The organism is Nocardioides sp. B-3, assembly GCF_024703895.1.
Lineage (GTDB): Bacteria > Actinomycetota > Actinomycetes > Propionibacteriales > Nocardioidaceae > Nocardioides.
Window position 1 is genome coordinate 4,051,283 of the sequence record NZ_CP087968.1, and the last position, 54,333, is coordinate 4,105,615.

Here is a 54,333-nt window from a genome sequence, read left to right on the forward strand (position 1 = left end):
GCGCCGATGACGTCGTTGTTGAGGCGGCTGACCAGCGCCCCGGTCTGGGTGCGGGTGAAGAATGCGAGCGACTGGCGTTGGACGTGACCGAAGACCTGCACCCGCAGGTCGAAGATCAGGCCCTCACCGATCCTGCTGGACAGATAGCCGCCGAGCAGCCCGAGACCCGAGTCCACCACCGCGACGACCGCCATGGCTGCTGCCAGCCAGATCACGAGCCGGGTGTCGCCGGCGCTGATGCCGTCGTCGACGATCCGCTGGAGCAGCAGCGGAGGCAGCACGACGAGGACCGCGTCCACGACGGTCACGGCGAGGAACATCCCGATCGCCCCACGATGGGGCTTCGCGAACGAGAGGACCCGGCGCAGGGTCTTGCGCTCGATGTGGCTGTCGACGACGGTCCGGTCGGATCGCAGGAACCGCCGGGGGCGGGCCACCTCGGTCCCATCATCGACATCCGGCGCCCCTCTCAGCCGGCGAAGGCTGCTGCGAGCGCGCGGAATCGGCGTACCTGCGCCTCGCGCTCGAGACGGCGCTGCTCGTCGAGGTCACGGTCGGCTGCCCCCTGCAACAAGGTCTTGGTCTCGGAGACCACATCCACCATCGGTGCGGCCGGGGCGGCGGCGAGCTCGGCCACTGCGGCGTCGAGGTCGTCGGCCGGGACGGCCTTGTTGGCCAGTCCGATGCTGACGGCCTCCTGCGCACCCACCATGCGTGCGGTGGCGCAGATCTCGAGGGCCTCGGCGGAGCCAACGCTCTCCACGAGGGGCTTTGTTCCCGTCAGGTCCGGGACGAGGCCGAGCGCCGACTCCTTCATCGAGAACTGCGCGTCGTCGGCGACGATCCGCAGGTCGCACGACAGCGCGAGCTGGAAGCCGGCGCCGACGGCGTAGCCACGCACGGCCGCGATCGAGACGAAACGCGGATCACGCAGGAACGTGAAGCCCCGCTGGAACGCCTCGATGCTGGCGGACATCTCCTCGTCGGAGAGCGACAACAGCCCGATGACGCTCTCTGTGGCGTCCGTCGCGGGATCGAGCATGGCGCGGTCGAGCCCGGCCGAGAACGTCGGCCCGACCCCGGTCACCACGACGACCCTGACGTCGTCGGGGATCTGCGCGCCGATCTCGGCGAGCGCCAGCCACATGGCGGGCGTCTGCGCATTGCGCACCTCGGGGCGGTTGAGCGTGATGGTCGCGACGGGACCGTCGACAACGAATTCGAGACCGACGGCGGCGAGATCAGGGAGCGTCATGCCCGGAGTCTCTCAGAGCCCTACCTGCCGGTACGGCGCCCGGTGCCGTCCTCCCGGCCCGCCGCCGGAACGTCCGACGATGCCGCTGCCCGAACGACCGATCCGTCGGACGTCCCGCGCAACGTCCGACGTCGTGGTCGACGCGACATGGGGGCTGCCGGGTGGCCGCCTCGAACCGGCGAGACTCTCGAGCAGGCGGCGCGGCGCGAACTGCTCGAGGAGACCGGTCTGACTGCAGGCGACCTGTGGCCGATCGACGTCTACTCGGGACCTGAGTTCGTCGTGCGATACCCGGACGGCTACGCGGCGTACGTCGTCGGCGCAACATTCGAGACGAGTGCCGTCACGGGTGATCTGACCACCGATGTTGCCGGGGAGACAGTTGCCCCGGCGTGGTTCGCTCCAGAGTCACTGCCGGCAGAGATCAACGACTACAACCGCTTGCTCCTGCGTCGCGCGGGCCTCGACACCTGACACTTCGGCGTACCGAACGTCTGTGCTGTGGATCGCGCCCGGCGACAGCGCAGACGTCCGGTAGGTCGGCCGTCAGGCCAGCGACACGAGATCCGCGTAGCCCTCGTTCCACAGGTCCTCGTCGCCGTCGGGCAGCAGCAGCACGCGGTCGGGCTCCAGTGCGCGTACGGCGCCCTCGTCGTGCGTCACGAGGATGATCGCGCCCTCGTAGGTGCGGATCGCGGCCAGCACCTCCTCGCGGGAGGCAGGGTCGAGGTTGTTCGTGGGCTCATCGAGCAGCAGCACGTTGGCGCTGGAGACGACGAGGGCAGCCAGCGCGAGCCGCGTCTTCTCGCCGCCGGAGAGCACAGCGGCCGACTTGTGGGCGTCGTCGCCGGAGAAGAGGAACGAGCCGAGGACGCTGCGCGCCTCCGCGTCGGTCAGCTGGGGTGCGGCCGACTGCATGTTCTCCAGCACGGTCCGCTCGGTGTCGAGCGTCTCGTGCTCCCGGGCGTAGTAGCCCAGCTTGAGTCCGTAGCCCGGCACGACGCGACCGGTGTCGGGCTTGTCGACGCCCGCCGGGATGCGCAGCATCGTGGTCTTGCCGGCGCCGTTGAGGCCCGGGATGACGACGCGCGAGCCCTTGTCGATGGCCGGGTCGACGTCCATGAAGACCTCGAGCGAGCCATAGGACTTGGAGAGCTCCTCGGCGGTGATCGGGGTCTTGCCGCACGGCGCGGGGGCGGGGAACTTGATCCGCGCCACCTTGTCGGCCGCGCGCTCGCCCTCGAGACCGGACATCATCTTCTCGGCCCGCTTGAGCATCGACTGCGCGGCGGTCGCCTTCGAGGCCTTGGCACGCATCTTGTTGGCCCGGTCGGTGAGGGTCTTGGCCTTGGTCTCGGCGTTGGCCCGCTCCCGCTTGCGGCGACGCTCGTCGGTCTCGCGCTGGGTGAGGTAGTTCTTCCAGCCCATGTTGTAGACGTCGATCGCGCCACGGTTGGCGTCGAGGTGCATGACCTTGTTGACGGTCGCCTCGAGCAGCGCGTTGTCGTGACTGATCACGATCAGGCCGCCGCGGTGCGACTTCAAGAAGTCGCGCAGCCAGACGATGGAGTCGGCGTCGAGGTGGTTGGTCGGCTCGTCGAGGAGCAGCGTCTCGGCGCCGGAGAACAGGATGCGGGCCAGCTCGACCCGGCGGCGCTGGCCGCCGGAGAGCGTCTTCAGCTGCTGGGTCAGGATGCGCGTCTCGATGCCCGGGCTGCTGGCGATCTGTGCGGCCTCCGACTCGGCGGCGTACCCGCCACCGGCGTGCAGCTCCGCGTCGGCACGTGCCCAGCGCTTCATGCCGCGCTCGTGGGTCGCGACGTCCTCCGAAGCCATCTCCTCCTCGGCCTCACGCATGCGGCGTACGACGTCGTCGAGACCGCGCGCCGACAGGATCCGGTCGCGTGCGAGGACCTCGGGGTCACCGATGCGAGGGTCCCGGGGCAGGTAGCCGACCTCGCCGCTCGTGACGACCTTGCCGGCGGCGGGGAGGGCTTCTCCGGCGAGGATCTTGGTGAGGGTGGTCTTGCCGGCGCCGTTGCGACCGACGAGGCCGACCTTGTCACCGGCGGCGATGCGGAAGGAGACGTCCTCTATGAGGAGGCGAGCGCCCGCGCGGACCTCGAGCTGTTGGGCGTTGATCATCAGGCCCTCAGGCTATCGGTGCGAGGACGCTTCCCACTCATCGTGGGCCGTTGTCGGACGGTGACGATATGTTGATGATCAGCCGGCTCGACTCGGGCCTGAGAGAAGGGACACAGCCATGCGTTTCAATCCCAAGGCCGACATCGGAGCCGGACGCGTCGACGACGTGGGCGGCAGCGCTGGCAGCTCACGGCTCCCGATCCCGACGTCCGCGGGCGGCGGCAAGCTCGGCCCCGGTCCTGCTGATCGTCGGATTCGTCGTGAAGTACCTCATGTCCCGGCGCTCGGCCGGCGTGCACACGCGTTAGCCTGCCTCCGACTCATCGGTAGCCCCTGAAAGGGTTCTCACATGCGCTTCAACCCGAAGGCCGACATCAGCGGCGGTCGCGTAGGCGACTCCGGCAGCGGCGGAGGCATGCGCGGCGGTGGCATGCGGATCCCGATCCCCGGTGGGACCCGCGCCGGCGGCGGAATCGGCGGTCTCATCATCATCGTGCTGTTCTTCGTGATCAGCAGCTGCACGGGCGGCGGTGGCGGCACCACCTTGCCGACCGACACCGGCGTCGACACGCAGGGCCGGGCCGGGAACCCGCAGGGGCTCGACGAGGACAGCGAGCGCTACGCCAACTGCAAGACCGGGGCCGACGCCAACAACGACGTCGACTGCGCCCGCAAGGCCGTGCTGTTCTCGGTCGAGCAGTTCTGGGCCAAGACGCTGCCCGAGCAGGGCGGCCCCGAGCTCACCCCGGCCCAGACCTTCACCTTCAGCGGCGGAGTCAGCACCGGCTGCGGTCAGGCCACGTCGCAGGTCGGCCCGTTCTACTGCCCGGCCGACCAGAAGATCTACCTCGACACGACCTTCTTCGCCGATGTCCTCGAGGGCCAGCTGGGCGGCCGGGGCGGCGACTTCGTGGAGCCCTATGTCCCGGGCCACGAATATGGCCACCACATCCAGAACCTCCTCGGCACCATGGGCCGGGTCCGCACCCAGAAGGGCCCGGAGTCCGACGCCGTACGCCTCGAGCTGCAGGCCGACTGCTATGCCGGCATGTGGACCCGCGACGCCAGCGACGGCGACGGGATCCTCGAAGGCCTCGACCGGGGGCGACATCGACGAGGCCCTCGACTCCGCGAAGACCGTCGGCGACGACCGGATCCAGCAGAAGTCCGGCCAGAGCGTCAACCCGGACGGCTGGACCCACGGCTCGTCAGAGCAGCGCCAGCGCTGGTTCGCGGTCGGCTACAACGAGGGCACGCTGCAGGCCTGCGACACCTTCTCGGCCAGCCAGCTCTGACCAACCTCGTCACGGACTACCCCGGGAGCCTCTCGATCTGGGCCGCCTGTCGCTGCATCGAGTGAACGTACGGCGCGACGCTGGGGTGGGAGTACTTCCCGGCGAGCGCACCCTCACCGGCGGCGACACGGCGCAGCGCCCAGTCCAGTCGGGTCAGGGACGTGTACACGGCCGTGACCCTCGCTCCGGCCGCGGCGACGTCCGCCGTGCAGGGGTCGGCCAGCCCGTCGACGTACGCCGCAAGCAGGGGCTCGAAGTCCTCGCGCGCCGCCAACGCCCACAGCCCGAGGTCGTGACCGACCGGGCCGGTGCCCGAGGAGCTCCAGTCGATGGCGACCACGTCGTCGCCGTCGCGGCCACGGAGGTTCGCGGGCGTCGGGTCGCCGTGCTGCAGCACCTGCGGCGCGGCGTCCAGTGCGTCGAGATGTCCGGCCCGGTGTCGCCACAGGTGGTCGGCCACGTCGGCGAGCGTCGTGCGGGCCAGCATCTGCCAGCCGCCTCGGCGCTCGGTCCGGGCGAGCCGTTCGCGGAGCTGACCGCGGGCCAGCCACGGCTCGTCCGGCACGGGCATTCGGGCGAAGCGTCCGAGCGCGCGGGCCACGAAGAGCCCGGGGTTGTCGGCGTCGGGCACGCGGACCCGGATCATCGTCGTGCCCTCGTCGTCGTCATCGACGCGCAGGGTCGCGGGTCCGCGCAGACCACTTGTCGCGGTGACCAGCCCGTGCAGGGCGACTTGCGGCTCCCGCTCCCACCACGCGACCGAGCGCCAGTCGGACAGCTCCGGCTCGTCGCCGTCGACCGGCGCGCGCAGTCTCTTGACGATGACCTCCCGGTCACCCTCGACGGCCAGCCACACGCCGTACGCCGAAGGGCTGGTGCCACCGGGCAGTCGCTGCCAACCGGGCTCGGGCTGCCACATGGCGCTGACGCTAGCGGATGTCGCGGTTCCGGAAGACCAACTGGCCCGCGCCGCTCAACGGCTCGCCGAACATCAGCACCGTGACGGCGAAGAGCAGGCCCAGCAACGCGAGACTCGCGACTCGAGGCGACAGCCCGTGCAACAGGCGCGTGAACCCGGCCGGGCAGAGCACGGGGACGATGTAGGGCACCGACGCGACCACGAGTCCACGCGCAGTCCCCCAGTCACCCGAGGTCAGTCCGAAGCTGAGGCCGATGCCGAGACCCGCCGCGAGCACCACCAGCGTCGAGCCGAGCACGGTCACCGCGACGTGCCCGCCGAGCCAGCGTCCGCGCGACAGTCCCGTCGCGACCCGGGGCCTCGACCCGACCGTCCTCCTCCTCGCCGCGCGGCCTCAGCGCGGAGGAGATGGCGAAGCCGGCCGCCATCAGGGCGAGCATCACGATCGCCGTGGCGTAGAAGCCGTCGACCGTCGCCGCCGCTCCCCCTGGGCCATCATCTCGCGCGCGGCGTCGGAGTCGCCGATCAGGCTGCCGCGAGCGCGAGCGTGGCACCCGTCGAGACATCTACGTCGTCGACGACGACGCCCGGCACCAGAGCGATGATGCAGCACGAGCAGACCTATGCCCCGATGCTCGCGGCGCTCGAGAACGCCCTCACCGGGCTGCCGCGCGACTCCCAGTCCCGGCACCGGCTGGCGATGATGCGTGAGTTCCCGGTCTTCGTCGAGTCCGAGATGGACGGGATGGCCGCCCGCTGGGCCAAGCACCGGCGCAAGGTGGAGCGCGAGCTCACGCGTTCGTGACGTCCACGGCGATCGACTGGGCATCCAGGGATCGCTCGGTCCAGTACGGCGCGGCGCGGGTCCGGAACCGGCAGCCACGGTCCGACGACCGACATACCCGTCAGTCGCTGGTCCGCCAGCACCTCGTCAACGGCACCGTGGTCTCCCCCGGTGACGACGAGCCCCGGCCGCAGGATCCGGGCCGCATGGTCGGCAGCAGCCTCGTATGCCTGCCCGGCTCGGTTGTCCCGACGCCGCGCGAAACGCTGCTGGCTCTGGCCGCCCGCCTTGGTGCGGCCCTGCACGTGCCGTTGTCCGATCTTGTGCTCGACCATCTCGGCACCAGCCAGCCGGGCGACGGCGAAGCCGCCCCTTGCGGACCAGCAGCACGCCCCACTCCCCCGGCACTGGACGGCTGCCGGGGAAGGCGGTCACGTCGGCCAGTCCGTCGTACGCCGCAGCGAACGGCGGCAAGGCCGTGAACGTCGATCCGTCGTCGGCCACTCCGCGCAGGGCACCGTCGTCCACGCTCAGCGACGAACCGCCGTGCCGACCGTCGAAGTTGGCGACCCACCGCGAGAACCCGGACCCGGGAACCAGCACGACCGACACCCCGGAACCGTAGCCTGCACGGGTGCGTCCCACCCGGATGAGTGTCCGACTAATGCTCGCCGCTCTTGCCGCCTGCACCCTCACAGCCTGCGGGCAGGGCTCGATGGTCGCCGGCTGGCCGAGCGACCCGCCGCCGATCGTGCTGCAGCTGGCCGACGGCACGACCAAGAACCTCCGAGGCGTGGACCTATTGCTACGGCAACGGCTGTGCGGACGGCTCCCGGCCGGAGCATCCCTTCGACATCGGCAGGCCCGACCACGTCGACTTCTCGTTCCACGAGGACGACTGGACCTTCGAGGCGACGTTCAACGAGCCCGGTGAAGACCTCAGCCGCGACGGCCGCAGCGTGGCCTCCCGCGTCGAGAAGATCGGCGACCACACCCACCGGGTCTTCCCCGCTGGCCGCGCCGGCACGTGGCACGTCGACGTCTTCGGCCGGGGCGAGTCCGGTGGAGACGTCATCACGACCTTCGCCCGGACGACGACCACGGACGGCGACTTCCCGCAGGCGGCCTCCGGGACCGCGGCGGTCCTCGCCGACCACGACGGCGTGCTCGACAGCTACGGCGTCGAGCTCGGCATCCGTGACCTCGCGGCGACGCCGAAGTCTGCGAGCGCCTCCATCACCATCACCAACGAGGACGGCGAGTCCGCCACGATCGACCCGGGCCGCCCCGCCCGGGCCCGGCAGGAGGGCACCGTCTCGTGGCGCCGGGGCGCCCGCCAAGCAGCGGACGTCGTCGCCCTCGGCGGCAGCCGCTTCGACTACGAGGTCGCCCTCGTGCTCGACGGGTCGCCGTACACCGGACGAGCGACGTGGCCCGACGACACCAACGAAGAGATCACCCCGTCCGTGCCGCTGACTCGGACACCACCGCTCCCGGTGTACGGCGAACGCTGAGCGTCACAGGAAGTCGAGCGGGTCGAACTCGTCGATCGGGATCACCTTGACGCGCGGCAGGGCCGAGTTGAACGCGCCGATGTCGTACTCGAGGTCGATGATCCGAAGCCCGGGCAGCCCGCGGAAGGCGGCATTGACGAACTCCCCGAAACCGACAACGCCCACCTGCCGGGATCCGTCGCAGAGCGCGGAGATCTGGTCGAGGAAGTCGCCGTCATGGCTGGCCGGGATGACGTCGGCGTCGCGCGAGACGAGCGCTTCGGCGGTGCGCTGGATGGCGATGTCGACGACCTTGCCGGCGCCGCTCAGCGGGACCGGGGTGAAGCCGATCGCGATCAGGGCCTGCACGAAGGTCGTCGGCATCTCGGTGCCGGCGGCCGGGAAGAACAGCCCCTTCACGGGCTGGTCGAAGCTGCGCTCGCTCCACTCGAGCAGCCGGTCCCAGCGCGGCCGCTCCTCGGGCCGCGGCCGCCGACCGAGGATGGAGTTGCCGAGGGTGGCGTCGATGTTCTCCCCGTCGACGAGGAGGTAGGTCTGGCGCTCCATCAGGCGTCGGCCCGGTAGATCACGCGGAAGCGCTCCACGATGTCGGTGCCGATCTCGACCTCTTCGATCTCGAGCAGCGCGACCGGGTGGCCCACTCCGTTGCACAGGATCGACAGCGACCCCGCGACGGGCATGTCGGCGCCCTCCTCGTCGTAGACCGACGCCGGTGTCGATGTCTCGAGCCGGTCCTCGGAGTCGATACGCGCGACGAACTCGTCCGCCTCCTCCGGCGTCTCGCCGAAGGACCACGCCGGCGGCCGGACGACCTCGAGGGTGGTGGGGCCGAAGTAGGCCGGAGCGACGTTGAGCTTTGCGTGGAACCGGGCCAGCTCCCAGAAGTTGCCGATCACGTCGTCGTCCGTCATGACCGCGACCCTAGACCCATCCGGTGCCTGTCAGGCCTGCCGAGGGGGCAGCTTGGCCAGCGCGTCACGCACGATCGCCGTCCGCGCGGCGACGGCCACCTTGCCCCGGAGCCCTCGCGCACCGTCCACGAGCGTCGCCCTGGACCGCGGACAGCACCCGGATGTCGGTGAAGGTCGGGCGGGTGCCGACGGGCACCTCGAGGTCCGGGAGCGCGAGCAGCACCGGCAGCACTCGGGTACCGACGGCGTCGAGCACGAGGTAGCGCTCGTGCCGCGTGAGCGCTGCCCATGTCGCCTCGCGGTCGCGCCGGCGGCGTACGCCCCCGCTGACGCGCGGCTGCCACGGTCTTGGCGGCGTTGGTGACCGCTTCGGTCAGCTCGTGCTCGGTGAAGCGCACGCTCAGACGTTGAAGCCGAGGGCGCGCAGCTGCTCGCGGCCGTCGTCGGTGATCTTGTCCGGGCCCCACGGCGGCATCCACACCCAGTTGATGGCGACGTCGTTGACGATGCCCTCGAGCGCGGCGTTGGTCTGGTCCATGATCACGTCGGTCAGCGGGCAGGCCGCCGAGGTGAGCGTCATGTCGAGCACGACGTTGGAGCCCTCGTCGAGGTGCACGTCGTAGACGAGTCCGAGGTCGACGACGTTGATCCCGAGCTCGGGGTCGACGACGTCCTTCATTGCCTCGGTGACGTCGTCAATGGTGACAGTGGAGCCGCCGCCGGTGGCCGCGGGGACGTCGGGCAGGTCGCTGTTGTCGATGGTCATGAGTTCTCCTTCGAGAGGGTCTGGGACGTCGCGTCCTTCCACGCCATCCATGAGAGCAGGGCGCACTTCACGCGCGGGAAACTTGGCCACACCGGCGAACGCGATGCCGTCCTCGAGGACGTCCTCGTCGGGCTCCACCTTGCCCTTGCCCTGCATGAGCTCCGGGGAAGGTCTGGTGGATCGACATCGCCTCGTCGACGGACTTGCCGATCAGCAGGTCGGTCATCACGGAGGTCGAGGCCTGCGAGATCGAGCAGCCCACGGCGTCGTACGACACGTCGGTCACCGTGTCGTCGGAGACGTGGACGCGCAGGGTCACCTCGTCACCGCAGGTCGGGTTGACGTGGTGCACCTCGGCCTCGAACGGGTCGCGCAGTCCGGCATGGTGCGGGTGCTTGTAGTGGTCCGGGATGATTTCTCGGTAGAGCGAATCGAGATCCATCAGCCCACCTTGAAGTACGAACGGGTGTAGTGGAGGCCCTCGATCAGGGCGTCGATCTCCGTGGGCGTCGTGTAGAGGTAGGACGACATCCGGGTCGAGGCCCGGACGCCGAAGCGTGCATGCGCAGGCTTGGCGCAGTGGTGTCCCGCGCGCACCGCGACGCCGCGCGAGTCGAGCACCTGCGCGATGTCGTGCGGGTGCACGCCGTCGAGCTCGAACGAGATCGCTCCCCCGCGCGACGCCGCGTCGAGCGGTCCGAGGACGCGCACACCCGGCACGGAGGCGAGACCCTCGAGGGCGTAGCCGGTGATGGCCTGCTCGTGCGCGTGGATGACGTCCATGCCGATGTGGTCGAGGTAGTCGACCGCGGCACCGAGGCCGATGGCCTCGATGATCGGCGGCGTGCCGGCCTCGAACTTGTGCGGGATCCCGGCGTACGTCGAACGCGCCATCGTCACCGTCTCGATCATCTCGCCGCCACCGTGGAACGGAGGCAGCGCGCCGAGCACCTCACTGCGACCCCAGAGCACGCCGATCCCGGTCGGGCCGACGACCTTGTGGCCGGTGAAGACGAGCAGGTCGGCACCCGAGGCCGTCACGTCGATCGGCAGCTGGGGAGCCGCCTGCGAGGCGTCCACGACCACGATCGCGCCCACCGCGTGCGCACGTGCGGCGATCTCGGCCACCGGGTTGATCGTGCCGAGCATGTTGGACACCCGTGTCAGGGAGACGACCTTGGTGCGCTCGGTGATCAGCTCGTCGATGTTCGACAGATCGAGGCGGCCGTCCTCGGTGAGGCCGAACCAGCGCAGGGTCGCGCCCTTGCGCTCGGTCAGCAGCTGCCACGGCACGATGTTGGAGTGGTGCTCCATCTCGGTGATGACGACCTCGTCGCCCTCACCGATCGCCGTGTCACCGGTCGCCCGGGACAGGGTGTTCGCCACCGTGGTTGAGCGCCTCGGTGGCGTTCTTGGTGAAGATCACCTCGTCGCGGCTGGGCGCCTTGATGAAGGCCGCCACCCGGTCGCGAGCCGCCTCGAACGCCTCAGGTCGACTCCGAGCCCAGCTGGTGCATGGCCCGGGAGATGTTCGCGTTGTGGTGCTCGAGGTGGTCGACCATCGTGTCGATGACGACCTGCGGCTTCTGCGAGGTGTTGGCGCTGTCGAGGTAGACCAGCGGAAAGCCACCCGCGAGCTGGCGCTCGAGGATCGGGAAGTCCTTGCGGATGACTTCCAGCTCGGGAAGTAGTCCTTCCATCACATGCCTACCTTCCTTGGTTTCGACGTCGCTCGCTGCGCTCGCTGCTCAACCGGCGGCGGTGGCGGCCTTGGTGTACTTGTCGTATCCCTCGGCTTCTAGCTGGTCGGCCAGCTCGGGGCCGCCCTCCTCGGCGACGCGTCCGTCGACGAAGACGTGGACGAAGTCGGGCTTGATGTAGCGCAGGATCCGCGTGTAGTGCGTGATCAGCAGGACGCCCTTGTCACCGTCGGCCTTGAACCGGTTGACGCCGTCGGAGACAACCCGGAGCGCGTCGATGTCGAGGCCGGAGTCGGTCTCGTCGAGCACGGCGACCTTCGGGTTCAGCAGCTCGAGCTGCGCGATCTCGTGGCGCTTCTTCTCACCACCGGAGAAGCCCTCGTTGACGTTGCGGGTCGCGAAGGTCGGGTCGAGGTCGAGTGCCTGCAGGGACGTGTTGACGTCCTTGATCCACGTGCGGAGCTTGGGGGCCTCGCCGTCGATCGCGGTCTTCGCCGTACGCAGGAAGTTGGAGACCGAGACGCCGGGCACCTCGACGGGGTACTGCATGGCCGGGGAACAGGCCGGCGCGGGCGCGCTCGTCGACCGTCATCGCCAGCACGTCGGCGCCGTCGAGGGTGACGGTGCCGCCCGTGACGGTGTACTTCGGGTGGCCGGCGATGGAGTAGGCCAGCGTGGACTTGCCGGAGCCGTTGGGGCCCATGATCGCGTGGGTCTCGCCGTCGTTGATCGTCAGCGTGACGCCCTTGAGGATCTCCTTGGGGCCGTCCTCGGTGTCGACGGAAACCTTCAGGTCCTTGATGACAAGCGTGCTCATGAGGGGGTCACTCCATTCAGGGTGGTCTCGACGTCGACATAGACGTCGTTGTCGCGAAGTTCGACTGGGAAGGTGGCGACCGGTTCGGTCGCGGGGGAACGTGGTGGGCTTGCCGGTGCGCAGGTCGAAGGTCGACCCGTGCAGCCAGCACTCGATGGTGCAGTTGGCGACCTCGCCCTCGGAGAGAGCGACAGCGGCGTGCGAGCAGAGGTCCTGCAGCGCGAAGACCTCGTCGCCGTTGCGCGCGACCGCGACGTCGTAGGCGCCGATCGTCACGCCGAGGGCCTCGTCGGTGGGCACCTCGTCGAGGGAGCAGGCGCGGACAAAGGTCATGCGATCGCCTCGGCGTCCTCGCGCAGCACGTTCTTGGCCAGCTCGGCCTCGACGGTCTTCATCAGCTTGTCCTCGATCGACGGCACGCCGATCTTGCGGATCAGGTCGTTGAAGAAGCCGTGCACCACGAGGCGACGCGCTTCCTTGTCGTCGATGCCGCGCGAGCGGAGGTAGAACAGCTGCTCGTCGTCGAAGCGGGCCGTGGCCGACGCGTGACCGGCGCCGGCGATCTCGCCGGTCTCGATCTCGAGGTTGGGCACGGAGTCGGCGTGGCAACCGTCACTGAGCACGAGGTTGCGGTTCTCCTCGTAGGTCTCGATGCCCTCGGCGACCTTGCGGATCAGCACGTTGCCGACCCAGACCGTGTGCGCACCCCGGCCCTGCAGCGCGCCCTTGTAGAGCACGTTGCTCTTGGTGCGCGGAGCGGTGTGGTCGGCGAAGAGGCGGTGCTCGATGTGCTGGCCCTCGTCGGCGAAGTAGAGACCGAGCAGCTCCGCGGAGCCGCCGGGTCCGTCGTAGGTCACGTTGCAGTCCATCCGGACCACGTCGCCACCGAAGGTCACCGCCACGTGCTTGTACGCCGCATCGCGACCGACGAGCGCCCGGTGGTGCGCGAGGTGGACGGCGTCGCCGGCCCAGTCCTGCAGCGACACGACCGTGACGTCGGCGCCGTCACCCACGACGACCTCGACGACCGCGGCGACCGCGGCGGAGCCGGTGTGGTTGAGGACGACGACCGCACGACTGTGCGCGCCGAAGCGCAACGTCATGTGAGCGCCCATGGTGGCCTCGAGGTCATTGCCCTCGATCTCCGGGAAGACCGGCTCGGCCATCTCGTGGTCGGCCGGCACGTCGATCAGGATGCTGGCCGGGACCTCGGCCGGGACGCGAGCCGCGAAGCGGGCGTTGGGCGCCCACTTGGACACGCCTCGGACCGACGCCGCCTCGTCACCGGTGACGACGCGGATGTCCACGCCCTCGTGCTCGGTCCACGTCGCCGTACAGGAACGCGCGGTCAGCGAGGCGTTGCCGTGCAGGTCGCGCAGGCGCTTGAGCGGGGTGAATCGCCAGATCTCCTCGCGCCCGGTCGGGACGATGTGATCGGCGACGTCGAAGGACCCCTGCGGGTGCAGGTGGCTATCGACCTTGTCCACCTCGAGGGCAGACCGGACAGATTCCGTGACAGTCACAAATTCTCTTTCTACGAATGAACGGGTGGGGCGGTGGCGATCAGCCGACCGCGCCCTCCATCTGCAGCTCGATCAGGCGGTTGAGCTCGAGGGCGTACTCCATCGGGAGCTCCTTGGCGATCGGCTCCACGAAACCGCGGACGATCATCGCCATCGCCTCGTCCTGCTCCATGCCTCGCGACATGAGGTAGAAGAGCTGGTCGTCGGAGACCTTCGAGACGCTCGCCTCGTGGCCCATCGACACGTCGTCCTCACGGATGTCGACGTAGGGGTAGGTGTCCGAGCGCGAGATCTGGTCGACCGGGAGCGCGTCGCACAGCACGTTGGACTTCGAGCCGTAGGCACCCTCGTTGACTCGGATCAGGCCGCGGTAGGACGTGCGGCCACCGCCACGGGCCACCGACTTCGACAAGATGCTCGAGGAGGTGTGCGGGGCGGCGTGCACCATCTTGGCGCCGGCGTCCCGGTGCTGGCCCTCGCCCGCGAATGCGATGGAGAGCGTCTCGCCCTTGGCGTGCTCGCCCATCAGGTAGATCGCGGGGTACTTCATCGTCACCTTGGAGCCGATGTTGCCGTCGACCCACTCCATGGTGGCGCCGGCCTCGCAGACGGCGCGCTTGGTGACGAGGTTGTAGACGTTGTTCGACCAGTTCTGGATGGTGGTGTAGCGGCAGCGACCACCCTTCTTCACGATGATCTCCACGACGGCCGAGTGCAGCGAGTCCGAGCTGTAGATCGGCGCGGTGCAGCCCTCGACGTAGTGCACGTAGGCGTCCTCGTCGACGATGATCAGCGTGCGCTCGAACTGGCCCATGTTCTCGGTGTTGATCCGGAAGTAGGCCTGCAGCGGGATGTCGACGTGGACACCCTTCGGCACGTAGATGAACGAGCCGCCCGACCACACCGAGGTGTTGAGCGCGGCGAACTTGTTGTCACCGACGGGGATGACGGTGCCGAAGTACTCCCGGAACAGCTCCGGCTGCTCGCGCAGGGCGGTGTCGGTGTCGAGGAAGAGCACGCCCCGGGCCTCGAGGTCCTCGCGGATCGAGTGGTAGACGACCTCGGACTCGTACTGCGCCGCCACGCCGGACACGAGGCGCTGCTTCTCCGCCTCGGGGATGCCGAGCTTGTCGTAGGTGTTCTTGATGTCCTCGGGCAGGTCGTCCCACGAGGTCGCCTGCTTCTCGCTGGAGCGGACGAAGTACTTGATGTTGTCGAAGTCGATCGTCGACAGGTCGGAGCCCCGTGTCGGCATCGGCTTGCGGTGGAAGAGCTTGAGGCCCTTCAGGCGCAGGTCGAGCATCCACTGCGGCTCGGACTTGAGCGCGGAGATGTTGCGGACGACGTCCTCGCTGAGACCCCGCTGGGCGTTGGCGCCGACGTCGTTCTTGTCGGACCAGCCGAACTCGTAGCGGCCGATGCCTTCGAGGGACGGGTTCAGTTCTTCGATGGAGGTCATGCCTTCTCCTTCTGGGTGGATGACGACGTGTTCGACGTCGGGATGCAGGTCGTGCAGACGCCGTCGCCGTGGGCGATGGTCGCGAGTCGCTGGACGTGGGTGCCGAGCACGCGGCCGATGGCCTCGGTCTCGGCCTCGCACAGCTGCGGGAACTCATGGGCCACGTGCGAGACGGGGCAGTGCTGCTGGCAGAGCTGGTCGCCGATGGGCAGGGTGCGCACGCTGGCGGCATAGCCCTCGGCGCTGAAGACCTTCGCGAGCGCCTCCGCCGGGCTCAGGGTCGGGTCCTCGGCCGTGACGGCGGCGTAGTCGCGCTCCACGAAGGCAACCCGGCGGCGGGCGAACTCCATCACGGCGTCGTCGCCGCCGGTCTCGGCCACAAACCGCAGGGCTTGTACGGCGAGGTCGTCGTACTGCTGGTCGAAGGCGTCACGCCCAGCGTCCGTGAGGGCGAAGACCTTCGCCGGCCGACCGCGACCGCGGTTGCCGTAGACCTTCTGGTCGCGGGCCTCCACCGTGCCGTCCTCGGTCAGGTGGTCGAGATGACGACGCACGGCGGCCGCCGTCAGGTCCAGCCCGGCGGCCGGGTCTGCGGCGGTCGAGGGACCGTTCTCGAGGATCGACTCGGCCACCCGGTCACGGGTGGGAGCGTCCCCGTCGGGGGTCCCCCGCGCGCGTAGAAGTCGGCCTCATGATTTGCACAACGTAAGTGTGACGTTAATGCTTCCGCCTCTTCAAGCAAGGCTCCCCTAAGTTGGTCAGTCAGCGGTGCGCTTGCGGAAGGTCCGGATGGCCAGCGGTGCCGGGGGTGGCGGTCAGCACCACGATCCAGCCGATGGTGAACGGGATCGGGTGGTGCATCGGGAAGGCCGCACCCTCGGCGAGCTGGTAGTCGTTGCCCCAGAGCACGCGCACGGCCCGGGTGAGCGACGAGATCGGGTTCCACTCGGCGATGAAGCGCAGCCGGGGAGGGCATGCCATCGGTCGGCGCAAACGTGTTGGCCAGGGAAGGTGATCAGGGAACATCGTGGCGAACATCACACCGTTGACGGCCTCCACCGAGCGCATCGCCGAGCCGACCAGGATGCCGACCCAGATCATCGCGAACGCCCAGCCGACGAGCAGCGCATAGCCGAGGAGCGCCTCGAAGATGTTGGTATGGATCCGCCAGCCGATCGCCAGCCCGGTCAGCGACATCACCACCAGCCCGATCGAGGAGTGCGCGACGCTGGAGAACGAGCGACCCACCAGCACGGCGGCCGGGTTGATCGGCAGCGACCGCATGCGGTCGACGATGCCCTTCTCCGGGTCGGCCGTGAGCCCCACCGCGACGATGAAGGACGAGAAGGCGACGGTCTGGGCCATGATTCCCGGCAGCAGGAAGGCCTTGTAGCCACCGTCGATCGGGACGTCGATCGAGCTGCCGAAGACATAGGCGAAGAGCAGCACGAACATCACCGGCTGGATGGTGACGTCCATCAGCATCTCGGGCATCCGCTTGATGTGGATGAAATTTCGCCGGGCGATCGACAGCGACTGGCCGAGCAGTCCGGTCTCGCGGATCTGCGGGCGTTCCAGCGTCGTCGTCATGAGACCAGTTCCTCGTCTGCTTCGGTGGTGGTGTCCTCGGCGCGGTGGCCGGTCAGGTGCAGGAAGACGTCGTCGAGACTGGGTCGCTTGAGCCCGATGTCGTCGAGCACGATCCCGCTCTCGTCGAAGAGGCCCGCGACCCGGGTCATGTGCCCCAGCCCCTCGGCCGGTGCCGTGAGCTGCCGCGCGCCCGCGTCCACGTGGACCTCGCGGACGTGGGGGCGGATCAGCGCCTCGGCACGCTCGAGGTCGTGGCCGTGCGAGACGGTGACCACCAGGGCAGCTGCGCCGGACTGGTCCTTGAGCTGCAGCGGCGTGCCCTCGGCGATCACCGTGCCCCGGTCGATGACCACGATGTTGTCGGCCAGCTGGTCGGCCTCCTCGAGGTATTGCGTCGTCAGCAGCAGGGTCGTGCCGTCCTTGACCAGCTCGCGCAGCACCTCCCAGAGCTCGACGCGCGAGCGCGGGTCGAGGCCGGTGGTCGGCTCGTCGAGGAACAGCACCGGTGGCGTGGCGATCAGGCTGACCGCGAGGTCGAGCCGACGCCGCATGCCGCCGGAGTAGGTCTTGGCGATCCGGTCGCCGGCGTCGGTCAGCGAGAACCGTTCGAGCAGGTCGTCGCTGGCGCGCTTGATGTAGCCGTTGTCGAGGCCGTAGAGCTGGCCGATCAGGCGGAGGTTCTCGCGCCCGGTCAGCAGCTCGTCGACGGTGGCCGCCTGACCTGTCAGGCCCATGCTGCGGCGTACGGCGCCGGGATCCGTCAGCACGTCGTGGCCCGCGACCCGGGCGGTGCCGGAGGTCGGCGCGGTCAGGGTGGTCATCATCCGCACGGTGGTGGTCTTGCCGGCGCCGTTGGGGCCCAGCAGGCCGAGGACGGAGCCCTCGGGGACGACGAACGAGACACCGTCGACGGCCACCGTCTCGCCGAAGTGCTTGACGAGGTTTTCGGCCTCGATCGCGTGGGGAGAAGTCATGGGTTCGACAGTAGAGGGGACCACCGACGTCCCCAACCGACTTAAGTCTCGACCCGTCCCGGGACCGCGCGCAACCGGGCTCCTAGACTCACGGCCGTGCCCGCCGAGAGTCCAGCCGTCGACATCGACGGCCTCGTGATGGCGTACGGCGACAAGCGGGCCGTCGACGGGTTGTCGATGCAGGTCGCGCGCGGGTCGATCACGGCGGTCCTCGGGCCCAACGGTGCCGGCAAGACCACGACCCTCGAGACGTGCGAGGGCTATCGCCGCCCGCAGGCCGGCACGGTGCGCGTGCTGGGACTCGACCCGCAGCGCCAGCGCCGCGAGCTGCTCCCCGCATCGGCGTGATGCTCCGGGCCGGCGGCGCGTGGAGCGGTGTGCGGGCGATGGAGATGCTCGACCACGTCGCCTCGCTGCACGCCCACCCGCTCGACACCACCATGTTGCACGACCGGCTCGGCCTCGCAGACTGCGGCCGCACGCCCTACCGCCGGCTCTCCGGCGGCCAGCAGCAGCGCCTCGGCCCGGCGATGGCGCTGGTCGGGCGTCCCGAGCTCGTGTTCGTCGACGAGCCGACGGCCGGCATGGACCCGCAGGCCCGGCGCACGACCCGGGAGCTGCTCGAGGAGATCAGGACCGATGGCGTCACCGTCGTGCTGACCACCCATCACATGGACGAGGCCGAGCACCTCGCCGACCAGATCCACATCATCGACCACGGCCGCCTCATCGCCTCCGGTTCGCCCACCGAGCTCACCAGCGGCGGCCACTCGGCGACCATCCGGCTGGTCGTGATCCGCCCCTTCCCCGACGGCGCGCCCGAGTCGCTGGGTGCCCAGCTCGGCCCCGAGACCGGGGTTACGCAGATCGACGCCCGCAGCATGCTGATCACCGGTCCGGCCGACGGCAGCACCTTGCGGATCGTGTCCCAGTGGTGCGAGAGCCACGACGTCGTCCCGGAGTCGCTGGCGCTCGGGCGGCAGACGCTCGAGGACGTGTTCCCGGGCCTCACGGGGCGGGAACTGGCATGACGAGCACCTTCTCCCCCGCACCCGGCGCCGCTCCGCTGACCGGGCAGGTCGCCGCGCAGGCCCGCATGGAGGCGCGGCTGATGCTGCGCAACGGCGAGCAGCTGTTGCTGGCCATCGTGATCCCGGTGATCGTCCTCGTCGGCGGCGTCCTCGGCGCGGAGAGGCTGGGTCTCGACCTCGACGGACACCGGCCCGTCGACGTACTCGCTCCGGGTGTCCCGGCCCTCGCCGTCATGTCGACCGCCTTCACCTCCATCGCGATCGCCACCGGCTTCGAGCGCCGCTACGGCGTGATAAAGCGCCTCGGCGCCTCTCCCCTGCCGCGCTCGGGCCTGCTGATCGGCAAGGTGCTGGCGCTGCTCAACGTCGTCGCGCTGCAACTGGTCGTCCCGGTGGTCGTGGGCCTGCTCCTCGGCTGGAAGCCCTCGCTCGACAACCCACCGCTGTCCGTCGCCGCCACCGCCCCGGCCGTCGCCGCCGGCACTCGGGCTTTCGCCTCCCTCGGCCTGTTCGTCGCCGGCGTGCTGCGCGCCGAGGCGACGCTCGCGCTCTCGCCAACCTCGTCTACCTCCTGCTGATGGCGGGCGGTGGCGTGGTCCTGCCCACCTCGTCGTGCGGCGCCGCGTCGGCCGTCATCGGGTTCCTGCCGTCCGCAGCGCTGGGCGACGCCATGCGGGCCGCGCTCGTCGACGCGCCTCTCGACGGCACCGCCCTCGTCATCCCGGTGGTGTGGGGAGTCCTCGGGACGTTCCTCACCGCCCGCACCTTCAAATGGGAATAGAGATGCGTCAACTTCATCGCTTTGCACGGCCGCTGGCCGTCGCCAACCTGATCGCCAACATCGGGATCGTCGTCACCGGTGGTGCCGTGCGGTTGACCGACTCCGGGCTCGGCTGCCCGACCTGGCCGCGGTGCACGGAGGAGTCCTACGTGCCGCACGGCGCGCTGGGCATCCATGGTGCGATCGAGTTCGGCAACCGGATGCTGACGTGGGTGCTGGTCGCGGTCGCGATTGCCTCGTTCTCGGCCCTGTGGCGCAGTGACCGTGCCCGGGCAACGCGCCCGGCGGCGATCATCGCGGTCGGCGTACCCGCCCGGGGTGTCGTCGGCGGCATCACCGTGCTGACCGACCTCAACCCGTGGATCGTCTCCCTGCACCTGCTGCTGTCGATGGCGATGATCGGCGTCTGCGTGCTGCTGCTCGACGAGCTGCGCGGTCCCGGCCGCGAGGCCAGCACCGAGCTGCGACCGCTGGCGTGGCTCGTCTTCGGCACCGCCCGGGTCGTGCTCTACCTCGGCACGGTCGTCACGGGCAGCGGTCCGCACTCCGGCGACCTCGAGTCGCGGCGAACGGGCCCGGACCCGCAGGTGATGTCGCACGTGCACGCGGCCGCGGTCTACGCGCTGCTGGCCTTCACCTTCGGGCTGGTCCCGGTCGCGCAGCGGCAGGGCGCAACCCCCGGTACGCAACGCCGCCGGCGCGCTGCTCGTCCTCGAGCTCGCCCGGGGTCTGCTCGGCTTCGTGCAGTACTTCACCGACCTGCCCGAGATCCCGGTGGCCCTCCACATGCTGGGGGCGGCGCTGATCTCGGCGACGGTGACGTGGACGGTGCTGACGACGCAGGCGCGAAGGGTCAGCTGAACAGCAGCGGGTCCAGCGCGACCGCCACGAAGAGCAGCGAGAGATAGAGGTTGGACATGTGGAAGAGCCGCATGGGGTTGATCACGCTGAGCTCGTCGGAGATCTTGGCGCGCGCCACATGCGGTGCGCCTCCACCAGGAAGACCACGCCCAGCACGGCAGCCGCGACCGGGTAGAACAGGCTGGTGTCGGCGATCGGCCACAGCAACAGTGACGTCGCCACCATGACGTAGGTGTAGAGCACGATCTGGCGCCCGACCTCCGCGGCCGGTCGGACGACCGGCAGCATCGGGACGTCGACGTTGGCGTAGTCCTCGCGGTAGCGCAGCGCGAGCGCCCGGGTGTGCGGCGGCGTCCAGAAGAAGACGACCGGGAACAGGATCACCGGTGTCCGGGCCAGCTCGCCGGTCACCGCGGTCCAGCCGATGAGCGCCGGGAAGCAGCCCGCGAGCCCGCCCCAGACGATGTTCTGGGTGGTGCGCCGCTTGAGGATCATCGTGTAGACGAAGACGTAGAACGCGTTGGCGAGCACGGACAGCCCGGCACTGAGCAGGTTGACCCAGAGCGCCAGCACGACGGTCGACAGCACCATCAGCACGGTCGCGAAGACCAGCGCCGAGCGCGCGGTCACGATGTGTCGCGGCAGCGCACGACGACGCGTGCGACGCATCTGCTCGTCGATGTCGCGGTCGTAGACGCAGTTGTACGCCGATGCGGAGCCGGCCGACAGGGCACCGCCGAACACGGTCGCGGCCACGAGGCCGAGCGCCGGGATCCCGCGCTCTGCGAAGAACATCACCGGCACGGTCGTCAGGAGCAGCAGCTCGATGACGCGCGGCTTGGTGAGTCCGACGTACGCCGCGACAACATCCTTGAACGAGGTCTGGGCTCCGGCGTCGGTCGCCTCATCGTGGCCCTCGGAGGGGACAGCAGCCGAGGCCGATTGGCCGACGTGGGACAAGGTGGAGACCTCAAGACAAAGGGGATCAGTGCGGGGTCGAGTCTAGCCCTCGCACTGAGTAGGCTCGGCGTTGCCCGTCGACGTATCGAATGACAAGGATCACCGTGACCTCCTCCCTGCCCGAGCTGGACTGGACCGAAATCGACGACAGGGCCGTGGACACGGCTCGGGTGCTGGCGATGGACGCCGTTCAGAAGGTCGGCAACGGGCACCCGGGCACGGCCATGAGCCTCGCCCCGGCGGCCTACCTGCTGTTCCAGAAGGTGATGCGCCACAACCCCGCCGACACGCACTGGCTGGGCCGTGACCGCTTCGTCCTGTCCTGCGGTCACTCGAGCATCACGCTCTACAACCAGCTCTTCCTCGGCGGCTTCGGCCTCGAGCTCGACGACCTCAAGGCGCTGCGCACCGGGGCTCCAAGACCCCCGGCCACCCCGAGGTCCACCACACCGACGGGGTCGAGACGACCACCGGCCCGCTCGGCCGGGGGCGTCGCCAACGCGGTCGGTATGGCGATGGCCGTCCGCCGCGAGCGCGGGATGCTCGACGCCGACACCCCGGCCGACGAGTCGCCGTTCTCCCGCAAGGTCTACGCGATCTGCTCCGACGGCGACATCGAGGAGGGCGTCTCCGGTGAGGCCTCGTCGCTGGCCGGCACCCAGATGCTCGGCAACCTCACCCTGATCTACGACCGCAACCGCATCTCGATCGAGGGCCACACCGAGATCGCCCTGAGCGAGGACGTCGCCAAGCGCTACGAGGCCTACGGCTGGCACGTCCGGGTCGTCGACTGGACCAACGGCGGCACGGAGTACGTCGAGGACGTCCCCGCCCTCTACGCCGCGATCAAGGCCGCCGACGCGGTCACCGACCAGCCCAGCATGATCGTGCTCGACACGATCATCGCGTGGCCGGCCCCCAACGCGCAGAACACCGAGGCTGCCCACGGCAGCGCGCTCGGCGACGAGGAGGTCGCGGCCACCAAGGCGGTGCTCGGCTTCGACCCCGACCAGACCTTCGAGGTGCCCGACGACGTGCTGGCCCACACCCGCGGCCTGCTCGAGCGCGGTGCCGCCCTCCAGACCGAGTGGGACGAGCGCCTCGCTGCCCGGGCGTCGGCGCACCCGGAGCAGGCTGCCCTGCTCGAGCGGGTCAAGGACCGCACCCTGCCCGACGGCCTGACTGAGGCCCTGCCGACCTTCCCGGCCGACGCGAAGGGCGTCGCCACCCGCTCCGCCAGCGGCAAGGTGATCAACGCGATCGCCCCGCTGATGCCCGAGCTGTGGGGCGGCTCGGCCGACCCGGCCGGGTCCAACAACACCACCATCAACGACGTCCCGTCGTTCCTGCCCGACTCGCGTTCAACCGGCGAGTGGAAGGCCGACCCGCTGGCCGGCCGGGTGCTGCACTTCGGCATCCGCGAGCACGCGATGGGCGCGATCATGAACGGCATCACGCTCGGCGGCCTGACCCGGGTGTTCGGTGGCACCTTCCTCCAGTTCGCCGACTACATGCGTCCGTCCGTGCGCCTCGCGGCCCTGATGGGGATCCCGACCATCTATGTCTGGACCCACGACTCCGTGGGCCTCGGCGAGGACGGCCCGACCCACCAGCCGATCGAGCACCTCGCCGCCCTCCGCGCCATCCCGGGCCTCGACGTCGTCCGACCGGCCGATGCCAACGAGACGACCGTCGCCCGGCAGACGGTGCTCGAGAACATCGACCGGCCCGCCGGCCTGTGCCTCTCGCGCCAGAACGTGCCCGTCTTCCCGCGCGGCACTGACGGGTTCACCGATGCCTCGGGCGTCGCGAAGGGCGGCTACGTCCTGCTCGACACCGACGGCACCCCCGACGTGGTCCTGATCGGCACCGGGTCCGAGGTCCAGCTCGCCGTCCGGGCGCGCGACCTGCTCGCCGCCGACGGCGTCAAGGCGCGTCGTCGTCTCGATGCCGTGCGTCGAGTGGTTCAACGCCCGGGACCGGGCCTACCGCGACTCGGTCCTCCCGCCCGCGGTGAAGGCGCGCGTCTCCGTCGAGGCCGGCATCGCGCTCGGCTGGCGCGAGATCGTCGGCGACCGGGGCCGGATCATCTCGATCGAGACCTACGGCGCCTCCGCCGACTTCGCCACCATCCTGAAGGAATACGGCGTGACGGCCGATGCCGTCGCCGCTGCCGCACGCGAGAGCATGGGAGCAAGCAATGTCTGACCGCCTGACCGCACTGTCCGAAGCCGGAGTCTCCATCTGGCTCGACGACCTGTCGCGCGAGCGCATCGAGACCGGCAACCCGGCCGACCTCGTCAGCTCGTCCTCGGTCGTCGGTGTCACCACCAACCCGTCGATCTTCGCCGCCGCCCTGAAGGACGGCGAGCGCTGACGCCGAGGTGCGCGACCCGGCCAACTCCCGCGCCGACGTGGAGACCACGGTCTTCCAGCTCACCACCGGCGACGTGCGGGCCGCCTGCGACGTGCTCAAGCCCGTCTTCCACCTCACCAACGGCGTCGACGGCCGGGTCTCGATCGAGGTCTCCCCCACGCTCGCCAACGACACCGAAGGCACGATTGCCTCCGCCAAGGACCTCTGGAAGGCGGTGGACCGGGAGAACCTCCTGATCAAGATCCCCGCCACCAGCGAGGGTGGTCCGGCGATCACCGCCACGCTGGCCGAGGGGATCAGCGTCAACGTCACGCTGATCTTCGGGCTCGACCGCTACAAGCAGGTCATGGAGTCCTACGTCGCCGGCCTCGAGCAGGCCCGCGACAACGGACACGACCTCTCGACGATCCACTCGGTCGCGTCCTTCTTCGTGTCGCGGGTCGACACCGAGATCGACAAGCGGCTCAAGGAGCTCGGCGCCGACCGGGAGCTCTTCGGCCGCGCGGGCGTCGCCAACGCCCGCCCGGCCTACCGGGCCTTCGAGGAGTTCTTCGCCGGCCCGCGCTGGCAGGCACTCGCCGAGGCCGGTGCCAACCGGCAGCGGCCGCTGTGGGCCTCGACCGGCGTGAAGAACCCCGACTACCGCGACACGATGTACGTCACCGACCTCGTCGTGCCCGAGACCGTCAACACGATGCCCGAGAAGACGATGCAGGCCTTCGCCGACCACGGCGAGGTCCTCGGCGACCAGATCACCACGCAGTACGACGACGCCAGCACCACCATGGAGTCGCTGGCCGTCGCCGGCATCGACTACGACGACGTCATCTCGGTCCCGGAGACCGAGGGCGTCGACAAGTTCATCACGTCGTGGAACGAGCTCCTCGACACCGTCCGCACCCAGCTCGAGGGAGCCGGCGGACAGTCGTGACCGCGGCTCCGGTCGACGCCACTGCCACCGACGCGTGGGTCCGGCTCTCCGAGCTGAGCCGGGACTTCGCGCCGGACCTGCGTGCGTCCTTCGCCGAGGATCCCGAGCGGGCGGATCGGCTGACGTTCACCGCCTGCGACCTGTACGTCGACCTGTCGAAGAACCTCCTCAATGACGACATCCTGCGTGAGCTGCTGGCCCCGGCCGGCGAGGTCGGGCTGGTCGAGCGGCGCGACGCGATGTTCGCGGGCGAGCACATCAACGTCACCGAGGACCGGGCCGTGCTCCACACGGCCCTGCGTGCGCCCGCGTCTGCGTCGCTGACCGTCGACGGGCAGGACGCCATCGCGGACGTGCACGCCGTCCTGTCCCGGGTCTACGCATTCGCCGAGCAGGTGCGGTCGGGCGAGTGGACCGGCGTCACCGGAGAGCCGATCCGGACGGTGGTGAACATCGGGATCGGTGGCTCGGACCTCGGTCCCGTCATGGCGTACGAAGCGCTGTCGCCGTACGTCCGGGAAGGGTTGAGCTGTCGTTTCATCAGCAACATCGACCCGACCGACGCCGCGCAGAAGCTGCAGGGGCTCGACCCCGCGACGACGCTCTTCATCGTGTCCAGCAAGAGCTTCGGGACGCTGGAGACGCTGACAAACGCTCGGTTGTGCAGGGCCCGGCTGCTCGACAACCTTCCGGATGCCGACGAGGCCCGGGCCGTCGCCAAGCACTTCGTGGCCGTCTCGACCGCCCTCGACAAGGTCGCGGACTTCGGCATCGACCCCGCCAACGCCTTCGGCTTCTGGGACTGGGTCGGCGGTCGCTACTCCCTCGACTCGGCCATCGGCACCTCGCTGGTGATCGCCCTCGGGCCGGAGCGGTTCGCGGAGTTCTCGGCCGGCTTCCACGCGATGGACGAGCACTTCCGCACGACGCCGATCGAGACCAACGTGCCCGCCCTGATGGGGCTGGTGAACATCTGGCACCACAACTTCCTCGGGGCCGCGACGCACGCCGTGCTGCCCTACTCGCAGCTGCTGCACCGGTTCCCGGCCTATCTCCAACAGCTCACGATGGAGTCCAACGGCAAGAGCGTCCGCTGGGACGGCACGCAGGTCACGACCGAGACGGGCGAGGTCTTCTGGGGCGAGCCCGGCACCAACGGACAGCACGCCTTCTACCAGCTGATCCACCGGGGGACGCAGCTCGTCCCGGCCGACTTCATCGCGTTCGCCAACCCCGCCTACGGCCTGACGGATGGCGACGTCGATGTCCACGAGCTGCTCCTCGCCAACTTCTTCGCCCAGACCAAGGCGCTGGCGTTCGGCAAGACCGCCGACGAGGTGCGTGCCGAGGGCACGTCCGAGGACGTGGTGTCCGCGCGGGTCTTCGAGGGCAACCGTCCGACGACCTCGATCATGGCGCCGGCGCTGACGCCCGGCGTGCTCGGCCAGCTGATCGCGCTCTACGAGCACCTGACCTTCGTGCAGGGCGTCGTGTGGGGCATCGACAGCTTCGACCAGTGGGGCGTCGAGCTGGGCAAGCAGCTGGCGCAACAGCTCACTCCCGCGGTCGGTGGGGATGTCGCCGTACTCGATGAACAGGACGCGTCGACTCGGGCGCTCATCACCTACTACCGGGAGACGCGCCAGTGAGCCCTGCACCGTCCCACGCGGCCAACCCCGCTCCGCGACCCCCGGGACCGCAGGCTCCCGCGCATCGCGGGGCCCTGCGGTCTCGTGCTCTTCGGCGTGACCGGCGACCTGTCGCGCAAGAAGGTCATGCCGGCGATCTACGACCCGGCCAACCGCGGACTGCTGCCGCCCGGCTTCAGCCTCGTCGGCTTCGCGCGCCGCGACTGGGCCGACCAGGGACTTCGCCCAGATCGTGCACGACGCGGTCAAGGAGCACGCCCGCACGCCGTTTCGTGAAGAGGTGTGGAAGCAGCTCGCCGAGGGCTTCCGGTTCGTGCCGGGCAACTTCGACGACGACGTCGCCTTCGACAACCTGCGCCGGACCGTCGAGGAGCTCGACCAGCTGCGCGGCACCGGCGGCAACATGGCGTTCTACCTCGCCATCCCGCCCGCGTTCTTCGGCACGGTCGTCGGCCAACTCAAGGAGCACGGCCTCGCCGACGGCGACGACAACCACTGGCGGCGCGTCGTGGTGGAGAAGCCGTTCGGCCACGACCTGACGTCCGCACGCGAGCTCAACGACACCCCGGCGGGCGTCTTCGAGCCCGACGAGATCTTCCGGATCGACCACTACCTCGGCAAGGAGACGGTCCAGAACATCCCGGCGATGCGCTTCGCCAACAACATGTTCGAGCCGGTCTGGAACTCCAACTACGTCGACCACGTGCAGATCACCATGGCCGAGGACATCGGCATCGGTGGCCGCGCCGGCTACTACGACGGCATCGGCGCCGCCGGGGACGTCATCCAGAACCACCTGCTGCAGCTGATGGCGCTGGTCGCGATGGAGGAGCCGATCGCCTTCGACGCCGAGAGCCTGCGCGTCGAGAAGCAGAAGGTGCTCGCCTCCGCCGTACTCCCCCGTCGCCTCGACACGACCACCGCACGCGGGCAGTACGCCCCCGGCTGGCAGGGCGGCGAGAAGGTGATCGGCTTCCTCGAGGAGGAGGGGATCAAGAAGACGTCGGCGACCGAGACGTACGCCGCCATCACCGTCAACGTCGAGACCCGCCGCTGGGCAGGCGTGCCGTTCTACCTCCGCGCCGGCAAGCGGCTCGGACGCCGCGTCACCGAGGTCGCGGTCGTCTTCAAGCGGGCACCGCACCTGCCGTTCAACTCGACGGCCACCGAGGAGCTCACCCAGAACGCCCTCGTCATCCGGGTGCAACCCGACGAGGGAATGACGATGCGGTTCGGCTCCAAGGTGCCCGGCACCGCGATGGAGATCCGCGACGTGAACATGGACTTCGCGTACGGCGGTTCCTTCACCGAGGCCAGCGCCGAGGCCTACGAGCGGCTGATCCTCGACGTGCTGCTCGGAGACCCGCCTCTCTTCCCGCAGCACGAGGAGGTCGAGCTGTCCCGGAAGCTGCTCGACCCGGTGATCAACCACTGGGCCCGCAAGAGCACCCCGGAGCCCTACGACTCGGGCACTGGGGACCGGCGTCCGCCGACGCGATGCTCGCCCGCGACGGACGCGTCTGGAGGAGGCCCTGATGATCGAGCTGATCGACACCACGTCGTCGAAGATCGCAGCGGAGTTCGTCCGCTCCCGCACCCGCTCCGGCAGCCCGGCCATGGGCATGGTGATGACATTGATCATCGTCACCCCCGACGAGGACGCCGTCGAGGCGATGAGGGCCGCGCAGCGCGCCTCGCGCGAGCACCCCTCGCGCGTGCTGGCCGTCATCCTCGGCGACGCCCGGGGCACCCCGCAGGTCAACGCCCGGGTGGGCAGCGGCGACGGGTGGGGCGGCGAGACCGCGCTGATCCGGCTCAAGGGCGAGGTGGTCAAGCACGCCGAGTCGGTCGTGCTGCCACTCCTGCTCCCCGACTCCCCCGTGGCGATCTGGTGGCCGACTGCTCCCCCGCCGACCCCGCTTCGGACCCGCTGGGCGCCCCGGCCAAGCGACGGATCACCGACTCGGCCGAGGTCACGCGCGGCAAGTCGACGGCGATGCTCGCGCAGTGCCGCGCCTACGCCCCGGGCAACACCGACCTCAGCTGGACCCGGCTCACGCCGTGGCGCGCCCTCCTCGCGGCGGCCCCGGACCAGCACCCGCTCAAGGTCACCGGCGCCTCCGTCACGGCCGAACGCATCAGCCCCAGCGCCGACCTGCTCGTGGCGTGGCTGGCGGACCGGCTCAGGATCGAGGTCCGGCGCCGCAGCTCCGAGGGGCCCGGCATCACCGACGTCACCCCGGACACCCGCGAGGGCCCGATCACGATCTCGCGCGCCGACGGCCGGCTGGCGACATTCTCCTCGCCCAACCGTCCCGACCGCCCGGTTGCGCTGAAGCGGCGCGAGGTCCCCGCCCTGCTCTCCGAGGAGCTGCGCCGACTCGACGAGGACGACGTCTACGCGCGTACGGCGAAGCGGCTGGTCGCCCTGCACCGGGAGTCCTCGTGAGCACGCCCGTCTCCCCCGAGGTCGTCGTCCACGAGGACGCGTCGACCCCGGCCGGTGCCGTCGCCAACCGGCTGCTCGAACGCATCGAAGAGGCCCGGGGCCGCGGCGAGATGCCGCACATCGGGCTCACGGGCGGCACGATCGCCGACGCGATCCACCGGGAGGTCGCTCGGCGTGCACCCGACTCGACGGTCGACTGGTCGCGCGTCGTGTTCTGGTGGGGCGACGAACGGTTCGTGCCGGCGTCGTCCGCCGACCGCAACGCCGGTCAGGCGCGCGCGGCGTTCCCGGACCAGCTGCCCGTGGACCCGGCCAACGTCCACGAGGTGCCGGCCTCCGACCGGGCGGCGTCCGTCGAGGAGTCGGCTGCGGCGTACTCCGCGACCATGCGCTCCGAGGGTGCCGGCTTCTTCGAGGTCCTGATGCTCGGAGTCGGCCCCGACGGCCACATCGCCTCGCTCTTCCCGGGCCACCCCGGCCCGGACGCGACCGACGAGATCGCGATCGCGGTGCACGACTCCCCCAAGCCCCCGCCATTGCGCGTGAGCCTGACCTTCGAGGCGATGGACCGCGCCCGGGCCGTGTGGTTCCCGGTGAGTGGCGCGGAGAAGGCCACGGCGGTCGCTGCCGCAGTGACGACTCCCGCGAGCGCCGGTGGATCACGCCATGAGATCCCGGCCCGTGGCGTCGTCGGGACCGAGGAGACGGTCTGGCTGATCGACGCAGCCGCCGCCTCCGAGCTCCCCTGAGAGCGCACACGAGCGCCGACCGGGCACAAAGTCGCACTCTCCAAGCGCCGACCGGGCACAAAGTTGCATCACCGGCCGAGGTCGATGTGGACCGCGACGCGTGATCCCAGCCGCGCCCGAGCCTTGGCGAAGCCCTGCTGCAGGGTGACGAGCGGGTCAGGACGCCGGCCGAAGACGGCGTTCTTGTCGAAGACATCCAGCGTCCAGTCTCGTTGGTCGCGCAACCACGCCAGTCTGTCTTCATCGGCTTCGCGCGAGTCCTCGTCGTGGAACTCCCGGCCGAAGTACTCAGCGCCGTAGTGCACCTCCCGGTGTCCCGGGTCGATCCGGTACCGCGGAGTGCCATCATCGTCATGGACCCAGATCTGCGGCTCCGGAGTCGGCAGGTCGGCTTCGATCCAGTGCAATCGCAAGGCTCCCTCGGGCCCCGACTCCGCCCGCCTATCTGCCAGCGGGGCGAGCTCCCGCAGTTGTACGACGCCGCGGAAACCCTTGAACCGGTCGACCTCCGCCACCAGTTCGCCACGGTTGACACCGGCCCTCAGCATGCCGTCGAGAGCGCCGATCGCGTCGTATCGCCACAGCAGGCGGCCAACGTCGCATGCAGTTCGAAGCTTGGTGGTCACGTGCAGGCCATTGATCTCCTCCGTGTCACGCGGAAGCAGGTCGCGTATTCCGCTCGCGATGCCACGTCGACGGGTCCTGCTCTCTGACTGGGAGAAGATCTCCGGGTCGGGCAGGTCGTAGATCGCGTTCGAGGCAGCGCGTCGACGCCGTGCAACCAGCACGCCGTGCGGTCCACGACCACCCCGTGTGCAGGAACAACAAGCTTCAGCGCAGCCACACGCAGTCGAAGGGAGTCCGGCACTGGATGGCTACGTAGACTCCGCGGAGCAAGCGACGCACCACGCCACGGCTCACCAGATCGGCGAGCAATCGCTTGCTGACACCGGCCTGCATGGCTTCCGCCGTCGTGAAGGGGCTGTCTATGGGAAGTGGCGCGTCGTCACCGAGCAGTGCGGCAGCAGACCACCGAACGATTCTGGACATGCCCCAACGCTGCCCGGAATCGTGTCGTGGCGACTCTTGCCATCCACAGACGTGTCACTTTGCGCCCGGTCGACCGGGCTGTGTGCAACTTCGCGCCCGGTGACCGGTCGTGGGGTGTGACTTTGTGACCGGTCGGCGCACCTTCAGTGCACCTTTGTGACCGGTCAGAAGATGATGTCGCCGGACTTGCGACGCGAGCGCAGAAGCTGGATCGCCTCGTCGAGGATGTTGGCCGCCTCGGTCTCGGAGCGACGCTCCTTCACGTAGGCGAGGTGCGTCTTGTAGGGCTCGATCTTCGGCGCGGGAGGCGGGTTGTCCGAGTCCATGCTCGCGGGCAGTCCGCACTTGGGGCAGTCCCACGACTCCGGCGCGGTCGCCTCGACGGCGAACATGACGACGGAGCGGTGCTCGTGCGAGCAGAAGTAGGTGACGGCCTGACGCGCGGCCGCCTCACCCCGCTCGGCCTCGCCCATCGGACCAGCGCCGACCCGGCTGCCCCGGATCGCGTTTCCTCCACCAGCCACGTGTGTCTCTTTCTCTCAGGTCCCCGTCAATGAATCGCGTACGTACGGACGATCTTGTGACCCGGCAGAGTCAGGAGCCGGCGTATGCCTTCAGCAGTCCGAGTGCGATGACGCACGCGAACCAGATGACTCCCATGCCGATGGTGAATCGGTCGAGGTTGCGCTCGGCAACCGACGAGCCGCCCAAGGAGCTGGAGACGCCGCCGCCGAACATGTCGGAGAGGCCACCTCCGCGTCCCTTGTGCAGCAGGACGAGCAGGATCATGACTGAACTCGTCGCAACGAGAAGGATGGTGAAGAGCAGTTCCACGAGCGGAAGCCTACGTCACGAGTTGCCGGTCACAGGACCGGCATGTCGTAGAAGCGGCAGATCCCGCCGAACTCGTCGACTCGGAGGCTCGCGCCGCCGACCGGGGCACCGTCGACATCGGCCTTCTCCATGATCCCGGCGACGTTGGCAGCCTTCACGGAACCGCCGTACAGCACCCGCACGCCGTCGGCCGCGGCATCGCCGTGGACCTCGCGGATGCGGTCGCGGATCGCGCCGCAGACCTCTTGTGCGTCGTCGGGCGTGGCGACCTCGCCGGTGCCGATGGCCCACACGGGCTCGTAGGCGACGACCAGACCGGCGACCTGCTCGGCGGTGAAGCCCGCGAGCGAGCCGTCGACCTGTGCCAGTGTGTAGGCGACCCGGTCCCCGGCCTGCCGGATGTCGAGGCCCTCCCCGACGCACACGATCGGGGTCATCCCGGCCGCGTGCGCCTTGTGTGCCTTGGCGTTGACGACCTCGTCGGTCTCGGCGTGGTACTCGCGCCGCTCGGAGTGCCCGACGACCACGTAGGAGCAGCCGAGCTTGGCCAGCATCGCCGCCGAGATCTCGCCGGTGTAGGCCCCGCTGTCCCGGGTCGAGACGTCCTGCGCGGCGTACTTGATCGAGAGCCGGTCACCGTCGACGAGCGTCTGCACCGAGCGCAGGTCGGTGAACGGCGGACAGACGACCACCTCGACCTTGCCGTAGTCGTGGCGCTTGTCCGACAGCGTCCGGGCGAGCTTCTGGACCAGCACCACCGCTTCCCCGGTGGTTGAGGTTCATCTTCCAGTTGCCAGCCATCAGCGGTGTGCGAGACATGTCATTCCCTTTCAAGGACAGCGATGCCGGGCAGTTCCTTGCCCTCGAGGTATTCCGGGGACGCCCCACCACCGGTGGAGATGTGGCCGAAGGCTGTCTCGTCGAAGCCGAGCTGACGGACCGCGGCGGCGGAGTCACCACCGCCGACGACCGACAGGCCGTCGATCTTCGTGAGCGCGTCGGCAACGGCCCGGGTGCCGCCGGCGAAGGCGTCCACCTCGAACACCCCCATCGGGCCGTTCCAGAACACCGTCTTCGCATCGCCCGGGGCCGCCGCGAACGCCGCTGCGGACTCCGGACCGATGTCCGGGCCCAGCGTGTCGGCCGGGATCTCGTGTGCCGCCACGACGCGCGCCGAGGCCTCGTCGCCGAAGCTGTCCGCCACCACGATGTCGGTGGGCAGCACGATCTCGACGCCCCGCTCGGCCGCCTCCGTGAGGTAGCGCTGGCAGGTGTCGAGCTGGTCGTCCTCGAGCAGGCTCTTGCCGACCTCGTGGCCCCGGGCCTTGAGGAACGTGAAGACCATGCCGCCGCCGATCAGCAGCTTGTCGGCCTTCTCGAGCAGGTTTTCGATGACGCCCAGCTTGTCGGAGACCTTCGAGCCGCCGAGCACGACGACATAGGGCCTCGCCGGATCGACCGTGAGCCGACGCAGGACGTCGATCTCGGTCGCGACCGGGCCACCCATGGCCGAGGGCAGGCGCAGGGCGACGTCGTAGACGCTGGCCTGCTTGCGGTGCACGACCCCGAAGCCGTCGGACACGAACGCGTCGGCAAGCTGGGCGAGCTGCCCGGCGAACGACGAACGAACGTCGTCGTCCTTGCTCGTCTCACCCTCGTTGAACCGCACGTTCTCGAGTACGGCGACGTCTCCGTCACCGAGCGCAGCCACCGTCTCCGCGGCGCTCTCCCCCACGGTGTCCGTGGCGAAGGCAACGTCTCGGCCCAGCAGCTCGCCCGGGCGGGCGGCCACGGGTGCCAGCGAGAAGGCGGGGTCGGGCGCCCCATCGGGACGGCCCGGGTGGGCCGTCACGACGACACGGGCGCCCGCCTCGGACAACTGCTTGATGGTCGGCACGCTCGCGCGGATCCGGCCGTCGTCGGTGATGGTGGAACCGTCGAGCGGCACGTTGAGGTCCGAGCGGACCAGGACGCGCTTGCCGGTCAGGTCACCCAGCGAGGCGATGTCAGACACGTCAGAGGGTCTCGCCCACGAGCCCGATGAGGTCGACGAGGCGGTTGGAGTAGCCCCACTCGTTGTCGTACCAGCCGACGACCTTGACACGGTTGCCGATGACCTTGGTCAGCGGCGCGTCGAAGATGCAGGACGCCGGGTCGGTGACGATGTCGGAGGAGACGATCGGGTCGGTGGAGTACTTGAGGAAGCGGCCGTCGGCAGCCTTCTCGATGATCGCGTTGACCTCCTCGACCGTGGTCTCGCGGCCGGCCTCGAACGTGAGGTCGGTGGCCGAGCCGGTCGGCACGGGCACGCGGATGGCGTAGCCGTCGAGCTTGCCCTTGAGCTCGGGCAGGACCGGGCCGATGGCCTTCGCGGCACCGGTCGAGGTCGGGACCGGGTTGATGGCGGCGGCCCGGGCGCGACGCAGGTCGGAGTGGATGTTGTCCTGCAGGTTCTGGTCGGCGGTGTAGGCGTGGATGGTCGTCATCAGGCCCTTGACGATGCCGAGGTCGTCGTTCAGCGCCTTGGCCATCGGGCCGAGGCAGTTGGTCGTGCACGACGCGTTGGAGATCACGTGGTGGACGGCACCGTCGTAGTCGCCGTGGTTGACACCCATCACGATCGTGATGTCCTCGTTGGAGGCGGGCGCGGAGATGATGACCTTCTTGGCGCCGGCGTCGATGTGCGCCTTCGCCTTGGTGGCGTCGGTGAAGAAGCCGGTCGACTCGACGACCACGTCGACGTCGAGGTCGCCCCACGCGAGGTTGGCCGGGTCGCGCTCGGCGAAGGCGGCGATCGTCTGGTCGCCGACCTTGATCGAGGTGGCGTCGGAGGACACGTCGGCGTCCGGGCGGCCGAGGATCGAGTCGTACTTCAGCAGGTGGGCGAGCACCGCGTTGTCGGTCAGGTCGTTGACGCCGACGATCTCGATGTCGGCGCCCGACGCGCGGACGGCGCGGAAGAAGTTGCGGCCGATGCGGCCGAATCCGTTGATACCTACGCGGACAGTCATGGTGCACATCTCCTTGGGTGGGGCCTTCGGTGACCCCGTCGACAACTTGGCCTTCAGTGACCGGGCACGACCCTATCGGGTGCCCGCTCGGCCCCTGAGCGCGGTTGCTCGCGGTACGGACAGGTAACGTTGGAACGATCCAACGAACCGTCAGGCGTCCTCGGCGAGCATCTCCGGGGTCAGCGAGGACTCCGTGTCGGGGATGCCGCGCTCCTCGGCCAGCTTGTCGGCCATCGCGAGGAGTCGTCGGATCCGACCGGCGATGGCGTCCTTGGTGAGCACCGGGTCGTGCAGCTGGCCGAGCTCCTCGAGGGACGCGTTCTTGTGCTCGAGCCGCAGGTGACCGGCGAGCTTGAGGTGGTCGGGCACCTCGTCGGCGAGGATCTCGAGCGCGCGCTCGACGCGGGCTCCGGCGGCGACGGCAGCACGCGCGGAGCGGCGCAGGTTGGCATCGTCGAAGTTGGCGAGACGGTTGGCGGTGGCTCGCACCTCCCGGCGCATCCGGCGCTCCTCCCGGAGCCATCAGCGACTCGTGTGCGCCGAGGCGGGTCAGCAGGGCGCCGATCGCGTCGCCGTCCCGGATGACGACCCGGTCGACGCCGCGAACCTCTCGCGCTTTGGCGGAGATGCCGAGTCGGCGAGCGACGCCCACGATCGCGAGCGCAGCCTCAGGACCGGGGCAGGTGATCTCGAGTGACGACGAGCGACCGGGCTCGGTCAGCGAGCCGTGCGCCGGAAGGCGCCACGCCAAGCGGCCACCGCGTCGCAACCACCACCGGACACCACCGCCGGCGGCAGACCGCGCACGGGCCGACCACGGGCATCGAGCAGGCCGGTCTGGCGGGCCGGGGCCTCACCGTCCTTGATCACCCGGACGATGTAGCGGCTGCCCTTGCGCAGGCCGTTGCCCTGCACCACCACGACGTCGGACTGGTGCCCGTAGACCTCGGCGATGTCCTTGCGCAGTCGGCGCGCACCGGCACCGGTGTCGAGCTCGGCCTCCACCACGATCCGGCCGCTGACGATGTGGAGACCACCCGCGAACCTCAGCATGGAGGCCACTTCGGCCTTCCGGCAGCAGGTTTTCGTGATCTGGGTGTTGGCAAGCTCTGCCTTCACCTGTGCCGTCATCGCCATGTGTCAGATCCTGCCACGAGCGTCAATCACCCTCGACCCGTACGCCGTTCATGATCGCCTCGAACGCGGCTCCGAGCTTGTCGTCGTCGTGCCGGTCGGTGGTGCCGTCGGCCGCGATGTCGGCGATCACGAGGTTGGCTCCCGACGACGAGACGAAACGGTCGAGCTCCTCCGGATGCGAGACACATCGCACATCTGCGAGCACCGTGTGGATCTTCAGGTCGGGCGCGTGCTCGAACAGCGCCGCCGGGTGGTCCTCCGGCCCGTAGCCCGGCGTCTCGCCCTCCCGGGGCTCCGGGTTGAGCACGACGATGAGCCCGCCGGCGGTGTCGATCAGCGCCTCGGCGCAGCGACGGCACCATCAGGTGCGGGATCACCGAGGTGAACCACGAACCCGGGCCGAGCACGACCCAGTCGGCGGTCATCACCGCCTCGATCGCCTCGGCACACGCCTCGGGGTGGGGCGGGTCGAGCGCGACGGACACGATCTGGCCGGCAGTCGTCGCGACCTCCACCTGCCCCCGCACCTCGGTGGTCCCCGCCGGGTCATCGGGATCCGGGCCACGCACGGAGGCGGTCATGTCGATGGGCGTGACCGACATCGGCAGCACCCGGCCGCGGGCACCGAGCAGCCGGCCCACCCAGTCGAGCGCGCGCACGGGATCACCCATCAGCTCCCACATGCCCACGATCAGCAGGTTGCCGATGACGTGTCCGCGCATCTCGCCGTCACCCGCGAACCGGTGCTGCACCACCTCCGCCCGAGTCCGTCCCCACTCGTCGTCGCCGCAGAGCGCGGCGAGCGCCATCCGCAGGTCGCCGGGAGGCAGCACCCCGAACTCGCCCCGGAGTCGACCGGACGAGCCGCCGTTGTCGGCCACCGTCACGACCGCTGTGAGCTCGTCGAGCGTCAGGTCGGCGACCGTGTGTCGCAGCGCGCTGAGAGTGGCGAAGAGTCCGTGGCCGCCGCCGAGGGCGACCGCGGACTGCGCGGTGGAACGAGCCATCCCGGCGTCACTCCCGCCCGAGGTCGCGGTGGCTGGCCCGCGTGTCGATGCCGTGCGCCCGGAGCCGTGCCGCGATCTCCTCGGTCATGGCCACGCTGCGGTGCTTGCCGCCGGTGCAGCCGATGGCGACGGTCATGAAGCGCTTGCCCTCGGTGAGGTAGCCCCCGGCGACGTTCTCCAGCATGGGGACGTACTGGTCCAGGAACGTCTGGGCGCTCGGTCGCAGCTTGACGTAGTCGGCCACGGCCTCGTCGCGACCGGGTGCGCGGACGCAGCTCGGGCACCCAGAACGGGTTGGGCAGGAAGCGCATGTCGGCCACGAAGTCGGCGTCCACGGGGATGCCGTACTTGAAGCCGAAGGAGATGACGGTGACCTTCAGCGCCGTCGACTCCGGCGTGCCGAACTGCTCGGCGATCCGGTCGGTGAGCTGGTGCACGTTGAAGTTGGTGGTGTCGATCACGACGTCCGCGTCGCCGCGAACCTCGGCCAGCACCTCCCGCTCGCGCTGGAGGCCGTGCAGCAGCCGGCCACTGCCCTGCAACGGGTGCGGACGACGGGCGGCCTCCCGGCGGCGTACGAGGACGTCGTCGGTCGCCTCGAGGAAGAGCAGCGTCGTCGGCCTGCCGGTGACGCCCCGGGTGCCGGTTGGCCTGCAAGGAGTCGAAGAACGATCCGGAGCGTACGTCGACCACGACCGCGATGGGCTGCGTGACCCCGCGGGAGTCGTCGACGAGCCGGACGACGTCGCGCACCGGGGTCGGGGGCAGGTTGTCGACCACGAAGAAGCCGAGGTCCTCCAGCTCCTTGGCGGCCGTGCTGCGGCCGGCGCCGGTCATGCCGGTGACGATGACGAGCTCGGCCGCGGTGGGAGTCGCTTCCATCAGTCCTCCTCGATGATCTCGCCGGTCGCGGTGTTCACCCGCACCTGCTTGGTGTCGGCATTCTTGCGGGTCGCGTCGGCGCTCGCCACGGCCGCCTTGATCGCCTCGGCCGTGCGCGGGCCGATGCCGGGCACCAGCGCGATCTCGGAGGCCTCCGCCGAGCGCAGCTTCTTGAGCGAGCCGAAGTGCTTGAGCAGGGTCTTGCGGCGTACTTCACCCGGGCCGGGCACGTCGTCGAGCAGGCTCTCGACCATCGACTTGGAGCGGCGCGAGCGGTGGTGGGTGATGGCGAAGCGGTGGGCCTCGTCGCGCACGCGCTGGAGGAGGTAGAGGCCCTCGCTGGTGCGCGGCAGGATGACCGGGTCCTCCTCCGCCGGCAGCCAGACCTCCTCGAGCCGCTTGGCCAGCCCGCACACCGGGATGTCGGTGATGCCGAGCTCGGTCAGTGCCTGTTGCGCGGCGGCCACCCAGGGCGGACCGCCGTCGACGACGACCAGCCCGGGGGCGTAGGCGAACTTGCGCGGTCGCCCCGTCTCCGGGTCGACGAGCATCGGACCGCTCTCGGTCGTCACCGCCTCCGACCTCGCCTGCTCGTCGAGCAGCCGTCGGAACCGGCGCGTGATCACCTGGTGCATGTGGGCGACGTCGTTCTGCGTGACGGTGGACTCCCCCGGCTCGGGCTTGATCACGAACCGGCGGTATTCCCCCTTGCGCGGCAGCCCGTCCTCGAAGACCACCATGGAGGCGACCACCTCGGTGCCCCGGAGGTTGGAGACGTCGTAGCACTCGATGCGCAGCGGCACCTCGTCGAGCGCCAGCGCCTGCTGGATCTCCTCGAGGGCCCGGTTGCGGGTGGTGAGGTCACTGGCGCGCCGGGTCTTGTGCAGCACCAGCGACTGCTTGGCGTTGCCGGCCACCGTCTCCTGCAGCGACTTCTTGTCCCCCGCTGCGGCACCCGGATCGCGACCCGGCTGCCCTTCAGGTCGCCCAGCAGCTCCTCGAGCACGCCGGCGTCGGGTGGCAGCGCCGGGACCGGGATCTCGCGCGGGATGGCATCCGCCTCGTCGCCGTACAGCTGGAGCAGGAAGTCCCGGACGAGCTCGGGCGTGCCGCCGTCGTCCGTGCGGTCGGCGACCCAGCCACGCTGCCCGCGGATGCGTCCGCCCCGGACGTGGAAGATCTGTACGGCGACTTCGAGCGGATCCTCGGCGAGCGCGATGACGTCGGCGTCGGTGCCGTCGCCGAGCACCACGGCCTGCTTCTCCGGGGCCTTGGTCAGGGCACCGAGGTCGTCGCGCAGGCGGGCGGCCTTCTCGAAGTCGAGGGCCTCGGAGGCGGCATACATCTCCCGCTCGATGCGCTTGACGAAGGCCGCGGTGTTGCCGGCCATGAAGTCGCAGAAGTCGTCGACGATCTCGCGGTGCTGCTCGGCGGTGACGTTGCCGACGCAGGGCGCCGCGCACTTGTCGATGTAGCCCAGCAGGCACGGGCGCCCGATCTGGCCGGAACGTTTGAAGACGCCGTTGCTGCACGAGCGCATCGGGAAGACCCGCAGGAGCAGGTCGACGGTCTCGCGGATCGCCCGGGCATGGCCGTAGGGGCCGAAGTAGCGGGTGCCCTTGCGCTTGGCGCCGCGCCCGACCATCACCCGCGGGAACTCCTCGCCGACGGTGACCGCGAGCCACGGGTAGGACTTGTCGTCGCGGTACTTCACGTTGAAGCGCGGGTCGAACTCCTTGATCCAGCTGTACTCCAGCTGGAGGGCCTCGACCTCGGTCTTGACCACGGTCCACTCGACGCTGGAGGCGCTGGTGACCATCGAGGCCGTGCGCGGGTGCAGGCCGCCGATGTCCCGGAAGTAGGACGACAGCCGCGGGCGCAGGCTCTTGGCCTTGCCGACATAGATGACGCGACCCTTGGCGTCCCGGAACCGGTAGACCCCGGGGTCGGTCGGAATGGACCCCGGGGTCGGTCGGTAACTGCTCGGCGAGGCCACCCGGCAACCCTACGGGCGGCCGGGGACACTCACCTGATCCGCTTGGCCTTGGACTTGAGGGTCACCGAGCTGTAGCCCGACTTGAGACCAGTGACCTTGACGGTGATCTTCTTGCGACGCATGGCCCCAGTGACCTTCAGGGTGCGCTTCGACGCCTTCTTCTTGATCAACTTGTCGTTGGCGTACCACTTGTACTTGAACGTCACACCCGAGTCCCGGGCGCCCGTGGCCGCCTTGAGCTTCTTGCCCACGCGCGGCTTGCCCTTGATCTTGGGCTTCGTCGTCGTGGTCAGTGAGCCCTTCGCGATCAGGGAGGTCGGATCGGACGTCGCATACGACGTTGTCGCAAAGCCCGGAGCGACCGGAATCTCGCGCACTGGATGTATCTGCCGGCATCGGCACCCCGGAGCTGGTAGGCGGGCGCGCCCGCCCCGGCAATCACGAGCCCGTCGCGCAGCCATTCGTAGCGCGTGGAGTACCCCCTGCGGCTTGCGGCCAAACACGTTCACCCAGTCGAGGCCGCTGGCGGTGAGCACGTTTCCCACTCGCGGCGTGCCGGCGATCGAGGGGTAGGTGACGCCCCCGTTGGAGTACCACTGCGCCCCGGCAACGACCACCGGCGCGGAAAGAGTGGTCGGGCTGGGGTTGCGGCCGATGGCATAGCCGGTGACCGCGACACTCAATGTGCCACCGCTCATGGCCGGGGTGGGGACGAAGGTCGCGTCGTCCGCCTGCGCGATCGGCTGACCGTTGAGATGCCATTGGTAACGGTACGAGGTCGCACCCGGGATCGCCCCGATTGCCCCGGCCTGCCGATAGACGATGGGCGTGCCCGAGATGGAAGCAGTGCCGGCCGGCAGCGGCGGCTTGGCGGTCATGGTCACCCGGACGGTGTTCGCCGCCGCCGCGGCGCGCACGGTGACACTGCCACCGGCGTTGCTCCAGACCTCACCCGCCTGCAGGGCACCGTCGTTGCCAGCGACGTCCATCACGAACGCGCCGCGATCGGTGTCCTCCCTCTCGACGACCGGGCCCTTCCAGTACGCCCGGCCGTAGTCCGGCACCGACCCACCATTGATGGAGTAGACCGTTGAAGCGTCCGCGCCGGAGCCGTCACGATAGTCGACGAACACGCGCCTGCCCGTGTCGGGGTCGATGAACGTGACGCTGCGCTGGCCCGAGGTGGCCGACCGCGGCGCGAGGGTCCAGTGCCACCGGCGTCACCGTTCACCACCTCGCCGGCTGCGACGATCCCCTGTTCCCAGCGGTAGACGGTCCCCGGGACGGGGTTGCAGGAATCCGTCAGGACCCGCGCCCATCAGCTCGTACAGATCGCCGTATTCCTTGCGGGCGTTGTTGGCGTGCTCGAGCCCGACGTTGTGGCCGTACTCGTGTTCGAGCACGGTCTGCAGGTCGACGGGTGGCAGCTCGAGGAGCATGACCCCGCCCCCGTTGGCGAAGGAGGTGCCGAGTCGGCCGAGCCCCGCCGCTACGTCGTTGGTGCACGCCGACGGCACCAGCACCACGAGGTGGTTGGGAGAGTCTCCGGAGAAGTCCACGCCCGGGAACAACCGGTCGCCCGGGTCGCGCATGATCGAGCTGAACTGCGCGCCGTCCCCGGCCAGCCCGCAGCCCGGGGCGGCGGCCGCCGGCGCGGACGTGGTGGGAGTGATTGCGCTGGCAGTGCTCCAGCCGGGAATCATCCCAGCGGACTCGCGGACCCAGTACTGCTGGGCACCAGTGATCCCAGCCATCAGCTCGGCGTCGCTGCGAGCATAGGCCCCGAGGTTGGTCAGCTTGGCAACGTAGGTCGCGTGGGCGGCGGGGCCGGGCGCCGGTCGGGGAGAGACGACCTGCGAGTCGCTCACCACCAGAGCCCAGGTCACCGGTCGACGCGTCCTTGAGCGCCTCGGTCCGTTCGCGCCCGGTGAGGGTGCTGCCGCCATCGGAGGCGGGCACCTCGAGCAGGCCGGTGAAAGCCGAGTGCGGCTGGGCCTCGAAGTCGGACGCCGGGGCGATGCTCCGGCCCGAGGCCAGCTCGACCGAGTAGGAGTCGGGCCGGCCACCCTCACCGGCAAGGACCCGAACGTGGCCAGTGACCCGCACCGGGTCCGGGTCATCCGCTGGTGACTCAGCCGCGGTCGCGAGACCGAGCGGCGTCAGCAGTGCTGCGGCAATCGCCGCGGCTGCAAATGTCGCGACACGTCGTTTCGACAAGATGATGCTCCCCGTGATGGCCCGACTGGCCGGGCCGAATGGCGGACATCCTCTCAGGCCGGGCTGATCGTGTCTCCGTCGACCGTGATCTGGATCTCGGAGAGTGGCGAGGTGGCCGGCCCCCGGACGACGGAACCGTCCTCGATCGAGAACTGGCTGCCGTGGCAACCGCACGGGATGACCCCGTCGGTGCTGGCGCTCACGGTGCAGCCCCCGGTGCGTGCAGACCGAGGTGAAGGCCTTGAAGGTGCCCTCGCTCGGTTGCGTCACGACGCACTTCTGCTCCGAGAACACCGCGCAACCGCCGACCGGGATGTCGCTGGTGGCAGCCGGGGGCGCCCGCCGCGGCACCGTCGGTGGGCGACTCAGCGCTGTCCGAGGACGTCGAGCCAATCGTCGGGTCGGTCGTCGGATCCGACGCCGTGTCGGGCTCGTCGCCGCCACATGCGACCAGCAGGGGCAGTCCGACGGCGGCTGCCGTGGCACCGCCGAGCACGTTGCGACGGTTGAGTCCGGAAGTCATGGCCAGAGACTACTTCTTGGTCGAAGTCGTCTTCTTCGCCGTCGCCTTTGTGGCCGCGGTCTTCTTCCTGTCCGCGGCTGCTGCCTTCTTGGCGGCCGCCTTGGTCACCGGGCGCACCACCTCCCGGGGCTTGACCTTGCCCTTGGGCTGCTTCGCGGCGCGTCCCTCGAGCAGCGGCGCCGGGAACGTGCCGGTGTGGCTCTCCGGGGTGGCCGCGACGTCCTCGGGCGTGCCTTCGGCGACGACGAGACCGCCGCGCGACCCGCCCTCGGGACCCATGTCGACGATCCAGTCGGCGGTCTTGATCACGTCGAGGTTGTGCTCGATGACCAGCACGGTGTTGCCCCCGGTCGACGAGGCGACCGAGCACCAGCAGCAGCTTGCGGATGTCCTCGAAGTGCAGGCCGGTGGTCGGCTCGTCGAGGACGTAGACGGTGCGCCCGGTCGAGCGCTTCTGCAGCTCGCTGGACAGCTTGACCCGCTGCGCCTCACCACCGGAGAGCGTCGTCGCGGGCTGTCCGAGCCGGACATAGCCCAGTCCCACCTCGCACAGCGTCACCATGTGCCGGGAGATCGCGGGCACCGCGGCGAAGAAGTCGGCCGCCTCCTCGATCGGCATGTCGAGGACCTCGGCGATGGTCTTGCCCTTGTAGTGGACCTCGAGCGTCTCGCGGTTGTAGCGCGCGCCGTGGCAGACCTCGCAGGGGACGTAGACGTCGGGCAGGAAGTTCATCTCGATCTTGATCGTGCCGTCACCCGAGCACGCCTCGCAGCGACCGCCCTTGACGTTGAACGAGAACCGGCCCCGGAGGTAGCCGCGCATCTTCGCCTCGGGGGTCGAGGCGAAGAGCTTGCGCACGTGGTCGAAGACTCCGGTGTACGTCGCCGGGTTGGACCGCGGAGTGCGACCGATCGGCGACTGGTCGACGTGGATCACCTTGTCGACGTGCTCGAGACCGGTGATCTTGGTGTGCCGACCGGGCACGGTCCGCGCGTTGTAGATCTGCTTGGCGAGCGAGGTGTAGAGGATGTCGTTGACGAGGGTCGACTTGCCCGACCCGGAGACGCCGGTCACCGCACAGAAGACGCCGAGCGGGAAGCTCACGTCGACGTCTTGCAGGTTGTGCTCCTTGGCCCCGTGCACGGTCAGCTCGCGGCCGAGTGTCCGGGGGCGGCGGACGAGGGGAACCGGGATCTCGCGCCGCCCGCTGAGGTATTGACCGGTCATGGAGTCGGGGTGGTCGAGGAGTCCCTGCACGGAACCGGAGTGGACGACCTGTCCCCCGTGCTCGCCGGCGCCCGGGCCGATGTCGACCACCCAGTCGGCGACGCGGATGGTGTCCTCGTCGTGCTCGACCACGATCAGGGTGTTGCCGAGGTCCTTGAGCCGGACCGGGGTCTCGATCAGGCGGTGGTTGTCGCGCTGGTGCAGGCCGATCGAGGGCTCGTCGAGGACGTAGAGGACGCCCACGAGACCGGCGCCGATCTGCGTGGCGAGCCGGATGCGCTGCGCCTCGCCGCCGGAGAGCGACCCCGAGGGGCGGTTGAGCGAGAGGTAGTCGAGGCCGACGTCGAGCAGGAAGTTGAGCCGCTCCCGGATCTCCTTGAGGACCCGCTCACCGATCTGCTTCTCGCGCACCGACAGGTCGAGGTTGCGGAGGTAGTCGGCCGTCTCGTTGATCGGCATCGCGCAGACCTCGGCGATGTTCTTGCCGCCCAGCTCCTTGGCCCCGAGCGTGACCGCCATCGAGACCGGTTTGAGCCGGCTGCCGCGGCAGGCCGGGCAGGGCACCTCGCGCATGAAGCCCTCGAACCGCTCTCGGCTCGTGTCGGACTCCGCCTCCTTGTGCCGGCGCTCGATGTAGGGACGGACCCCCTCGAAGGCGGCGTAGTAGGCGCGCTGGCGGCCGTAGCGGTTGGTGGTGACGACGTGGACCTTGGTCTTGTGGCCCTCCAGGGATGGAGCTGCGCGCGATCGGCGACAGCTGGTCCCACGGGGTGTTCAGGTCGAAGCCGAGCTCCTCACCGAGCGCGTTCATCAGGCGCAGGAAGTAGTCGGCGACGTGCGCGTGGCTCCACGGCTGGATCGCGCCCTCGCCGAGCGTCGCGCCCGGGTCGGGGACGACGAGCTCGGGGTCGACCTCCATCCGCGTGCCGAGGCCGCTGCACTGCGGGCAGGCACCGAAGGGCGAGTTGAAGGAGAAGGACCGCGGCTCGAGCTCGTCGGTGTCGATGGTGTGCTCGTTGGGGCAAGCCATCCGCTCGGAGAAGCGCATCTCGCGACCCGGGTCCTTCGCGTCGAGGTCGACGAAGTCGAAGAGCACCGGGCCACCGGCGAGGTTGAGCGCCGTCTCGACGGAGTCGGTGAGCCGGCGCTTGGAGCTCTCCTTGACGGCGAGCCGGTCGACCACGACCTCGATCGTGTGCTTCTTCTGCTTGTCCAGCTTGGGGGGGTCGTCGAGCGTGTGCGTCTCGCCGTTGACGCGCGCCCGGGAGAAGCCCCCGGGTCTGGAGGGTGCGGAACAGGTCGACGTACTCACCCTTGCGGCCACGGATGACCGGCGCGAGGACACGGAACCGCGCACCCTCCTCGAGGGAGAGGATCTTGTCGACGATCTGCTGCGGGGTCTGGCGCTCGATCGGCGAGCCGCAGACAGGGCAGTGGGCGCCCCGCGCGCATAGAGCAGGCGGAGGTAGTCGTAGACCTCGGTGATGGTGCCGACGGTCGAGCGCGGGTTCTTGCTGGTGGACTTCTGGTCGATGCTGACCGCGGGCGACAGGCCTTCGATGAAGTCGACGTCGGGCTTGTCCATCTGGCCCGGGAACTGGCGTGCGTAGGCCGACAGGGACTCGACGTAGCGGCGCTGGCCCTCGGCGAAGATGGTGTCGAAGGCGAGGCTCGACTTGCCAGAGCCGGAGAGTCCGGTGAACACGATCAGCGCGTCGCGCGGCAGATCGAGCGAGACGTCCTTGAGGTTGTGCTCCCGGGCGCCCCGGATGATGAGCTGGTCGATCACAGTCGTCCTTGAGGGTTCTGTGCAAGTGTGTTGGTTCGAACAAGTGTTCGCCACATTGTCCCGGGTTGCAACCCGCCACGCTGTCAGTGCTCGATCCTACGGGGCTGCACCGACAGCCACTGTGTGTGTTGAATGAGGCCATGACCGAACCCACCCAGCTCGAGATGCTGGCCGCCGCCACCACGCGCCTCGTGCGCACCGTCGACGCCCCTGGACGACGCGGTCTTCTCGACGCCGTCACTGCTGCCGGACTGGACTGTCGGCCACGTCGTCGCCCACCCGGCGCTGAACGGCGAGGGGCTGGCGGGCGCGCTCGATGGCGTCGCGTCCGGCGTGCCCCGACCCATGTACGCCTCGCAGGAGGCGCGCGACGCCGACATCGCCACGCTCGGCGTCGCCTCGCCGGGGGACCTCCGCTCGCGCCTGATGGCGTCGACCGAGCTCTTCGACCGCGAGGTGTCCGACCTCCCCGACGACAAGTGGGAGACGGTGATCGAGCGCACGCCCGGCAAGCCGGCGTTCAGCGCTCGTTCCACGGTCCTGATGCGGGTGCGCGAGGTCGAGATCCACCACGCCGACCTCGGGGTCGGCTACACCGCGGCCGACTGGCCCGCGGTCTTCTCGACCCTCGTCATCGACTCGATGCGCAAGCGCGACTGGCCGACTCCCTTCCAGGTGCTCGCGCGCGACCTCGCGCAGACCCGGTCGTACAGGCGAGGGCGAGCCCACCTCGACCGTGACCGGCACAGCGTCGGACATTGCGTGGTGGCTGACCGGACGCGGCGACGGCAGCACCCTGACCGCCGACCGCGGCGAGCTGCCTGAGGTCGCGCCGTGGTGACCTATGACGGGAACGTGACGCCCGGCGGTCCGCCGCAGGTCCGCCGGGCCGGATGCGTGACGATCACCAAGGTGGCCGTCGACGAGAAGATGTCCAACAACGCCTATCTCCTGCACTGCGAGGAGACCGACGAGCTCGTGCTGATCGATGCCGCCGACGACGCTGCGACCCTGCTCTCCCTGATCGGGGACCGCTCGCTCACGGCCGTCATCACGACCCACCAGCACTGGGACCACCACCGCGCGCTGGCCGACGTCGTGGCAGCCACGGGAGCGTCCGTCGTCGCCGGAGCGCCAGACGCTGCCGAGATCACGTCACAGACGGGGGTGCCCGTGACCCGGACGGTCGTCCACGGCGACCGGATCGCCGTCGGCACCTGCGACCTCACCGTGATCGCGCTCGCCGGCCACACTCCCGGCTCCATCGCGCTCTTCTGGGAGGACAGCTCGGGGCAGGGACACCTCTTCACCGGCGACTCGCTCTTCCCCGGCGGGGTCGGCAACACGTTCGGCGACGCCGCGGCGTTCGCCACCCTGATCGACGAGGTGTCGACCAAGATCTTCGACGTCCACGGCGACGACGTCTGGTTCTACCCCGGTCACGGAGGCGACTCGACGCTCGGCGCCGAGCGGCCACACCTCGACGAGTGGCGGGAGCGGGGCTGGTGACGGACCGGGCGCACCCCGGGGTCGATGCCTACATCGAAGGGCTACCGGACTGGCAGCAGGAGATCTGCCGTGAGCTGCGCGACATCGTGTGGGCAGCCGATCCGGAGATCGAGGAGACGATCAAGCGGACCGTCCAGCCCTACTTCGTCCCGGACGGCAACGTCTGCGCGCTGCTGTCCACCAAGGACCACGTCAACCTGTTCCTCTACGACCCGACCGTTCCCGACCCGCACCACCTGATCAACCGGGGCCACGGCAACGCCACCGGACGGGCGATCCAGATCTACCGGGGCGATCCGATCCACCGCGAGGCTCTCGTCGGGCTGCTGCGTGCCATCGTCGCCAACAACCGCGCCGGCGGGTGGCGCAAGCTCGGCCGCGAGACTCCTCCTCAGCTGTAGGAGATCTTCACCGGGTCCTCGGTGGCGGGCACGGACTGGCAGCCGAGGCGGATGCCCTCGTCGAGGTCCTCCTGCTCGAGCACGTCGTTGTGCAGCATCCGCACCTCACCGGAGATCAGGCGGATGGCGCAGGCGGAGCACTCGCCCTCGCGGCAGGAGTACGGCGCCTTGACCCCCTTCGACTCCGGGAAGTCCAGCAGCTTCGTCCCGGGCTGCCAGTCGTCGAAGACGTGTTCCTCGCCGTCGAGCTCGACCTCGACCTTCACGGGTCCCGAGGGCCCGGCCGGTGCAGCGTCCTCGGCCTCGTCCGCGTCGTCGGCGGACGCGATGACGGCCTGCGCAGCCAACACCTCCTCCACGTCTCCGAACGGGTTGCCGCCGAGCGAGACGAACTTCTCCCCGGTGGCGGCGGTCGCGCGGGAAGTCGAGGGCGCGCAGCGAGTTGGACACGGCCAACATGTAGGGCGCCGGGCCGCAGCAGAAGGACGTCCGGGTCGAGTACGCCGCAGCGAACTCGCGCAGCTGGTCCTCGCTCGGCAGTCCCCGGACCGACTCGAGCCAGTGGAAGACCTGCAGCCGGTCCGGGTGCTCGGCGGCCAGCGCGGCGAGCGCGGACGCGAAGATGACCGAGCTCTCGTCGCGGTTCGCGTAGAACAGCACGACCCGGTTGGAGTGCTGGGCCATCGCCGTACGGATGATCGACATGACCGGCGTGATGCCGGACCCGCCCGCGAAGAGCAGCAGGTCGGCGGACCAGTCCTTCGGGGTGAAGATCCCCGACGGGGGCAGGACGCGCAGGGTGTCCCCCGGGCGGAGCTCGGAGTTGAGCCAGTTGGAGGCGTAGCCGTCGACGGTCCGCTTGACGGTGACCGTCAGCGGCGAGCCGGGCGGCGTGCAGATGGAGTAGCAGCGAGCCGCGAGCCCGGTCCGGTCCGACGGCACCCCGACGGTGAGGAACTGTCCCGGCCTGAACGCGAAGACGTCGGCGGCATCAGCCGGCACCTCGAACACGATCGAGGACGCGTCGGCGGTCTCGGCCACGACCTCGCGCACCTCGAGGAGGTAGGAGTCAATATCCATCTTCGGCTCCGATCATGAGCTGTCCGTCGCGTACGGCGGCATCGATGCTCGCCTGCATGCGGGGACATGATGCGTGGACCGGCCGGCCTCCCGGCGCCCGGTCCAGCCGTCGGAACTCGGCGCACTCCCCCAGAGCCTCGGCGTGCCACTGGATCGAGGTGTGGTGCTCGGAGTTCTTCTTGACGCCGACGCGGGCCGGGCAGTCCGGGCAGGCGACCTCGGTCAGCCGGGCCTGCGTGTAGAGCCGCTGGTCCTCGAGGGTGTCGGCGCTGGAGGGGACGATGTAGGCCATCAGCTCTTGGTCTCGACGGGCTCAACCGGCGAGGAATCCTCGCCGGCCTTGCGCGCGAGGTTCTCCTCGACCTCGGCACGCCAGAACTCGTTGGCCTTCGTCGTGTCCACCTCGAACTCGAAGCGCTCGGTCATCTCCTCGGTGACGTCGGCGGCGTCGACGTAGAACTGCTCGTACCACCGGCGCAGCTGGTAGACCGGCCCGTCCTCCTCGCAGAGCAGCGGGTTCTGGACCGGGGCCTTGTTCAGCCAGATGTGCACGTCCTGCAGGAAACCGTCCCCGAACATGTCGGAGTACTTCGTGCCGATGTAGCGCGCCGTCTTGTCGTCGAGACCCTCGGGCTTCTCGACACACAGGCCGTACTGCAGCTTGAAGGAATTGGGGCCCGTCGGGATGTGGCAGTTGACCGGGATGACCTTGGTCAGGAAGCCCTTGTAGTCGGTCTCGAGCCAGTTGATCATGAACGACGGCCCGTAGTAGGTGGCCTCCGACTTGAGGATGAGGTCCTCGTCGCCGTACCCCTCCCCGGCCATGTCAGGACGCCCGGTCGACTCCATGAACTGGGTCGCCATGTGGCCCTCGAAGACGTTGCGGAAGTTCGTCGGGAAGGCGAAGTGGATGTAGAAGAAGTGCGCCATGTCGACGACGTTGTCGACGATCTCGCGACAGTGCGCGTTGGGCACGTCGATGACCTTCCGTGTCCAGTCGGTGTAGCGATCGGTGCCGATGCCCTCGAGCTCGGGCGGCAGGATGTCGTGGTCGGCCGGGCTGCCCTCGGCGTCGTGCCAGATCATCAGCATCCCGTTGCGGATCACGGACTCGTAGCGCTGCGTGCGGGCCCGGAGCGGCACGCGCCGGGCATAGGGGATCGCCTTGCACTTGCCGTCGCCGCCCCAGCGCCAGTCGTGGAACGGGCAGGCGATCTCGTCGCCCTTGACGCTGCCCCCGGGTCAGGTCGCCGCCCATGTGCCGGCAGTAGCCGTCCAGCACGTTGAGGTTGCCCTCCGTGTCGGACCACACGACAAGCTTGCCGCCGAAGGCCTCGATGCCGTGCGGCATCCCGTCGGCGAAGTCGGTGGCCGGGCCGAGGCAGTGCCAGCCGCGCGCGAAGCGCTCGGGAGCCGATCCGGTGTCGAGCATGCGGGTGTCACTCATGCGGACCATTATGGCGCAAAACGAGAACACGTTCTAGTCTGATGCCATGCACGTCGACCTTTCGCCCGAGCACCTCGCGCTGCAACAGGAGCTGAAGGAGTACTTCGACGCCCTCGTCACGCCCGAGCGACGCGCCGCGTTGTCGATGGCGGGCGCGGAGTTCGGTGACGTCGCGACGTACAAGGAAGTCATCCGGCAGCTCGGCACCGACGGCTGGCTCGGCATCGGCTGGCCGAAGGAGTACGGCGGGCAGGCGCGCTCAATGATCGAGCAGCTGATCTTCACCGACGTGGCGGCGGTGGCCGGTGTGCCGATCCCCTACCTCACGCTGAACACCGTCGGGCCGACGATCATGCGCTACGGCACGGCCGAGCAGAAGGACTACTTCCTGCCCGGGATCCCGGCCGGCGAGCTGCACTTCTCCATCGGCTACTCCGAGCCCGGCTCCGGGACCGACCTCGCGTCGCTGACGACGCGGGCCGTGCAGGAGGGCGACGAGTGGGTCATCAACGGCCAGAAGATGTGGACGTCGCTGATCCAGTACGCCGACTGGATCTGGATGGCCTGTCGCACCGACCCCGACCTGCCGCGCCACAAGGGCCTGTCGATGATCCCGGTGCCGGCGGACTCCCCCGGCTTCTCCTACACGCCCGTGCACACGGTCGCGGGAGTCGGCACCAGCGCCACCTACTTCGAGGACGTGCGCGTCCCGGTCGCCAATCTGGTCGGCGAGCTCAACGGCGGCTGGTCGCTGATGACCAACCAGCTCAACCACGAGCGCGTCGCGCTCACCTCCGCGGCACCCCAGACGCACTCCTTGGCCCAGTCGTCGCCCGGGCCAAGGAGACCGAGGACGCGGACGGGCAACGGATCATCGACCGTGAATGGGTGCAGGTGCTGCTCGGGCGCGCACACGCCCGCATCGACATGCTCAAGCTGCTCAACTGGAACATCGCGTCGTCCTCGGCGGACCTGTCCCCCGCGGTCGCCAGCGCGACGAAGGTCTACGGCTCCGAGCTCGCCACCGAGGTCTACCGCAGCCTGATGGAGGTCGTCGGGCCGCACGCGGTGTTGTCCGCCGACTCGCCGGGCGCGGTGCTGGCGGGCCGCCTCGAGCGCTACTACCGCTCCTCGCTGGTGATGACCTTCGGCGGCGGCACCAACGAGATCCAGCGCGACATCATCGGCTATGTGGGCCTCGGCCTGCCGGCAGCACGGCGTTGACCAGAGACAGGGATAGGCACTGACATGGACTTCGACTTCTCGACCGAAGCAGACGAGGCGGCAGAACTCGCCGCGACGATCCTCAAGGACCTCGCGACCCCCGAGCGCATGCGCGCCGTCGAGGCCGACGGAGACCGCTTCGACCACGACCTGTGGCGGTCGTTGGGTGACGCCGGCCTGCTGGGGCTCGCGGTCCCGGAGTCGTACGGCGGCGCCGGGCTCGGCCTCGTCGAGGCCCTGCGCGTCATCGTGGAGGTCGGGCGGACCGTCGCTCCGGTGCCGGTCGCGCCCCACGTCGCCTGCGCACTGGCCCTCGCCGAGCACGGCACGGACGCACAGCGCTCACTCTGGTTGTCCGGTGCAGCGTCGCGCGACCGAGTGCTCGCGGCCGCGGTGTCCGAGGACACGGAGGCGTTGCCCGCCCGGCCGAGCACCACCGCGACGCGCTCCGACGACGGCTGGGTGCTGAACGGCACCAAGACCCCGGTCCGGGCCGGGCATCGCGCCGACCTCCTGCTCGTCACCGCCAGCACCCCGGACGGTGTCGGCGTGTTCGTGGTCGAGGCGTCGGCCCGGGGCGCGACGACGGAGCGGCAGCGCACCACCGACGGAGACGTGGCGCTCCGGATCACCTTCGACGACGTCGCCCTCCCCGCCCACGCGCACCTCGGCGACGGAGCCGCCTCGCGGCTCGCGGACCTGCTCACCGTCACCGGCTGCGCCGAGCAGCTCGGCGTCACCGAAGGTGCGTTGGCGCTCACGGCGGCGTACGCAAAGGTGCGGGAGCAGTTCGGGCGACCGATCGCCACCTTCCGGGCGGTGTCGCAGCGGCTGGCCGACGGCTACATCGACACGCTCGGGCAACGGCTCACGCTCTGGCAGGCCGCCCGGCGGCTGGGCGAGGGCAGGCCTGCGGAGAAGGAGCTCGCCACCGCTGCCCTCTTCGCCGCGGACGCCGGGCACCGCGTGGCCCACACGGCCGTCCACGTCCACGGTGGGGTCGGTATCGACCTCGACGGCGAGACGCATCGCTACTTCACGGCTGCCAAGCGGTGGGAGTACGCGCTCTCCGGGACGACGCAGAGCGCGCTGGCCATCGGGCGCTCGCTCGCGGCGGAGCCTGTGTGATCAGCCTTCGGGGGTGATCTGGCCGACGAGTCGGCGTACCGTCGAAGAGTCATGAGCCCCTCTGGTCCGTACGACCCGGAATTCCACGACGCGCTCGGAGAGCTGCACTCCCCGGTGCTCGGCGTCGCCGAGGTCGAGTCGTTCCTGACAGACGTGGCCAACCTCGCCGCGGCAGCGGTGGAGACGCGGGCGGAGGTCGCTTGCGGGATCACCACGCGCTACGACCGCAACCCGGTGACATCGGCGGCCAGCGACCCACGAGCGGCGAAGGTGGACGAGGCGCAGTACGCCAGTGGGGCCGGTCCGTGCCTCGAAGCGATGTCGACGGGGCAGGTCGTCGAGGTGACCGACCAGCAGTCCGATCCACGCTGGGAGGCGTATCGCCGCACCGCGCTCGACCTCGGGGTGACGTGCTCGCTGAGCATGCCGCTCTTCGTCGACCAGTCGTCGGTCGGCGCGCTCAACCTCTACGGGTTCGGCCCCGCCGACTGGCTCAGCGGTTCGGGGCGCCAGCGTGCGGAGGTGTTCGCCGGACAGGCCTCCACCGCCCTCACCCCGGCACTGCGCTTCAGCGACCGGGCAGAGCGGTCCGGGCAGCTCGTCGAGGCGCTGCATGCGCGGTCGATCGTCGACCGGGCGCTCGGGATCTTGATGGTCGAGCAGAAGTGCGACTCGCGGACGGCCTTCAACCTGCTGCGGCAACGCTCGCAGAGCGCCCATCGGAAGTTGCGCGACGTGGCGACCGACCCGGTCGGAACGCGCGAGCGGCCACCCGCTCGCGGGCGGGACCCCGTTCCAGGGAACCGGTCGACCCCGGTGGTGCCTGACTGCTGACGAATGCGTCTTCACAGCCTCGCCCTTCCGGCGTACGGTGAGGGCGGTTGGGAGGTCAGCCGGCGGCGCGAGGTTGCCGCGAACGGTTCGATCGCAAGGACGCTCGATGCAAGACACTCCCCACTCCCGCGTGGGCAGCCCGCTGGATCGCCCGGTCGTCGCCGTACAGGCATGGGACAGGATCCCGCCACGCCCTCGCCATGCTGGCCCGCTGGTCTCGCTCCGCCGACGTCCCGATCACCACGCTCGCCAGCGCCGTGGTGGAGGGAACCGTCGACAACACAGGCACCGCCGAGGGGATGGCGGTTGGTCGGGGGAACTGATCGGGGGGACCGGGGTGCCGCGGCCCGACTCACGCAGTCGGGCCGCGGCTGTGCCTCTTCGGCTCAGCGCAGCAGTTCGGCGACCCCGTTGGTGAGCTTCACGTTGTAGAACCCCGAGTTGGCGTCGGTGTACCAGACGCTGCCGTTCTTCTTGTCCCACGCGGGCGCGGACATGGCGTAGGCCCCGGCGACGTCGGGGAACGTCGGGCGGCTGCCGGGACGCTGCGGCTTGTTGAAGTAGGCCACCTCGCGCGGGTGCTCGACGTCGCTGATGTCGAAGAGCCGCAGCCCCGACGCGATCATCGAGCAGCCGGCGATCTTCGGGTTGTTGTGACGCGGCAGCGAGCAGTAGTGCCCGGCATAGCCCTGCGCGGGGAAGTTGGCGCCGGGGTCGTCGTGCTGCTCACCGCGGTGCACGTCGGCCCGGTGCACCTCGAGCCGCAGCTGCGAGACCACGAACGGGTGGCGCGGGTCGTCGACGTTGATGATGCGGCCCGCGCCGACCGGCGCACCGGCACGGTCAGTGGCGTTCTTGAGCGAGAACATGTCGGCGAACTCGTCCATCTCCGGGACGTAGTCGTGGCCGTCCCGGGTGAACGGGTCGGCCGACTGCGGGATCGACCCCGCAGGCCACGTCAACTTCGAGAGCACCCTCGGTGTCGCGCCCGCGACCCGGTCATGCACCTTGCTCACGTCGAGGATGTCGAGCCCGGTGCCGCTCGCGAGGTCGAGGGTGCCCGTGTCGGGCTGGCCGATGTTGGCGGCATACATGGTGTCGCCGTCGGCGGAGAAACGCAGCCCGTGGTAGTTCACGCCGGGCTGGACCATGACCGGCACGGGAGCCGAGGGGTTGGTCAGGTCGATCGCGACCGGGGGTGCCGAGCGTGCTCGCGGTCCAGAAGGTCATCCCGTCGGGGGCGAAGCCGCTCTCGTGCCCGAGCACGCCGCTCGGGGTGCTCGAGAGGAGCTGGGGGTGACGGCAGTCGGTCCTCACGTCGTAGACGTCCATGACGCCCGGATAGGTCAGGGCGGTGCCCAGCGTCGCCACCGGGAGTCCACGCTTCCTGTTGAGGACCAGCGACTCGTGCGGGCTCAGCATCGCCGGCGAGGTGAGCGTCGTGGTGCGGCGCGGCTTCTTCGGGTTGTCCATGGCCAGCACGACCACGCCGAGGCCGTTGGTCAGGTTGTAGAGGACGTCGCGCGGGAAGACCAGCGTGCTGTCGTGGAACGCGCAGGTCTGTCCCTTGGCGTCGACGTATCGGTGCACCTTGAA

At 69.6% G+C, this 54,333-nt stretch carries 56 protein-coding genes and 19 pseudogenes (2 of these 75 only partly in view); 29 read left to right on the forward strand and 46 right to left on the reverse strand.

Features of this window, described 5'->3' with window-relative positions; genetic code table 11:
* Positions 1–437: the 5' portion of an ABC transporter transmembrane domain-containing protein gene (locus tag LP418_RS26805; RefSeq protein WP_257954348.1), read on the reverse strand. The gene continues 46 nt to the left of window position 1, outside the view; only the first 437 of its 483 coding nucleotides appear in the window; it begins with the start codon at positions 435–437; its stop codon lies beyond the left edge, outside the window.
* A 32-nt stretch (positions 438–469) separates the two neighbouring features.
* Positions 470–1,255, reverse strand: a complete 786-nt coding sequence (locus tag LP418_RS26810; RefSeq protein WP_257954349.1) for an enoyl-CoA hydratase/isomerase family protein — start codon at positions 1,253–1,255, stop codon at positions 470–472.
* A gap of 42 nt (positions 1,256–1,297) precedes the next feature.
* Between LP418_RS26810 and LP418_RS26815 the strand changes: the two genes are divergently transcribed.
* Positions 1,298–1,729, forward strand: coding sequence for an NUDIX domain-containing protein (locus tag LP418_RS26815; protein WP_257954350.1), 432 nt, complete (start codon positions 1,298–1,300; stop codon positions 1,727–1,729).
* 72 nt (positions 1,730–1,801) lie between these two features.
* Here the strand turns inward: LP418_RS26815 and LP418_RS26820 are convergent, their stop codons facing one another.
* On the reverse strand, positions 1,802–3,400 hold the full coding sequence (locus LP418_RS26820) for an ABC-F family ATP-binding cassette domain-containing protein (RefSeq protein ID WP_257954351.1): 1,599 nt from the start codon (positions 3,398–3,400) through the stop codon (positions 1,802–1,804).
* 118 nt (positions 3,401–3,518) lie between these two features.
* Here LP418_RS26820 and LP418_RS26825 point away from each other — a divergent pair, with 118 nt between their 5' ends.
* The 3 genes and pseudogenes from LP418_RS26825 to LP418_RS26835 all read left to right on the forward strand — a co-directional run bounded on the left by LP418_RS26825 (position 3,519) and on the right by LP418_RS26835 (position 4,695).
* Positions 3,519–3,737, forward strand: coding sequence for a hypothetical protein (locus LP418_RS26825; RefSeq protein ID WP_257954352.1), 219 nt, complete (start codon positions 3,519–3,521; stop codon positions 3,735–3,737).
* Positions 3,738–3,830: 93 nt separating this feature from the next.
* A pseudogene (locus LP418_RS26830) lies at positions 3,831–4,421 on the forward strand (neutral zinc metallopeptidase); the annotation flags it as partial.
* A 19-nt stretch (positions 4,422–4,440) separates the two neighbouring features.
* Positions 4,441–4,695 carry a neutral zinc metallopeptidase gene (locus LP418_RS26835; protein WP_257957204.1) on the forward strand — a complete coding sequence of 85 codons (255 nt, stop codon included), beginning with the start codon at positions 4,441–4,443 and terminating at the stop codon, positions 4,693–4,695.
* Positions 4,696–4,711: 16 nt separating this feature from the next.
* Here the strand turns inward: LP418_RS26835 and LP418_RS26840 are convergent, their stop codons facing one another.
* The 3 genes from LP418_RS26840 to LP418_RS26850 are packed head-to-tail and all read right to left on the reverse strand — an operon-like array spanning position 4,712 to position 6,168.
* Complete coding sequence (locus tag LP418_RS26840; protein WP_257954353.1) at positions 4,712–5,614, reverse strand: aminoglycoside phosphotransferase family protein; 903 nt, start codon at positions 5,612–5,614, stop codon at positions 4,712–4,714.
* Between the two features lie 10 nt (positions 5,615–5,624).
* On the reverse strand, positions 5,625–5,918 hold the full coding sequence (locus LP418_RS26845) for a hypothetical protein (RefSeq protein ID WP_257954354.1): 294 nt from the start codon (positions 5,916–5,918) through the stop codon (positions 5,625–5,627).
* On the reverse strand, positions 5,839–6,168 hold the full coding sequence (locus tag LP418_RS26850; RefSeq protein WP_257954355.1) for a hypothetical protein: 330 nt from the start codon (positions 6,166–6,168) through the stop codon (positions 5,839–5,841). Before LP418_RS26850 ends, LP418_RS26845 begins: the two co-directional genes overlap by 80 nt.
* On the opposite strand from LP418_RS26850, the gene LP418_RS26855 reads away from it, so the two are divergent.
* Positions 6,162–6,419 carry a hypothetical protein gene (locus LP418_RS26855; protein WP_257957286.1) on the forward strand — a complete coding sequence of 86 codons (258 nt, stop codon included), beginning with the start codon at positions 6,162–6,164 and terminating at the stop codon, positions 6,417–6,419. The genes LP418_RS26850 and LP418_RS26855 overlap by 7 nt on opposite strands.
* 89 nt (positions 6,420–6,508) lie before the next feature.
* Here LP418_RS26855 and LP418_RS26860 read toward each other — a convergent pair.
* Positions 6,509–6,733: pseudogene (locus LP418_RS26860) on the reverse strand (Vms1/Ankzf1 family peptidyl-tRNA hydrolase); the annotation flags it as partial.
* A gap of 314 nt (positions 6,734–7,047) precedes the next feature.
* On the opposite strand from LP418_RS26860, the gene LP418_RS26865 reads away from it, so the two are divergent.
* Positions 7,048–7,332 carry a hypothetical protein gene (locus LP418_RS26865; protein WP_257954356.1) on the forward strand — a complete coding sequence of 95 codons (285 nt, stop codon included), beginning with the start codon at positions 7,048–7,050 and terminating at the stop codon, positions 7,330–7,332.
* 25 nt (positions 7,333–7,357) lie between these two features.
* Entirely contained in the window at positions 7,358–7,912 is a 555-nt protein-coding gene (locus LP418_RS26870; RefSeq protein ID WP_257954357.1) for a hypothetical protein, read from the forward strand.
* Positions 7,913–7,915: 3 nt separating this feature from the next.
* Here LP418_RS26870 and LP418_RS26875 read toward each other — a convergent pair whose 3' ends face one another.
* The 13 genes and pseudogenes from LP418_RS26875 to LP418_RS26935 all read right to left on the reverse strand — a co-directional run bounded on the left by LP418_RS26875 (position 7,916) and on the right by LP418_RS26935 (position 17,652).
* On the reverse strand, positions 7,916–8,458 hold the full coding sequence (locus LP418_RS26875) for a nuclease (protein WP_257954358.1): 543 nt from the start codon (positions 8,456–8,458) through the stop codon (positions 7,916–7,918).
* On the reverse strand, positions 8,458–8,823 hold the full coding sequence (locus tag LP418_RS26880; protein WP_257954359.1) for a hypothetical protein: 366 nt from the start codon (positions 8,821–8,823) through the stop codon (positions 8,458–8,460). Before LP418_RS26880 ends, LP418_RS26875 begins: the two co-directional genes overlap by 1 nt.
* Before the next feature lie 64 nt (positions 8,824–8,887).
* Positions 8,888–9,079 (reverse strand): hypothetical protein, encoded by a 192-nt coding sequence (locus LP418_RS26885; protein WP_257954360.1) that lies wholly within the window; start codon positions 9,077–9,079, stop codon positions 8,888–8,890.
* 144 nt (positions 9,080–9,223) lie between these two features.
* Positions 9,224–9,589 carry a metal-sulfur cluster assembly factor gene (locus tag LP418_RS26890; protein ID WP_257954361.1) on the reverse strand — a complete coding sequence of 122 codons (366 nt, stop codon included), beginning with the start codon at positions 9,587–9,589 and terminating at the stop codon, positions 9,224–9,226.
* Positions 9,586–10,031, reverse strand: a pseudogene (gene sufU, locus LP418_RS26895) (Fe-S cluster assembly sulfur transfer protein SufU). Before sufU ends, LP418_RS26890 begins: the two are co-directional and overlap by 4 nt.
* Positions 10,031–11,289 (reverse strand): annotated as a pseudogene (locus tag LP418_RS26900) (cysteine desulfurase). The pseudogenes sufU and LP418_RS26900 overlap by 1 nt, the downstream one beginning before the upstream one ends.
* Before the next feature lie 48 nt (positions 11,290–11,337).
* Positions 11,338–12,106, reverse strand: a pseudogene (gene sufC / locus LP418_RS26905) (Fe-S cluster assembly ATPase SufC).
* A gap of 144 nt (positions 12,107–12,250) precedes the next feature.
* Positions 12,251–12,439 (reverse strand): annotated as a pseudogene (locus LP418_RS26910) (Rieske 2Fe-2S domain-containing protein); the annotation flags it as partial.
* The gene (sufD, locus tag LP418_RS26915) at positions 12,436–13,593 is read right to left on the reverse strand and encodes a Fe-S cluster assembly protein SufD (protein ID WP_257954362.1); all 1,158 of its coding nucleotides are present in this window, start codon (positions 13,591–13,593) and stop codon (positions 12,436–12,438) included. The pseudogene LP418_RS26910 and the gene sufD, both read right to left, overlap by 4 nt.
* 76 nt (positions 13,594–13,669) lie before the next feature.
* A complete protein-coding gene (gene sufB / locus LP418_RS26920) occupies positions 13,670–15,088 on the reverse strand; it encodes a Fe-S cluster assembly protein SufB (protein WP_257954363.1) in 1,419 nt (472 codons plus the stop codon).
* Complete coding sequence (locus LP418_RS26925) at positions 15,085–15,720, reverse strand: helix-turn-helix transcriptional regulator (RefSeq protein ID WP_257954364.1); 636 nt, start codon at positions 15,718–15,720, stop codon at positions 15,085–15,087. The genes sufB and LP418_RS26925 overlap by 4 nt, the downstream gene beginning before the upstream one ends.
* A 130-nt stretch (positions 15,721–15,850) precedes the next feature.
* Complete coding sequence (locus LP418_RS26930) at positions 15,851–16,678, reverse strand: ABC transporter permease (RefSeq protein WP_257954365.1); 828 nt, start codon at positions 16,676–16,678, stop codon at positions 15,851–15,853.
* On the reverse strand, positions 16,675–17,652 hold the full coding sequence (locus LP418_RS26935) for an ATP-binding cassette domain-containing protein (RefSeq protein ID WP_257954366.1): 978 nt from the start codon (positions 17,650–17,652) through the stop codon (positions 16,675–16,677). The genes LP418_RS26930 and LP418_RS26935 overlap by 4 nt, the downstream gene beginning before the upstream one ends.
* Positions 17,653–17,748: 96 nt before the next feature.
* Here LP418_RS26935 and LP418_RS26940 point away from each other — a divergent pair, with 96 nt between their 5' ends.
* The 5 genes from LP418_RS26940 to LP418_RS26955 are packed head-to-tail and all read left to right on the forward strand — an operon-like array spanning position 17,749 to position 20,372.
* Complete coding sequence (locus tag LP418_RS26940) at positions 17,749–18,000, forward strand: ATP-binding cassette domain-containing protein (RefSeq protein WP_257954367.1); 252 nt, start codon at positions 17,749–17,751, stop codon at positions 17,998–18,000.
* Entirely contained in the window at positions 18,000–18,683 is a 684-nt protein-coding gene (locus LP418_RS26945; RefSeq protein WP_257954368.1) for an AAA family ATPase, read from the forward strand. Before LP418_RS26940 ends, LP418_RS26945 begins: the two co-directional genes overlap by 1 nt.
* Positions 18,680–19,261, forward strand: a complete 582-nt coding sequence (locus LP418_RS26950; protein WP_336275835.1) for an ABC transporter permease — start codon at positions 18,680–18,682, stop codon at positions 19,259–19,261. Before LP418_RS26945 ends, LP418_RS26950 begins: the two co-directional genes overlap by 4 nt.
* Positions 19,261–19,464: a hypothetical protein gene (locus LP418_RS31745; RefSeq protein ID WP_336275836.1), complete on the forward strand. Its 204-nt coding sequence runs from the start codon at positions 19,261–19,263 to the stop codon at positions 19,462–19,464. Before LP418_RS26950 ends, LP418_RS31745 begins: the two co-directional genes overlap by 1 nt.
* Positions 19,465–19,466: 2 nt before the next feature.
* The gene (locus LP418_RS26955) at positions 19,467–20,372 is read left to right on the forward strand and encodes a COX15/CtaA family protein (protein WP_257954369.1); all 906 of its coding nucleotides are present in this window, start codon (positions 19,467–19,469) and stop codon (positions 20,370–20,372) included.
* Here the strand turns inward: LP418_RS26955 and LP418_RS26960 are convergent.
* Positions 20,318–21,285: pseudogene (locus LP418_RS26960) on the reverse strand (heme o synthase). The gene LP418_RS26955 and the pseudogene LP418_RS26960 sit on opposite strands and share 55 nt — an antisense overlap.
* A 179-nt stretch (positions 21,286–21,464) precedes the next feature.
* Between LP418_RS26960 and LP418_RS26965 the strand changes: the two are divergent.
* From LP418_RS26965 to pgl, 9 genes and pseudogenes are all read left to right on the forward strand, one after another.
* Positions 21,465–23,165: pseudogene (locus LP418_RS26965) on the forward strand (transketolase family protein); the annotation flags it as partial.
* 67 nt (positions 23,166–23,232) lie between these two features.
* Positions 23,233–23,493, forward strand: a complete 261-nt coding sequence (locus LP418_RS34810; protein ID WP_442940331.1) for a transketolase-like TK C-terminal-containing protein — start codon at positions 23,233–23,235, stop codon at positions 23,491–23,493.
* Positions 23,486–23,662: a transaldolase family protein gene (locus tag LP418_RS31750; RefSeq protein ID WP_336275838.1), complete on the forward strand. Its 177-nt coding sequence runs from the start codon at positions 23,486–23,488 to the stop codon at positions 23,660–23,662. The genes LP418_RS34810 and LP418_RS31750 overlap by 8 nt, the downstream gene beginning before the upstream one ends.
* 7 nt (positions 23,663–23,669) lie before the next feature.
* Positions 23,670–24,593, forward strand: a complete 924-nt coding sequence (gene tal, locus LP418_RS26970; RefSeq protein WP_336275839.1) for a transaldolase — start codon at positions 23,670–23,672, stop codon at positions 24,591–24,593.
* Positions 24,590–26,242, forward strand: a complete 1,653-nt coding sequence (pgi, locus tag LP418_RS26975; RefSeq protein ID WP_257954370.1) for a glucose-6-phosphate isomerase — start codon at positions 24,590–24,592, stop codon at positions 26,240–26,242. The genes tal and pgi overlap by 4 nt, the downstream gene beginning before the upstream one ends.
* 3 nt (positions 26,243–26,245) lie before the next feature.
* Positions 26,246–27,778 (forward strand): annotated as a pseudogene (zwf, locus tag LP418_RS26980) (glucose-6-phosphate dehydrogenase).
* A 137-nt stretch (positions 27,779–27,915) separates the two neighbouring features.
* Positions 27,916–28,101 (forward strand): annotated as a pseudogene (locus LP418_RS31755) (glucose-6-phosphate dehydrogenase assembly protein OpcA); the annotation flags it as partial.
* A gap of 137 nt (positions 28,102–28,238) precedes the next feature.
* A complete protein-coding gene (locus LP418_RS31760) occupies positions 28,239–28,691 on the forward strand; it encodes a glucose-6-phosphate dehydrogenase assembly protein OpcA (RefSeq protein WP_336276144.1) in 453 nt (150 codons plus the stop codon).
* Positions 28,688–29,440, forward strand: a complete 753-nt coding sequence (gene pgl / locus LP418_RS26990) for a 6-phosphogluconolactonase (RefSeq protein WP_257954371.1) — start codon at positions 28,688–28,690, stop codon at positions 29,438–29,440. Before LP418_RS31760 ends, pgl begins: the two co-directional genes overlap by 4 nt.
* A 68-nt stretch (positions 29,441–29,508) precedes the next feature.
* Here pgl and LP418_RS26995 read toward each other — a convergent pair whose 3' ends face one another.
* From LP418_RS26995 to uvrA, 18 genes and pseudogenes are all read right to left on the reverse strand, one after another.
* On the reverse strand, positions 29,509–30,228 hold the full coding sequence (locus tag LP418_RS26995) for a hypothetical protein (protein ID WP_257954372.1): 720 nt from the start codon (positions 30,226–30,228) through the stop codon (positions 29,509–29,511).
* 43 nt (positions 30,229–30,271) lie between these two features.
* Positions 30,272–30,490 (reverse strand): type IV toxin-antitoxin system AbiEi family antitoxin domain-containing protein, encoded by a 219-nt coding sequence (locus LP418_RS27000; protein ID WP_257954373.1) that lies wholly within the window; start codon positions 30,488–30,490, stop codon positions 30,272–30,274.
* 164 nt (positions 30,491–30,654) lie between these two features.
* The gene (locus tag LP418_RS27005; protein ID WP_257954374.1) at positions 30,655–31,014 is read right to left on the reverse strand and encodes an RNA polymerase-binding protein RbpA; all 360 of its coding nucleotides are present in this window, start codon (positions 31,012–31,014) and stop codon (positions 30,655–30,657) included.
* A gap of 70 nt (positions 31,015–31,084) precedes the next feature.
* Entirely contained in the window at positions 31,085–31,324 is a 240-nt protein-coding gene (secG, locus tag LP418_RS27010; RefSeq protein WP_257954375.1) for a preprotein translocase subunit SecG, read from the reverse strand.
* 29 nt (positions 31,325–31,353) lie between these two features.
* Positions 31,354–32,143 (reverse strand): annotated as a pseudogene (gene tpiA / locus LP418_RS27015) (triose-phosphate isomerase).
* Between the two features lies 1 nt (position 32,144).
* Positions 32,145–33,338 (reverse strand): phosphoglycerate kinase, encoded by a 1,194-nt coding sequence (locus LP418_RS27020; protein WP_257954376.1) that lies wholly within the window; start codon positions 33,336–33,338, stop codon positions 32,145–32,147.
* Between the two features lies 1 nt (position 33,339).
* The gene (gene gap, locus LP418_RS27025; protein WP_257954377.1) at positions 33,340–34,335 is read right to left on the reverse strand and encodes a type I glyceraldehyde-3-phosphate dehydrogenase; all 996 of its coding nucleotides are present in this window, start codon (positions 34,333–34,335) and stop codon (positions 33,340–33,342) included.
* Positions 34,336–34,485: 150 nt separating this feature from the next.
* Positions 34,486–35,472, reverse strand: a pseudogene (gene whiA / locus LP418_RS27030) (DNA-binding protein WhiA).
* A 22-nt stretch (positions 35,473–35,494) separates the two neighbouring features.
* A pseudogene (locus LP418_RS27035) lies at positions 35,495–36,479 on the reverse strand (gluconeogenesis factor YvcK family protein).
* Positions 36,480–36,486: 7 nt separating this feature from the next.
* Positions 36,487–36,723, reverse strand: coding sequence for a RapZ C-terminal domain-containing protein (locus LP418_RS31765; RefSeq protein WP_336275840.1), 237 nt, complete (start codon positions 36,721–36,723; stop codon positions 36,487–36,489).
* Between the two features lie 73 nt (positions 36,724–36,796).
* Positions 36,797–37,090: pseudogene (locus LP418_RS31770) on the reverse strand (RNase adapter RapZ); the annotation flags it as partial.
* Positions 37,091–37,184: 94 nt separating this feature from the next.
* Positions 37,185–37,361: pseudogene (locus tag LP418_RS31775) on the reverse strand (RNase adapter RapZ); the annotation flags it as partial.
* Positions 37,361–39,357 (reverse strand): annotated as a pseudogene (gene uvrC, locus LP418_RS27045) (excinuclease ABC subunit UvrC). The pseudogenes LP418_RS31775 and uvrC, both read right to left, overlap by 1 nt.
* Before the next feature lie 29 nt (positions 39,358–39,386).
* A complete protein-coding gene (locus tag LP418_RS27050) occupies positions 39,387–40,490 on the reverse strand; it encodes a hypothetical protein (RefSeq protein WP_257954378.1) in 1,104 nt (367 codons plus the stop codon).
* An 87-nt stretch (positions 40,491–40,577) separates the two neighbouring features.
* Entirely contained in the window at positions 40,578–41,243 is a 666-nt protein-coding gene (locus LP418_RS27055; RefSeq protein ID WP_257954379.1) for a hypothetical protein, read from the reverse strand.
* A 384-nt stretch (positions 41,244–41,627) separates the two neighbouring features.
* Positions 41,628–41,777, reverse strand: a complete 150-nt coding sequence (locus LP418_RS27060) for a QcrA and Rieske domain-containing protein (RefSeq protein ID WP_257954380.1) — start codon at positions 41,775–41,777, stop codon at positions 41,628–41,630.
* Positions 41,774–42,097 (reverse strand): hypothetical protein, encoded by a 324-nt coding sequence (locus LP418_RS27065; RefSeq protein WP_257954381.1) that lies wholly within the window; start codon positions 42,095–42,097, stop codon positions 41,774–41,776. Before LP418_RS27065 ends, LP418_RS27060 begins: the two co-directional genes overlap by 4 nt.
* Before the next feature lie 9 nt (positions 42,098–42,106).
* Positions 42,107–45,114 (reverse strand): annotated as a pseudogene (gene uvrA / locus LP418_RS27070) (excinuclease ABC subunit UvrA).
* A 210-nt stretch (positions 45,115–45,324) separates the two neighbouring features.
* Between uvrA and LP418_RS27075 the strand changes: the two are divergent.
* Genes LP418_RS27075 through LP418_RS27085 form a run of 3 tightly spaced genes read left to right on the forward strand, consistent with a single transcriptional unit; the run spans position 45,325 to position 47,024 of the window.
* Positions 45,325–45,939 (forward strand): maleylpyruvate isomerase N-terminal domain-containing protein, encoded by a 615-nt coding sequence (locus tag LP418_RS27075; protein ID WP_257957205.1) that lies wholly within the window; start codon positions 45,325–45,327, stop codon positions 45,937–45,939.
* 12 nt (positions 45,940–45,951) lie between these two features.
* Positions 45,952–46,623, forward strand: a complete 672-nt coding sequence (locus LP418_RS27080; protein ID WP_257954382.1) for an MBL fold metallo-hydrolase — start codon at positions 45,952–45,954, stop codon at positions 46,621–46,623.
* Entirely contained in the window at positions 46,620–47,024 is a 405-nt protein-coding gene (locus LP418_RS27085) for a DUF1801 domain-containing protein (protein WP_257954383.1), read from the forward strand. Before LP418_RS27080 ends, LP418_RS27085 begins: the two co-directional genes overlap by 4 nt.
* Here LP418_RS27085 and LP418_RS27090 read toward each other — a convergent pair.
* The 5 genes and pseudogenes from LP418_RS27090 to LP418_RS31780 all read right to left on the reverse strand — a co-directional run.
* Positions 47,015–47,224, reverse strand: coding sequence for a 2Fe-2S iron-sulfur cluster-binding protein (locus LP418_RS27090; RefSeq protein ID WP_257957206.1), 210 nt, complete (start codon positions 47,222–47,224; stop codon positions 47,015–47,017). The genes LP418_RS27085 and LP418_RS27090 overlap by 10 nt on opposite strands.
* Positions 47,130–48,104, reverse strand: a complete 975-nt coding sequence (locus tag LP418_RS27095) for a hypothetical protein (RefSeq protein ID WP_257954384.1) — start codon at positions 48,102–48,104, stop codon at positions 47,130–47,132. The genes LP418_RS27090 and LP418_RS27095 overlap by 95 nt, the downstream gene beginning before the upstream one ends.
* Positions 48,094–48,396 (reverse strand): hypothetical protein, encoded by a 303-nt coding sequence (locus LP418_RS27100; RefSeq protein WP_257954385.1) that lies wholly within the window; start codon positions 48,394–48,396, stop codon positions 48,094–48,096. The genes LP418_RS27095 and LP418_RS27100 overlap by 11 nt, the downstream gene beginning before the upstream one ends.
* Complete coding sequence (locus tag LP418_RS27105; protein ID WP_272496347.1) at positions 48,396–49,319, reverse strand: 3-ketosteroid-9-alpha-hydroxylase; 924 nt, start codon at positions 49,317–49,319, stop codon at positions 48,396–48,398. The genes LP418_RS27100 and LP418_RS27105 overlap by 1 nt, the downstream gene beginning before the upstream one ends.
* A gap of 73 nt (positions 49,320–49,392) precedes the next feature.
* Positions 49,393–49,560: pseudogene (locus LP418_RS31780) on the reverse strand (3-ketosteroid-9-alpha-hydroxylase); the annotation flags it as partial.
* A 37-nt stretch (positions 49,561–49,597) separates the two neighbouring features.
* Here LP418_RS31780 and LP418_RS27110 point away from each other — a divergent pair.
* From LP418_RS27110 to LP418_RS27130, 5 genes and pseudogenes are all read left to right on the forward strand, one after another.
* Positions 49,598–50,194: pseudogene (locus LP418_RS27110) on the forward strand (acyl-CoA dehydrogenase family protein); the annotation flags it as partial.
* Positions 50,195–50,424: 230 nt separating this feature from the next.
* Positions 50,425–50,775: an acyl-CoA dehydrogenase family protein gene (locus tag LP418_RS27115; RefSeq protein WP_336276145.1), complete on the forward strand. Its 351-nt coding sequence runs from the start codon at positions 50,425–50,427 to the stop codon at positions 50,773–50,775.
* A gap of 24 nt (positions 50,776–50,799) precedes the next feature.
* Complete coding sequence (locus tag LP418_RS27120; protein WP_257954386.1) at positions 50,800–51,903, forward strand: acyl-CoA dehydrogenase family protein; 1,104 nt, start codon at positions 50,800–50,802, stop codon at positions 51,901–51,903.
* A 51-nt stretch (positions 51,904–51,954) separates the two neighbouring features.
* The gene (locus LP418_RS27125) at positions 51,955–52,737 is read left to right on the forward strand and encodes a GAF and ANTAR domain-containing protein (protein WP_257954387.1); all 783 of its coding nucleotides are present in this window, start codon (positions 51,955–51,957) and stop codon (positions 52,735–52,737) included.
* A gap of 200 nt (positions 52,738–52,937) precedes the next feature.
* Positions 52,938–53,060 carry a hypothetical protein gene (locus LP418_RS27130; protein ID WP_257954388.1) on the forward strand — a complete coding sequence of 41 codons (123 nt, stop codon included), beginning with the start codon at positions 52,938–52,940 and terminating at the stop codon, positions 53,058–53,060.
* 63 nt (positions 53,061–53,123) lie between these two features.
* On the opposite strand, the gene LP418_RS27135 is transcribed toward LP418_RS27130, so the two are convergent.
* Both LP418_RS27135 and LP418_RS27140 read right to left on the reverse strand, forming a co-directional pair.
* Entirely contained in the window at positions 53,124–53,873 is a 750-nt protein-coding gene (locus tag LP418_RS27135; RefSeq protein ID WP_257954389.1) for a hypothetical protein, read from the reverse strand.
* A gap of 366 nt (positions 53,874–54,239) precedes the next feature.
* On the reverse strand, positions 54,240–54,333 hold the 3' portion of the coding sequence (locus LP418_RS27140; protein ID WP_257954390.1) for a hypothetical protein. Its footprint extends 272 nt past the window's final position; the window shows 94 of its 366 coding nt (coding positions 273–366); the start codon falls outside the window, past its right edge; its stop codon occupies positions 54,240–54,242.

What these genes read in the sequence shown, in the direction of transcription:
- LP418_RS31750 (WP_336275838.1), top strand. Translation starts at nt 23,486, where the DNA reads ATGTCTGACCGCCTGACCGCACTGTCCGAAGCCGGAGTCTCCATCTGG.
- LP418_RS26955 (WP_257954369.1), top strand. Translation starts at nt 19,467, where the DNA reads ATGCGTCAACTTCATCGCTTTGCACGGCCGCTGGCCGTCGCCAACCTG.
- LP418_RS27000 (WP_257954373.1), bottom strand. Translation starts at nt 30,490, where the DNA reads ATGTCCAGAATCGTTCGGTGGTCTGCTGCCGCACTGCTCGGTGACGAC.
- LP418_RS26820 (WP_257954351.1), bottom strand. Translation starts at nt 3,400, where the DNA reads ATGATCAACGCCCAACAGCTCGAGGTCCGCGCGGGCGCTCGCCTCCTC.
- LP418_RS26880 (WP_257954359.1), bottom strand. Translation starts at nt 8,823, where the DNA reads ATGACGGACGACGACGTGATCGGCAACTTCTGGGAGCTGGCCCGGTTC.
- LP418_RS26825 (WP_257954352.1), top strand. Translation starts at nt 3,519, where the DNA reads ATGCGTTTCAATCCCAAGGCCGACATCGGAGCCGGACGCGTCGACGAC.
- LP418_RS26890 (WP_257954361.1), bottom strand. Translation starts at nt 9,589, where the DNA reads ATGACCATCGACAACAGCGACCTGCCCGACGTCCCCGCGGCCACCGGC.
- sufB (WP_257954363.1), bottom strand. Translation starts at nt 15,088, where the DNA reads ATGACCTCCATCGAAGAACTGAACCCGTCCCTCGAAGGCATCGGCCGC.
- LP418_RS26810 (WP_257954349.1), bottom strand. Translation starts at nt 1,255, where the DNA reads ATGACGCTCCCTGATCTCGCCGCCGTCGGTCTCGAATTCGTTGTCGAC.
- LP418_RS26930 (WP_257954365.1), bottom strand. Translation starts at nt 16,678, where the DNA reads ATGACGACGACGCTGGAACGCCCGCAGATCCGCGAGACCGGACTGCTC.
- LP418_RS26865 (WP_257954356.1), top strand. Translation starts at nt 7,048, where the DNA reads ATGAGTGTCCGACTAATGCTCGCCGCTCTTGCCGCCTGCACCCTCACA.
- LP418_RS27125 (WP_257954387.1), top strand. Translation starts at nt 51,955, where the DNA reads ATGAGCCCCTCTGGTCCGTACGACCCGGAATTCCACGACGCGCTCGGA.
- LP418_RS27095 (WP_257954384.1), bottom strand. Translation starts at nt 48,104, where the DNA reads ATGGATATTGACTCCTACCTCCTCGAGGTGCGCGAGGTCGTGGCCGAG.
- LP418_RS27130 (WP_257954388.1), top strand. Translation starts at nt 52,938, where the DNA reads ATGCTGGCCCGCTGGTCTCGCTCCGCCGACGTCCCGATCACCACGCTC.
- LP418_RS26840 (WP_257954353.1), bottom strand. Translation starts at nt 5,614, where the DNA reads ATGTGGCAGCCCGAGCCCGGTTGGCAGCGACTGCCCGGTGGCACCAGC.
- LP418_RS26935 (WP_257954366.1), bottom strand. Translation starts at nt 17,652, where the DNA reads ATGACTTCTCCCCACGCGATCGAGGCCGAAAACCTCGTCAAGCACTTC.
- LP418_RS26835 (WP_257957204.1), top strand. Translation starts at nt 4,441, where the DNA reads ATGCCGGCATGTGGACCCGCGACGCCAGCGACGGCGACGGGATCCTCG.
- LP418_RS31760 (WP_336276144.1), top strand. Translation starts at nt 28,239, where the DNA reads ATGCTCGCGCAGTGCCGCGCCTACGCCCCGGGCAACACCGACCTCAGC.
- LP418_RS26875 (WP_257954358.1), bottom strand. Translation starts at nt 8,458, where the DNA reads ATGGAGCGCCAGACCTACCTCCTCGTCGACGGGGAGAACATCGACGCC.
- LP418_RS26945 (WP_257954368.1), top strand. Translation starts at nt 18,000, where the DNA reads ATGCTCCGGGCCGGCGGCGCGTGGAGCGGTGTGCGGGCGATGGAGATG.
- LP418_RS27100 (WP_257954385.1), bottom strand. Translation starts at nt 48,396, where the DNA reads ATGGCCTACATCGTCCCCTCCAGCGCCGACACCCTCGAGGACCAGCGG.
- LP418_RS31745 (WP_336275836.1), top strand. Translation starts at nt 19,261, where the DNA reads ATGGCGGGCGGTGGCGTGGTCCTGCCCACCTCGTCGTGCGGCGCCGCG.
- LP418_RS34810 (WP_442940331.1), top strand. Translation starts at nt 23,233, where the DNA reads ATGCCGTGCGTCGAGTGGTTCAACGCCCGGGACCGGGCCTACCGCGAC.
- gap (WP_257954377.1), bottom strand. Translation starts at nt 34,335, where the DNA reads ATGACTGTCCGCGTAGGTATCAACGGATTCGGCCGCATCGGCCGCAAC.
- LP418_RS27120 (WP_257954386.1), top strand. Translation starts at nt 50,800, where the DNA reads ATGGACTTCGACTTCTCGACCGAAGCAGACGAGGCGGCAGAACTCGCC.
- LP418_RS26950 (WP_336275835.1), top strand. Translation starts at nt 18,680, where the DNA reads ATGACGAGCACCTTCTCCCCCGCACCCGGCGCCGCTCCGCTGACCGGG.
- LP418_RS27065 (WP_257954381.1), bottom strand. Translation starts at nt 42,097, where the DNA reads ATGACTTCCGGACTCAACCGTCGCAACGTGCTCGGCGGTGCCACGGCA.